Source organism: Guyparkeria halopsychrophila (assembly GCF_044582135.1).
Lineage (GTDB): Bacteria > Pseudomonadota > Gammaproteobacteria > Halothiobacillales > Halothiobacillaceae > Guyparkeria.
Window position 1 is genome coordinate 1 of sequence record NZ_JBDODP010000020.1, and the last position, 50,380, is coordinate 50,380.

The 50,380-nt window shown below is 64.1% G+C and carries 45 protein-coding genes and 2 pseudogenes; 12 read left to right on the forward strand and 35 right to left on the reverse strand.

Annotated elements, in window-relative coordinates; translation table 11 throughout:
* Together ABGV18_RS09260 and ABGV18_RS09265 are read left to right on the forward strand one after the other, a co-directional pair.
* The coding region (locus tag ABGV18_RS09260) for a DsrE family protein (RefSeq protein ID WP_396585778.1) at positions 1–269 on the forward strand (269 nt) is incomplete at its 5' end.
* Positions 270–478: 209 nt separating this feature from the next.
* Positions 479–835 carry a hypothetical protein gene (locus tag ABGV18_RS09265; RefSeq protein ID WP_396585809.1) on the forward strand — a complete coding sequence of 119 codons (357 nt, stop codon included), beginning with the start codon at positions 479–481 and terminating at the stop codon, positions 833–835.
* A gap of 178 nt (positions 836–1,013) precedes the next feature.
* On the opposite strand, the pseudogene ABGV18_RS09270 reads toward ABGV18_RS09265, so the two are convergent.
* Positions 1,014–1,076, reverse strand: a pseudogene (locus ABGV18_RS09270) (CbbQ/NirQ/NorQ domain-containing protein); the annotation flags it as partial.
* Between the two features lie 194 nt (positions 1,077–1,270).
* Here ABGV18_RS09270 and ABGV18_RS09275 point away from each other — a divergent pair.
* Positions 1,271–1,789, forward strand: coding sequence for a DUF2141 domain-containing protein (locus ABGV18_RS09275; RefSeq protein WP_396585779.1), 519 nt, complete (start codon positions 1,271–1,273; stop codon positions 1,787–1,789).
* 87 nt (positions 1,790–1,876) lie between these two features.
* Here the strand turns inward: ABGV18_RS09275 and ABGV18_RS09280 are convergent, their stop codons facing one another.
* The 19 genes from ABGV18_RS09280 to ABGV18_RS09370 all read right to left on the reverse strand — a co-directional run bounded on the left by ABGV18_RS09280 (position 1,877) and on the right by ABGV18_RS09370 (position 20,979).
* Positions 1,877–2,722, reverse strand: a complete 846-nt coding sequence (locus ABGV18_RS09280) for a CbbQ/NirQ/NorQ/GpvN family protein (protein WP_396585780.1) — start codon at positions 2,720–2,722, stop codon at positions 1,877–1,879.
* Positions 2,723–2,788: 66 nt separating this feature from the next.
* Positions 2,789–3,115 carry a P-II family nitrogen regulator gene (locus ABGV18_RS09285; RefSeq protein WP_372592505.1) on the reverse strand — a complete coding sequence of 109 codons (327 nt, stop codon included), beginning with the start codon at positions 3,113–3,115 and terminating at the stop codon, positions 2,789–2,791.
* Complete coding sequence (locus tag ABGV18_RS09290; RefSeq protein ID WP_396585781.1) at positions 3,112–6,246, reverse strand: DUF2309 domain-containing protein; 3,135 nt, start codon at positions 6,244–6,246, stop codon at positions 3,112–3,114. The genes ABGV18_RS09285 and ABGV18_RS09290 overlap by 4 nt, the downstream gene beginning before the upstream one ends.
* A complete protein-coding gene (locus tag ABGV18_RS09295; protein WP_396585782.1) occupies positions 6,243–6,995 on the reverse strand; it encodes a hypothetical protein in 753 nt (250 codons plus the stop codon). The genes ABGV18_RS09290 and ABGV18_RS09295 overlap by 4 nt, the downstream gene beginning before the upstream one ends.
* Before the next feature lies 1 nt (position 6,996).
* Positions 6,997–8,679, reverse strand: a complete 1,683-nt coding sequence (locus ABGV18_RS09300; protein WP_396585783.1) for a proton-conducting transporter transmembrane domain-containing protein — start codon at positions 8,677–8,679, stop codon at positions 6,997–6,999.
* Between the two features lie 149 nt (positions 8,680–8,828).
* Entirely contained in the window at positions 8,829–11,180 is a 2,352-nt protein-coding gene (locus ABGV18_RS09305; protein WP_396585784.1) for a nitric oxide reductase activation protein NorD, read from the reverse strand.
* 70 nt (positions 11,181–11,250) lie between these two features.
* The gene (locus tag ABGV18_RS09310; protein WP_396585785.1) at positions 11,251–11,628 is read right to left on the reverse strand and encodes a hypothetical protein; all 378 of its coding nucleotides are present in this window, start codon (positions 11,626–11,628) and stop codon (positions 11,251–11,253) included.
* Positions 11,625–12,263, reverse strand: coding sequence for a ParA family partition ATPase (gene parA, locus ABGV18_RS09315; RefSeq protein WP_396585786.1), 639 nt, complete (start codon positions 12,261–12,263; stop codon positions 11,625–11,627). Before parA ends, ABGV18_RS09310 begins: the two co-directional genes overlap by 4 nt.
* A 48-nt stretch (positions 12,264–12,311) precedes the next feature.
* Complete coding sequence (locus tag ABGV18_RS09320; protein WP_396585787.1) at positions 12,312–12,590, reverse strand: 4a-hydroxytetrahydrobiopterin dehydratase; 279 nt, start codon at positions 12,588–12,590, stop codon at positions 12,312–12,314.
* 28 nt (positions 12,591–12,618) lie between these two features.
* Positions 12,619–13,029: a ferritin-like domain-containing protein gene (locus ABGV18_RS09325; protein ID WP_396585808.1), complete on the reverse strand. Its 411-nt coding sequence runs from the start codon at positions 13,027–13,029 to the stop codon at positions 12,619–12,621.
* Positions 13,030–13,069: 40 nt separating this feature from the next.
* Positions 13,070–13,399, reverse strand: a complete 330-nt coding sequence (locus ABGV18_RS09330) for a BMC domain-containing protein (protein ID WP_396585788.1) — start codon at positions 13,397–13,399, stop codon at positions 13,070–13,072.
* Between the two features lie 139 nt (positions 13,400–13,538).
* A complete protein-coding gene (locus ABGV18_RS09335) occupies positions 13,539–13,835 on the reverse strand; it encodes a BMC domain-containing protein (protein WP_396580953.1) in 297 nt (98 codons plus the stop codon).
* A gap of 69 nt (positions 13,836–13,904) precedes the next feature.
* The gene (locus tag ABGV18_RS09340; protein ID WP_396580952.1) at positions 13,905–14,201 is read right to left on the reverse strand and encodes a BMC domain-containing protein; all 297 of its coding nucleotides are present in this window, start codon (positions 14,199–14,201) and stop codon (positions 13,905–13,907) included.
* A 45-nt stretch (positions 14,202–14,246) separates the two neighbouring features.
* Positions 14,247–14,495 carry a carboxysome peptide B gene (locus ABGV18_RS09345; RefSeq protein WP_396585789.1) on the reverse strand — a complete coding sequence of 83 codons (249 nt, stop codon included), beginning with the start codon at positions 14,493–14,495 and terminating at the stop codon, positions 14,247–14,249.
* Position 14,496: 1 nt separating this feature from the next.
* A complete protein-coding gene (locus ABGV18_RS09350) occupies positions 14,497–14,748 on the reverse strand; it encodes a carboxysome peptide A (protein ID WP_058575620.1) in 252 nt (83 codons plus the stop codon).
* Positions 14,745–16,307: a carboxysome shell carbonic anhydrase gene (locus ABGV18_RS09355; protein ID WP_396585790.1), complete on the reverse strand. Its 1,563-nt coding sequence runs from the start codon at positions 16,305–16,307 to the stop codon at positions 14,745–14,747. Before ABGV18_RS09355 ends, ABGV18_RS09350 begins: the two co-directional genes overlap by 4 nt.
* Positions 16,308–16,328: 21 nt before the next feature.
* Complete coding sequence (locus ABGV18_RS09360; protein WP_396585791.1) at positions 16,329–19,118, reverse strand: CsoS2 family carboxysome shell protein; 2,790 nt, start codon at positions 19,116–19,118, stop codon at positions 16,329–16,331.
* 63 nt (positions 19,119–19,181) lie between these two features.
* Complete coding sequence (locus ABGV18_RS09365) at positions 19,182–19,514, reverse strand: ribulose bisphosphate carboxylase small subunit (protein WP_396585792.1); 333 nt, start codon at positions 19,512–19,514, stop codon at positions 19,182–19,184.
* A 43-nt stretch (positions 19,515–19,557) separates the two neighbouring features.
* Complete coding sequence (locus tag ABGV18_RS09370; RefSeq protein WP_396585793.1) at positions 19,558–20,979, reverse strand: form I ribulose bisphosphate carboxylase large subunit; 1,422 nt, start codon at positions 20,977–20,979, stop codon at positions 19,558–19,560.
* A gap of 156 nt (positions 20,980–21,135) precedes the next feature.
* Between ABGV18_RS09370 and ABGV18_RS09375 the strand changes: the two genes are divergently transcribed.
* A complete protein-coding gene (locus tag ABGV18_RS09375; protein ID WP_396585794.1) occupies positions 21,136–22,053 on the forward strand; it encodes a LysR substrate-binding domain-containing protein in 918 nt (305 codons plus the stop codon).
* Between the two features lie 6 nt (positions 22,054–22,059).
* On the opposite strand, the gene ABGV18_RS09380 is transcribed toward ABGV18_RS09375, so the two are convergent.
* The 4 genes from ABGV18_RS09380 to lgt all read right to left on the reverse strand — a co-directional run bounded on the left by ABGV18_RS09380 (position 22,060) and on the right by lgt (position 24,962).
* Positions 22,060–22,518 (reverse strand): hypothetical protein, encoded by a 459-nt coding sequence (locus tag ABGV18_RS09380; RefSeq protein ID WP_396585795.1) that lies wholly within the window; start codon positions 22,516–22,518, stop codon positions 22,060–22,062.
* Between the two features lie 197 nt (positions 22,519–22,715).
* Complete coding sequence (folA, locus tag ABGV18_RS09385) at positions 22,716–23,219, reverse strand: type 3 dihydrofolate reductase (protein ID WP_396585796.1); 504 nt, start codon at positions 23,217–23,219, stop codon at positions 22,716–22,718.
* A 130-nt stretch (positions 23,220–23,349) separates the two neighbouring features.
* The gene (locus ABGV18_RS09390; protein ID WP_396585797.1) at positions 23,350–24,144 is read right to left on the reverse strand and encodes a thymidylate synthase; all 795 of its coding nucleotides are present in this window, start codon (positions 24,142–24,144) and stop codon (positions 23,350–23,352) included.
* Entirely contained in the window at positions 24,141–24,962 is an 822-nt protein-coding gene (gene lgt / locus ABGV18_RS09395; RefSeq protein WP_396585798.1) for a prolipoprotein diacylglyceryl transferase, read from the reverse strand. The genes ABGV18_RS09390 and lgt overlap by 4 nt, the downstream gene beginning before the upstream one ends.
* A 92-nt stretch (positions 24,963–25,054) precedes the next feature.
* On the opposite strand from lgt, the gene ABGV18_RS09400 reads away from it, so the two are divergent.
* Together ABGV18_RS09400 and ABGV18_RS09405 are read left to right on the forward strand one after the other, a co-directional pair.
* Positions 25,055–27,070 carry a DUF255 domain-containing protein gene (locus tag ABGV18_RS09400; RefSeq protein WP_396585799.1) on the forward strand — a complete coding sequence of 672 codons (2,016 nt, stop codon included), beginning with the start codon at positions 25,055–25,057 and terminating at the stop codon, positions 27,068–27,070.
* A 157-nt stretch (positions 27,071–27,227) separates the two neighbouring features.
* Entirely contained in the window at positions 27,228–28,031 is an 804-nt protein-coding gene (locus ABGV18_RS09405) for a GNAT family N-acyltransferase (protein ID WP_396585800.1), read from the forward strand.
* 277 nt (positions 28,032–28,308) lie between these two features.
* Here ABGV18_RS09405 and ABGV18_RS09410 read toward each other — a convergent pair.
* From ABGV18_RS09410 to rpmI, 6 genes and pseudogenes are all read right to left on the reverse strand, one after another.
* Positions 28,309–28,573 (reverse strand): annotated as a pseudogene (locus tag ABGV18_RS09410) (MerR family transcriptional regulator); the annotation flags it as partial.
* Positions 28,551–28,853: an integration host factor subunit alpha gene (locus ABGV18_RS09415; protein WP_396580934.1), complete on the reverse strand. Its 303-nt coding sequence runs from the start codon at positions 28,851–28,853 to the stop codon at positions 28,551–28,553. The gene ABGV18_RS09415 and the pseudogene ABGV18_RS09410, both read right to left, overlap by 23 nt.
* A gap of 23 nt (positions 28,854–28,876) precedes the next feature.
* Complete coding sequence (gene pheT / locus ABGV18_RS09420) at positions 28,877–31,252, reverse strand: phenylalanine--tRNA ligase subunit beta (RefSeq protein WP_396585801.1); 2,376 nt, start codon at positions 31,250–31,252, stop codon at positions 28,877–28,879.
* Positions 31,253–31,361: 109 nt separating this feature from the next.
* Positions 31,362–32,372, reverse strand: coding sequence for a phenylalanine--tRNA ligase subunit alpha (gene pheS, locus ABGV18_RS09425; protein ID WP_449728777.1), 1,011 nt, complete (start codon positions 32,370–32,372; stop codon positions 31,362–31,364).
* A gap of 206 nt (positions 32,373–32,578) precedes the next feature.
* Positions 32,579–32,938 (reverse strand): 50S ribosomal protein L20, encoded by a 360-nt coding sequence (gene rplT, locus ABGV18_RS09430; RefSeq protein ID WP_396580931.1) that lies wholly within the window; start codon positions 32,936–32,938, stop codon positions 32,579–32,581.
* An 11-nt stretch (positions 32,939–32,949) separates the two neighbouring features.
* Complete coding sequence (rpmI, locus tag ABGV18_RS09435) at positions 32,950–33,150, reverse strand: 50S ribosomal protein L35 (RefSeq protein WP_125198480.1); 201 nt, start codon at positions 33,148–33,150, stop codon at positions 32,950–32,952.
* 368 nt (positions 33,151–33,518) lie between these two features.
* Between rpmI and ABGV18_RS09440 the strand changes: the two genes are divergently transcribed.
* Positions 33,519–34,682, forward strand: coding sequence for a histone deacetylase family protein (locus ABGV18_RS09440; protein WP_396585803.1), 1,164 nt, complete (start codon positions 33,519–33,521; stop codon positions 34,680–34,682).
* 78 nt (positions 34,683–34,760) lie between these two features.
* Here the strand turns inward: ABGV18_RS09440 and infC are convergent, their stop codons facing one another.
* The gene (gene infC, locus ABGV18_RS09445) at positions 34,761–35,324 is read right to left on the reverse strand and encodes a translation initiation factor IF-3 (RefSeq protein WP_449267488.1); all 564 of its coding nucleotides are present in this window, start codon (positions 35,322–35,324) and stop codon (positions 34,761–34,763) included.
* A gap of 120 nt (positions 35,325–35,444) precedes the next feature.
* Positions 35,445–37,352 carry a threonine--tRNA ligase gene (gene thrS / locus ABGV18_RS09450; RefSeq protein ID WP_396585804.1) on the reverse strand — a complete coding sequence of 636 codons (1,908 nt, stop codon included), beginning with the start codon at positions 37,350–37,352 and terminating at the stop codon, positions 35,445–35,447.
* A gap of 773 nt (positions 37,353–38,125) precedes the next feature.
* Here thrS and ABGV18_RS09455 point away from each other — a divergent pair.
* From ABGV18_RS09455 to ABGV18_RS09475, 5 genes are all read left to right on the forward strand, one after another.
* The gene (locus tag ABGV18_RS09455) at positions 38,126–39,544 is read left to right on the forward strand and encodes a TolC family outer membrane protein (protein ID WP_396582748.1); all 1,419 of its coding nucleotides are present in this window, start codon (positions 38,126–38,128) and stop codon (positions 39,542–39,544) included.
* A gap of 213 nt (positions 39,545–39,757) precedes the next feature.
* Complete coding sequence (locus ABGV18_RS09460) at positions 39,758–41,899, forward strand: type I secretion system permease/ATPase (RefSeq protein WP_396585805.1); 2,142 nt, start codon at positions 39,758–39,760, stop codon at positions 41,897–41,899.
* On the forward strand, positions 41,896–43,311 hold the full coding sequence (locus ABGV18_RS09465) for an HlyD family type I secretion periplasmic adaptor subunit (RefSeq protein ID WP_396582750.1): 1,416 nt from the start codon (positions 41,896–41,898) through the stop codon (positions 43,309–43,311). Before ABGV18_RS09460 ends, ABGV18_RS09465 begins: the two co-directional genes overlap by 4 nt.
* A 77-nt stretch (positions 43,312–43,388) precedes the next feature.
* A complete protein-coding gene (locus ABGV18_RS09470; protein WP_396585806.1) occupies positions 43,389–43,982 on the forward strand; it encodes a response regulator transcription factor in 594 nt (197 codons plus the stop codon).
* A gap of 71 nt (positions 43,983–44,053) precedes the next feature.
* Complete coding sequence (locus tag ABGV18_RS09475) at positions 44,054–44,347, forward strand: tryptophan synthase subunit beta like protein (protein WP_396582753.1); 294 nt, start codon at positions 44,054–44,056, stop codon at positions 44,345–44,347.
* A gap of 60 nt (positions 44,348–44,407) precedes the next feature.
* Here the strand turns inward: ABGV18_RS09475 and ABGV18_RS09480 are convergent, their stop codons facing one another.
* The 3 genes from ABGV18_RS09480 to ABGV18_RS09490 form a co-directional block, all read right to left on the reverse strand.
* Positions 44,408–46,336 (reverse strand): bifunctional diguanylate cyclase/phosphodiesterase, encoded by a 1,929-nt coding sequence (locus ABGV18_RS09480; RefSeq protein ID WP_396582754.1) that lies wholly within the window; start codon positions 46,334–46,336, stop codon positions 44,408–44,410.
* Between the two features lie 8 nt (positions 46,337–46,344).
* The gene (locus ABGV18_RS09485) at positions 46,345–47,067 is read right to left on the reverse strand and encodes a transglutaminase-like cysteine peptidase (protein WP_396582755.1); all 723 of its coding nucleotides are present in this window, start codon (positions 47,065–47,067) and stop codon (positions 46,345–46,347) included.
* 224 nt (positions 47,068–47,291) lie between these two features.
* Positions 47,292–50,380: Ig-like domain-containing protein (locus tag ABGV18_RS09490; protein ID WP_396585807.1), on the reverse strand; the 3,089-nt coding region annotated here is incomplete at its 5' end.

The window sequence follows — 50,380 nt, forward strand, 5'->3', positions numbered from 1 at the left end:
GTGACGTGCTCGACGCGCATATCGTGGTTATCCTGCACGGCCCGGAAATTCCGTTGTTCACCGCCGAGACGTACGACGAGAACAGGGAGCTGATGGAACGGGCACAGTCGTTGACCGTCGCCGGCAATATCGAGTACCGCCTGTGTGCGGTCGCGGCCGCGCTGCGTGATGTCGAACCCGAGGACGTGCACGGGTTCGTCAAGGTGGTGCCCATGGCCGACGCCGAGATCATCGAATTGCAGCATGAAGGCTATGCCTATATGCAGTGAGGGGTGTTACATGCCACGCACTGCGTCACGGATCGAATCGATTCCCGCATCAGGAAAGGTGGGCGGAATCTGTTGAGCGGCGGCCCCCGCGATGGTTGGAGAACAGATGTGGCCGCCATATGCGCTTTATCCGTACAAGGTTGTGACAAGGAACAGTCATCTGATCGAAGCGGGATCGCTTTGGTCGCAACAAGCGTCAGGAGGACGACATGAAGAAAGGGTATCTACTAGCACTCGCGGCAGTCTCTGCGGCCCTCATCGCAGGCTGTGCGACCAGCCACCAGCCGCCCAATTGGGTGTATGAGGCGTGGTCGAAGCACGACGTGCCGGCCAAGCAGGTGCAGGCCGAGATGCGGGAATGCGGCTATCGTGACGTCGATCGAGCGAACGACTTGTCCGCACGGGAAGCGGCTCAGGCCGAAGCCTGCATGCGGGACAAGGGGTTTGAGTTGGACCTGTCGAGCTACCGACCCAATAACTGCTATGGCAAGGCGCCCTATCTCTGTAAGCGGTTGTGGGGTGGTCGCGCGCCACAGACTGAGCGGGTAATGCCCTCGACCAACTGACCCGAGATCGTAAGTTGATGGTTTGAAGAAAGTTGCCCAGCTGAATCGGCTGGGCATCTTTGGTTCTCGGAATGGTGTTTGATTTCGAAGGGACGTGCTCCCCAGGAGTCGAGTCTGTGTGTGGCGCATGTCCGAACGGACCGGACTCAGGGAGGGGTGTGCGGCTCGGAGGGTCTGCGTAGACGAGCAGGCGGGTAGAGATGGCCTCATCCAGGCCGTGGCCATTGAGCTTCCGCGCCACTGGGCATATCGACTCGTCTGCCCGTCGTGTCTCGGCGATGGAACTGTGTGGGCACGAACACCGTCTGACAGTGTAGATCGTTTCCGCCTGTTCCTTACGTTTGGGTGACTAGCGGAAAATGACTGGGGTTTGCCTTTATTCCGGCGATGGTCCTGTGACATCTGACGATGCAGGCCGGGGCCACGAGGTGGGTTATGAGTGAGTCAGTTGATCAGCAATGCACATTGACCTCCACGGTCGCTGACCTGGCAGGGCGGGTCCCCATGGGCTTGCGGTACATCACCGTGTGTGGCCTGCTGGCGGTGGCGCATCCTCCCGCCATCGCGCTTGCGGAAGAACCTTACGCGGGCATTCATGTGACTATCTTGGATATCCGCAACAGCACCGGCAAGGTGGCCTGCGCGCTCTTCGAGTCGTCAGAGGGATTTCCGAAAGAGTTCGTGAAATCCGCGACCAATATCGGGATGCTGGAAATTAAGGACACGCGGGCGCGTTGCCACTTTCTGGATATTCCGGCGGGGAGGTATGCACTGGCGGTTATTCATGACGAGAATCTGGACGGCGAGCTGGCGACCAACTGGCTGGGGGTTCCCACGGAGGGCTACGGGTTTTCCAATGATGTAACCGCCACGCTGAGTGCGCCTTCATTCGAAGATGCCCGGTTTGAATATGATGGGCGGGATCTGGACATGACGATTAGCCTGAATTACTGATCGATCGGTCCTAACTGAAATCGCCGGCCAGACAGCAAAACGCCCAGCCGATTTGGCTGGGCGTCTGTCGTTGCGGCGGGCGGTTTCTTAGGAGAAGAACGCGGCGACGGCCGAGTCGAGGGTGTCGCGCATGTCCGGGTCGTCGGTGATCGGACGGACCAGGGTCATGGAGCAGGCATCGCGCGGGTCGACGCCCTTGGCGATCAGCTGGCCTGCGTAGACCAGCAGGCGGGTGGAGATGCCTTCGTCCAGGCCGTGGCCCTTGAGATTGCGCGCGCGCTGGGCGATTTCGACCAGCTTGCCGGCGGTGTCGCGGTCGACGCCGGTTTCGTGGACGAGGATCTCGGCCTCGGTCTCCGGGTCCGGGTAGTCGAAGTCCAGTGCGCCGAAACGCTGCTTGGTCGACTGCTTCAGATCCTTCATCAGGTTCTGGTAGCCGGGGTTGTAGGAGATGACGATCTGGAAGTCGGGGTGGGCCTCGACCAGTTCGCCTTTCTTCTCCAGCGGCAGGACGCGACGGTGGTCGGTCAGCGGGTGGATGACGACCGTGGTGTCCTGGCGCGCCTCGACGATCTCGTCGAGGTAGCAGATCGCACCAATGCGGGCGGCCGTGGTCAGCGGGCCGTCCTGCCAGCGGGTGCCGTCCTTGTCGAGCAGGTAGCGACCGACGAGGTCTGAGGCGGTCATGTCCTCGTTACAGGACACGCTGATCAGCGGGCGCTGCAGCTTCCAGGCCATGTACTCGACGAAGCGGGTCTTGCCCGAGCCGGTTGGGCCCTTGAGCATCATCGGCATGCGCGCCTTGTAGGCCGCCTCGTAGAGATTGACCTCGTCGTGGACCGTGCGGTAGTACGGCTCGGTCTTGATGCGGTATTCGTCGGCGTTCGCGTTGCTGTCGCTGGTGCCGTTCTGGGGGGATTGATCAAACAGCATGTTGCACTCTCGTATTCTGGTTGGATGTCTGGGTCGGGGCGACGACCGCCATGTGGCCCGGCGTGATCAGCCCTTGAACTTCACCAGGCGGCTGACCTGGATGTCGGAGATGAAGACCACGCCGCTGTGCTTGTTGAAGAAGGGCGTGAAGCCTTCCAGGATCGGCTCGACGAGTTCTTCGGGTACCGCGGCAATGATCATGATCAGCACCTCGTCCTCGTTGAACATCAGGTGGCCTTCGTGAAAGCCCTGGCTGCCCTTGCCGGAGAGGTTGCCGATGATGGTGTAGCCCTTCACGCCGGCGCGATCAAGTAGGTCGGTGGCGAAGGCCTGGTGCTCGCCCTCGAGGATGATCTCGAGCTTCTTCAACGGTTTGAGGTTCAGGTTGTTCATGCAGGGATCTCCTCCGCAGCAGGTTGATCGGTCGCGTCTTGCTCGGCGGTGGGCAGGGCCTCCTGCCGCCACTCGCCGTCGACGAATCGGTGCAGTCGGCCGGTCTCGGGATCGAGGATCACCGCCAGTACCCAGCCGTTCTTCACCAGGCTCTTGACGCCGGAGACGCCGTCGATCGCCGCGCGGGCGTGTTCGAACGGCGCTTCGATGACCGTGAGCAGGCGTATCGGGTCATGGTACGGCAGGCCATCATAGAGCACCGTCTGCGAGGGCAGGCCGGTGCGCAGGTCGGAGAGGTTGCCGGTGACCACGCCGAGACGGCAGGCGACGTTGTGATAGGCCTTGCTGCCGCTGCCGTAGTGCTCGTTGTCGACCGCCGAGAAGTAGTGTTCCATGTTGATCCACTGGCCGACGACCAGCGGGCCGGTGAGGATGTTCTCGAGCAGTCGACCCTTGGGGTCGACGCGGTAGTCGTAGGACTGCAGGAAGGTGCGGCCTTCCAGATCGGTCGCCTCGGTCAGGTGACGCCGCCCGATGATAAAGCCGGCGTTGCGCGCCAGGCCCCACTCGGGGCGCACCTGGGTCCAGTCGACCGTGTTGCGCTTGGCCTTGCGGGCCGCCTTGACTGCATCGAGTTCCGGCTCGCCGTCCGGCTCCAGGGTCTGCAGGCGTTCGGTGGCGGTGCGGCGCATGCCTGCGCGCAGGCCGTTGCGCAGTCGTTCGAGGTAGACGAGATGACTGGCCGGCAGCAGGTCGAGATCGTGCAGCTTGACCTCGTCGGAGGTGGTGTTGTGCATCGCCGGCAGGAACCAGGCATCGTCGGGGATATCGATGCCTTCGGTGCGCAAGCGGCGGCGAATCTCCGGCTTGTTGCCCATGTGCGCCAGTACCCGTGCGCTGACCAGCCCGTGACTGCCGCCACAGGCGCCGCAGTCCAGCGCGGACTCGTAGGGGTTATTGTCCGACTGGCTGCCGTGGCCGGTGAGGATGATGAAACGCGAGAACTGCTCGGTCAGGCCGATCGAGCGCAGGGCCTGGGCGACGAAGAAGGTCTGCTCGTCGAGCGAGAAGCCGATCCGGCCCAGGCGCTCGAGCTGCATCTGCGCGTAGGAGCGGTTGATGCGGTAGTCGGTCTGCAGCGTCTTGATGAACTTCGATTCGGCGCTCTCGCTCAGGGCGAAATCGCGGGCGAAGCTCGTCTGGCCGACGTGTTTTTCCATCGCCGCCTCGCGCAGTTCGCGAATGGTCGAGTCGGTGATCGCCTCGCGCTCGATGCCGAACTCGTGGTGGATCGCCTTGACGATGATCACGCGCTGCAGGGCACGGACCACCGAGTCGGCCTGCTCGCGGGTGAGCTTGTCGACCATCAGGCGGGTCGAGGGCTTGTCCGCCTCGATCTTGTTTCGCCAGCGGTTGTAGGCCGCCGGGGCGATGGTCTTGCCGATCATGTCGAAGCCGAACAGCAGACCGATCGCCTCGACGGTGAAGTAGGGCGAGAGGACCGAGTGCTTGAGATCGTGCAGCACGTGCTCGGCCGAGGAATACAGGTCGGTATCGAGCTTCTCCGCGCCGGTGGTCACCTCGAGCACGAGGTTCTTGGGCGTGAGCAGGACCGGGCAGAGGTGATCTTCGCTGCCCTTGCCCAGCGCGATGAAGCTGACCGGCACGCCGAAGAAACCGGCGATGCCGTAGGTCTGGTAGTCGCCGATGGTCTCGAGCTGACGGCGGATGCGCTCGGAGCGCACGTCGATGCAGAACAGCATCTGGGCGAACGGGCGCTTCTCGCGCGGTTCGGCGGCCGTCAGACGCAATTTGCCCAGCATCGAGCGGCGATAGGTCGCCTCCATGGCCTCCAGCCACACCATGCCCTCGCGCTTCTCGAAGGCGGCCAGCTCGTCGAGCACCTCGACCAGTCGATCGTGATCCAGGTCGCGGAAGGTCTCCGGCGCACCGGCCAGCTCGGCCAGTTCGTCAAGGGCACGGGCCTGTCGCTCGCCCTCGGCGCGGCGCTTGGTCGGCAGGTAGCGGGTGAGCAGGCTGGCGACCTCGGCGGGCTTGCCGCGCGCGACCACGTCCTCGACCGCCTCGGCGTGGGCCGGCAGTACCCCGCCGGTGAACAGTTCGTGGCGCAGGTAGCACTCGGCCGGGCGCTCGGTGATCAGGGCCTCGAGCGCCTCGCGGTTGCCCGGCATCTTGCGCCGGCGGGCGTGCTCGCGGATCAAGGAGAGGGCCAGCACCAGCCGGATGGCGAGAAAATCGACCAGGTCGGCCGGGTATTCCTGCGCCCAGTGGTAACGGCTGGCGGTCGAGCGCCAGCGGATGAAGCCCGCCCAGCCGTGCATGTGCGTGAGTTCGCGGACGATCAGGTCCTGCCAGACGTCCTCCGGGATGCCCAGCTCATCGAGGATGTAGGCGATGATCCCCTCGGGGGTTTCGCTCTGCACCAGGATCTTCTGGATATGCAGCCCGCGCAGGAACAGGCGCAGGTTGCGGCGCGCCAATGCGCTCCAGGCGGTGAACAGGCCCTGCTCGCGCCCCGGCATCTGCCAGGCCGATTGGCCCTCGTCGAAGAAATCGAGGCAGGTCTTGATCAAGAGTTCGTCGAGCGTCTCGCCGATGCGGGTGCCGTACAGGAGATCCAGTGCCTCGTAGAAGGGACGTTCGGCCGGGAAGCAGCCGCGCAGGCGTTCGGCCAACGTCTCGACATTCATCGACGCCGGCTCGTCGGCACGGTCGTGCAGGGCGGCGGCAACATCGTCGAGATCGGCGACCGTGCGCTTGGTGATCACCGGATCACGTCGCTCGGTCAACAGCGTGCAGAGCAGATCCTGCCCGCCGATCGCCTGCAGGGCTGGGCGCTCTTCGAGCGCGGCGGCCACGCTGGCCTCGAGGGTATCGCGGTCGACGCGGCCCTCGTTGAACAGGCGCTGGTAGTCGGCGCGCGGCAGGAAGCCTCGGCCGTGGAACAACTCTTCGCCACGCTCGACCGCCTCGGGGAAGGGCAGGTCCTCCAACCCGTGCAACGGGTTGTGGTGGATGAAGGTGCGCATCGGCCAGAAATTGGGGATTGGCTCGGCGGCCATGTGCACCATCGAGCGGATCTTCAGACCACGTCCGAGGGAAAGGGTCATACAGCACCTCCTGTCCAGATCAGGCCGGCGGCCACCATCACCACGACCAGGCCGGCGACCAGCCACGTGGTAGAGCGGGGCAGGTCGTCGGCGATCGGGCCGCTACGCGGGCCAAATATCGTGCCTTGCAGCAAACGCGCACCGGCCCAGCTCCATAACAGCCAGGTCAGCAGGATGCCGATGGCGACTCCGAGCGTGGCGCCACTGAGCACGGCCAGCAGGGCGAAGAAGCCCGGGAACAACGGCAGGGCCATCGCCGCGAGGGTGACCACGGCGATCACGCCGGACAGGCGCGGCAGGTCGCGCGCCAGGCCACCGCGCAGGCCGGTGTAGGCCGCTTCCAGCCGACGGGCCAGCGCATCGCGCACCAGCAGCATCAGGACCGGTGCGACCGTCATGGCCAGCGTGAAGGCGATCAGGTCGGACCCGGATGGCCCCTGCATGACGAACAGCCACACCAGCGGCCAGGCGGAACTGGCCAGCATGGCGGCCCAGCGGCCGACCTCGCGCACGGTGAGCATCCGGAAGGCGTAGAAGATCGCGCTTAAGGTCGCCCAGGTCGCCAGCACCGTGCCGGCCGGGGCGAGATCGCCCCACAGGATCAGGGCGACGCCGATCTGCGGCCAGACGATGAACAGTGCCAGACGCGCAAACGGGTTGGTGGTGCCGGCGGCCAGCCGATTGAACACGAGGCTGGCCGGGAACAGCGGCAGGAAGAACGCCGCGAGGATGATCAGCAGACCGGACATATCAACTCCACTTCAACCAGACGTTCAGGCGCTTGGAGAAATCAAGCAGGGTGACCGTCATGCGGTCGTAGACATCGGCGACGTAGAACTCGCGCGAGAACAGCGAATACAGCGTCAGCCGGGCGTTGCCGTGCCCCTCGTCGACCCGTTGACGGCGCACGTTGGTGAGATACGCGCCCATCCAGCCGAGCACCACGATCAGCGCCAGCAGGATCACCAGCATGTCGAAGGTGACCGCATCGATCCCCGCCGCGCTGTAGAGCGAATCGCGGAAGGCGGCATCCGGATAGAGGAAGGTCTCGAAGCTGTGGCCGACGAAGCTGTAACCCACCACGATCAGCGCGAACGAGAGGATGATCAGCGCCATCATCCGCACCGGGTTCTCCGAATCCAGGCGGTGGGTGGCGAACAACACCTGCACACCGGTGATCCAGCCGAAGAACAGCAGCACGATCGCGCCCTGTTTCTGGAAGAAGTCCTCGGCGACCCAGGCGTGGGCCATCACCAGGATGACCAGCGGCACGATCAGCGTCACCGCGCCGATGATCAGCCAGGGCAGACGGGCCGGGGCGGACTTGCGCTCGACCAGGAAGTCGTAGAGCGGGTCGTTGGGCACGCCGTCGTGCTTGCGCGCCGCGCCGATGACGTTACCCGCGCCCAGGAACATGGTGCCCTTGAACAGGCCGTGGGCGATCAGGTGGAAGATCGCAAGGGCGAAGGCGCCCGCGCCGGTCTCCATGATCATGAAGCCCATCTGGCCCATGGTCGAATAACCCAAGGATTTCTTGATGTCGTTCTGCGTGAGCATCAGCACCGAGCCGATCAGCGCCGTGACCAGGCCCACGACGAACAGCAGGTGCAGGATCTCGCCGCTGTGGACGAACACCGGCGCGAAGCGGTTGATGATGATGCCGCCGGCATTGACGATGCCCGCGTGCATCAGCGCCGAGACCGGCGTCGGGCCTTCCATGGTGTAGGGCAGCCAGGTGTGAAACGGGAACTGGGCGGACTTGGCGAACGCCGACAGCGCGACCAGGAACGCCACGGTGCCGGTCACCGGCAGGTTCATGAACGTGCGCACATCGGGCGACTCGGCGATACGCTCGAACAGGGTGGGGAAGTCGAGCACCCCGTAGGCCTGGAACAGGATCACGGCGGCGAGCACCAGCGGCAGGTCACCCAGCCGGTAGGTGATGAACGTCCAGAAGGCGTACCGCTGCGCGTTGGGCGGCTCGGTGTTGTGGGCGAGCAGGAAGTAGAGCACCACGCCGATCAGGTGCCAGGCGATCAACAGGGTGATCAGGTCGCCGGCCATGACCATCAGCAGGATCGAGCCGGTCATCAGGTCGAGCAGCATGAAAAAGCGCCCGTAGCCCGGTTCCTCGATCATGTAGCGGATCGAGTAGATGTGGACCACGAGACTGATGCCGGAGACCACCAGCGCCATGATCGCGCTCAGCGGGTCGAGCTGCAGCCTGCCCCAGCCGTTGGCCAGGCCCATCCATTGCGGCCCGGTATCCCCGGCGATGTAGGCGGTCAACTGGAAGGCGGCGATCACCACCACGAGGAGGTTGATGCCGACACTCAGTCGTGCCACCCGCTTGCCCATCCGGCCACCCAGCAGGTGCACCAGCAGCGCTGCGAGGAAGGGCAGCAGGGGTATCAGCCATTGCAGTTCGATCATCGTCTCACCCTTTACGGTACCGCCGGCTGATGGCCGGGCCGTTCATTCCCGATTGTTGTTATGCCCCCGACCCGTGAGCGGCAGGATGAGCCAGACAGGGGGCGGGTCGAGGGCGCGGCACCATGCCGCGTCGTTCATCGTTGCGTGCGCTACTTGGTCATCGACAGGTACAGCGCCGGCAGTTTCTCCGGCAGGCGCGAGACGTGGTCGAGCACCATGAAGTTCTTGGGCCCGAACACCCGCGAGACGTACTCGTCGGCCTGCGGGTCGAGGGTCACGCAGAAGGTCTCGACCCCCTGGCGGTGCAGTTCCTCGACCGCCTTCTTGGTGTCGTGACGCAGGTACTGCGGATCGCGCACGTCGTTGTCCGAGGGCTCGCCGTCGCTGAGCAGCAGCACGAGCTTGCGTTGGCTGGGACGCTGGCGCATCACGGCACCGGCGTGACGCAGGGCCGCGCCCATGCGGGTCGACAACTGCCCGGTCATGCCGGCCAGGCGCGCCTTGGCCTTGTCGCCGTAGGGCTCGCCGAAGTCCTTGAAGCGGTAATACTCGACGTCGTGGCGGCCGTTGGAATCAAAACCGTGGATGGCGAACGGATCGCCCACCCGGTTGATCGCATCGGCCAGCAGGGTGGCCGCCTCGCGGGCCAGATCGAGCACGGTGGTCTCCTCGTCGCCGCGGCCAATCGCGTCGTTGGTCGACTCGGACAGGTCGATCAGCAGCATCACCGACAGGTCGCGGACCTGCAGGCGGGTGCGGATGCCGATGCGCGGATCGGGCGTCTGGCCCATGCGGATGTCGATCATCGCGTTGACCGCCGCATTCAGATCGATCTGGTCGCCGTCCTCGACCTTCTTCTCGCGCACCACGCCCTGCGGCTGGATGCCCTCGATCAGGTACTTCAGGCGCCGGACCAGCGGCTTGTGGCGCTCTAGGATCGCGTCGATCGACTCGGGATCGCCGTCAACCGGGCGCTTCTCGTTGATGGTGGTCCAATACGGGCGCTCGAGCTGCGACATGTAGTCCCACTCGGAGTAGTGCACCGGCGAGGCCGTGCGGTCCTCGGCAAAAAGGTCGGAGTACTTGCGACCGTGATTGTCGTAGAGCTCGGTGCCCAGCACCCAGACCTCGTCGGCATCCTCGGCGGAGATGTTCTCGATGTCGAGTGAGTTGAGCATCTCCAACAGGGAGACATAGCGACGCTTGTCGTCGATATTGCCTTCACGCTTGATGTCCATTGCCGACTCGGGCTTGTCGAACAAGAAGCGGTTGTCGTCGCGGTAGGGGATGCTGGGCACGTCCTGACTGGGGCTGAAGTGCAGACCCAGTTGCTCGACCCGATCGGCCAGCGCCAGGCCGGCCTGGCGGACGCGTTCGTAGTCCTCGAGGTCCTCGCGGATCGAGGTCACCGCTTCGCGGGCCTGGGCGATCAAGGGATGATCGTCGGCGTAGTTCGGGTCGAGCAGGGCGAGTGCCAATCGGTCGAGCAGCGGGCCGACTCGCTCGGGATCGGTTTCCTCGTGGCGATTGACCGAGATCCGCGCGATGCGCGTCCACAGCGGGGCCAGTCCGGGGAAATCCTTGCCGGCCAGGGTTTCCACGCGCGCGTCTTCCATCAGACCGATGAAGGTCTGCTGGAGCTTGGAGGCGTCTTCGGACTCGGTATCGAAGTCCGAGTAGATCATGTGCGCGGCGGCGTGGGCGGCCGAGGCACGATAGAGATTGACGCCGTCGACCGACGAGTCATCGCGGTCGACGTAGTCGTCGAAGGCATCGGGCAGGTTGATGAACGGCCCCTCGATGAACGGCCGGTAACCCTGTCGGCTTTCGAAGTCGCCCGAGGTGGGGCGCAGCAGGAAGTTGCGCGCCCACAGGGCACGCAGGTACAGCACCAGGCGGCGCTGCACGTCGACGAACAGGGTGCCGCGGCGCTCTTTTTGCAGGACGGCCTCGGCATCGGGGCTGGCCAGACTGAAGTAGGCGTCCAGCGCCTCGAAGTTGGTGCGGTGGGCGTTGATGCCCCAGGTGGCCCAGCGTCGCAGCCCACCCAGGGTCAGCACCTCTAGCAGGTGGTCGAGCTGCGTGAGCATGGGGCGCAGGGCACGTGGCGCCTGCCCCAGGATGTAGTTGACCAGTGACAGGTACTGCTGGAACAGCGAGGCCTCGCCCAGGCGGTTCGCGGCCACCGGGGCGGTGGAGAACAGCAGGGTGAGTACCGCCGCACTGGTCTTGGAGAACATCTTGATCGCCATCGAGAGCAACTCGAAGGCAGCATCGGTACCAAGCTCTCTTGCCACCTGAGGCGTGGCTTCGATGTAGGCGAGGACCAGTTCCTCGCCCCGACCGAGCGATTGCAGGCTGATCGCGCCCTCGAGATAGGCCTCGAGCGCACGCGGCGCGAAGACCCGCGAGGCATCCACCCAATGGATTTCGAGGATCTCGCGTGCGGATTCGCCCAGTTCGTCGAGGCGCTCGTGGTCTTCTAGCCGTGCACTCGTCATGACATCGATCGTGGCTCTGCTTGTGGCAAGGAAGAAAGCGGGCCGGCGTCTGGCCGGCCCGACGGCGGGATCAGTCCGGCCAGACGCGGCGCGGGTGCAGCGGCTGCTCGCCCAGACCCGGGGCCTTCTTCGGCTTGGTGGCCGGCTTGCGGGTGGTCGAGGACTTGGTCGCGCTGCTCGACTTGGCGGCCGGCTTCTTGGCAGTCGTCTTCGTCGACGGTGACTTTCGGGCGGGGGTAGCACGCTTGGCCGGGGCCTTGCGGGCGGTGGAGGTGGACGCCGTCGATTTGCTCGCGGTGTTGCCTGCCGCCGGCGTCTTGCTTGCCGTGCTGCTGGTCGCTGCCGGCTTGGATTCGGCCTTGGTGGTTTGGGTGGTCGCGGTCGGCTTGGACTCGGACTCGGACTCCGACTTCACGCTGGCGCTCAGCTTGTCTTCCAACTTGCTCATGGTGACGTTACCTCGTCGATGATGTTCTCGATTTCGTCCACCGCCGCGCGACCACGGCCGCCAAGCTGGTAGACGCTCACTCCCTCCACGACCGCCGTTCGATAGGCGGCCCGACGGCGGACGGCCGCCGGGAGGACGGGCAAGCCAAGCCCCGCGACGGCATTTTGCATGGCACGGGTCATGGCGCTACGCGGTTCGGTCTGGTTGAGCAACAGAGCCGCGGAAAGGGATTTGTTGCCGCTCTCGCGCGCCTTGTTCACCGCCTTGACGGTGTCGGCACTCGCCCACAGGTCCAGCGGCGAGGGGAGAACGGGGATCAGGACCTGGTGACTGTGAAGCAGCAACTCGATGGTCACGTTCATGTCCAGCGAGGGCGGGCAGTCGACGATCACGTAGTCGCAATGCTGGCGTGCCGCCGCAAGGTTGGCATGGGCATCGTCGTGTTCGTCGAACAGACGGGGCAGGCCCGACTTGGCCTCGCCCCAACCCGACCAGTGGCGTAGGGCACCCTGGGGATCGGCGTCGACCAGACCCACTTCCGCCCGCCGGGCGAGACCGGAGGCCAGGTTGATCGACAGCGTGGTCTTGCCACAGCCGCCCTTGAGGTTGGCCAATGCGATGACGTGTGCGGCCATGGTGTCACCCTCCTTGATGGGGTCAGCCTGCCTGGTTAACCGATCGAGTTAACCCGTTTGGGTGTGCTCGGCCAGCTTTGACGCCTGCTTGGCGAAGCGTACCTCGAGATCGCCGAGCGTCTCCTCGAGCGGAGAGACATTGACGCTGACCTGGGTGCGGTCGAATTGCAGGCTGGGGTGGTAACCCATTTCCTCGGAGATCTCGGCGAGGCGATCGAGGAAATCACGTGTCTGCGAATATTCCTCGAACTCGAATTTGCGGATCAGCATGGGGGGACGCTTCTGGGTCTGCCAGCCGTCCACCTGGATGTCGGTCGTCTCAACCATGTGCGTTCTCCCTGAGAACTCGTGTTGCCTAACCGCCGAGCTGACGGACGTGGCCCAGCTCCTCGTTGAAGAGATGGGCGAAGAGGGCGCCGGTCTCGTTCGGCTGGAATCGCCGGAACCAGTTGGCCGTCTCCTCGTAGAATCGAACGGTCTCCCATTCCTTGGCCCGACCCAGCGCCAGAAGTTCCTCTGGGTCGCGACCGGGTCGGACCGGGTCGAGGGAGAGCGCCGGCGGGGCGAACCCCAACCGCAGCATCTGCCGGGTGACGAGGTCGGCGTGCCCCTTTTCCTCGTCCGACAGGCGTATCAGTTGTTCGGCCAGCGAGTGCTGGCCCCAGAGCGATGCCAACGAGGCACGGGTGGCATGCTGCTGGGCGGATTCCATTTCCAGTTTCAGGGCTCGTCCAAGCAGCCCAATCACACGCGAGTTCGATCGCATGATCACGGTGAAACCCCTCAGAGCATAGGATTAGCGGCGTTTACGCGTCCGTGGAGGGGACGCACCAGGAGGATTCGCAATGGGCGGCATCCTCCGGCAGGATCAACTCGACCTCACCATGCACGCGGGCAATGATGTGGGCGGCCACCAGGCCATCGCCGACGCGTTCGCAGGCATCGGCACCCGCCCGAACGGCGGCGTTCACGGCACCGGTCTCACCGCGCACGAGGACGGTGACGTAACCGCCGCCGACGAACGAGCGGCCGATCAGCCGCACGTCCGCGGACTTGGTCATCGCGTCCGCTGCCTCGATGGCAGGCACGAGGCCGCGCGTTTCGATCATGCCCAGTGCAGTACCGGAATAAGCCATTTGGTGAACCCTCGGGTCGGTCAATCCAACAAGAGCCGTCAGCACTCATGTCTGAACGGCTCCTGATAAAAAATTGGGTTGGCAGACAGGGCCGTGCCACGAGGACACGACCACAGGAGCCTGCTCAAATTACCCGGAATTAGGCGTCCGGGGTCTTCGGCAGAATGTTCTCTACCTCGCCATGTACGCGAGCGATGATGTGGGCGGCTACCAGGCCGTCACCAACACGCTCACAGGCATCAGCGCCAGCGCGAACGGCAGCGTTGACTGCGCCGGTCTCACCACGGACCAGAACGGTCACGTAACCACCGCCGACGAATTGACGACCGACCAGGCGAACCTCGGCAGCCTTGGTCATGGCGTCAGCCGCTTCAATTGCCGGCACCAGGCCGCGCGTTTCGATCATTCCCAGTGCGATACCAGATACATCAGCCATTTGAGTTACTCCCAAGCTTTAGTTAAATCAGTCGGCGACATCAGGACGCCGACATTGCGTAAATCCGCCTTAGGCTTCCACGGCTTTCGGCAGGATGTTTTCTACTTCGGAATGGACACGCGCGATGATGTGCGCAGCAACCAGACCGTCACCAACGCGCTCACACGCATCGGCACCAGCGCGAACGGCGGCGTTGACCGCACCGGTCTCACCACGGACCAGAACGGTCACGTAACCACCACCGACGAATTGACGACCGATCAGGCGAACCTCGGCAGCCTTGGTCATGGCGTCAGCCGCTTCGATCGCCGGCACGAGGCCGCGCGTTTCAATCATTCCCAGTGCGATACCGGATACATCAGCCATCTTGTCTCTCCTCTCGAACGACTTGTTTAAACAGAAAACCGAATGTCAGCAAGGATCCCAATGATCGATGATGCCGACTATTGTCAGATCCGTCTGGATCTCGGGATCCGGGAGCGCCAACCGGGCGGCAGAACCGCTGACGGTGACGACCCATTTACCCTCTGGTGCCCCGACCGGGTCGGCCGCGACGTTGAGGCCGCCGGACTGATCGACCAGCACCCTCATGGAAACGTGTTTCAACCCGGGCACGCGCCGCGTGGCCACCAGGTCGGAACGTACCTGCATGATCTCCATGTCACTCAGCAGACCATTGGTCGATGATCCCGACGATGGTCAGGTCGGACGGGTAGGACTTGCTACCTGCCGCTTCCCGAGCCGCCGAGGAACCGACGCAGATCACCCAGTCGCCCGGGATGCAGCCGATGGCGTCAACGGCAACCTGCGGCGTGCCGCCCGGCTTGTCGGTAACGACCAGGAGCGGGCGGTGGCCCAGCTCGCCGATCCGATTGGTCGAGACCAAGGTCTTTTCGACCCGCATGATCTTCATGCCTGAGAAACCTCTTCAATTTCGCTGCCCGGCAGGCGGTCCTGAACGGTCAGCTGGAAATACAGCATGTCCTGTTCATCCAGCTCCGAGTGGCGCTCGCGGATCGCGTTGCAGACCCGCTGTGCCCGGGCCACGGCCCGTTCGCGTCCACCCGGAACACGACCGTCGTAACGGAAGTGGATGGCAATCGGGATGGGTAGTCCGTGGCTCACGTTGAGCTTGCGGAAAATCTTGATCCCGACGTCCAGGTCGTTCGTGTTCTCTTCTACCGTGTGGAGGTGCGCGAAATACGCCAGATTGCGCATCTGCACCTCCTCGAAGCCATCGCCGACGCTGATGTAGCGCTCGGCATGGCCGATGATCTCGGCCGGGTAACGCCCCTGATACCGCTCCGTCACGTAATCGATCTGTGACAGGTTGTTGATCAGCAGGCTGGCCACGAAGCGCCGCATGCCGTCATGCGGCTCGCCCCCGGTCGTACGCCCCCAGTCATCGGTTTCGTTGACCGAGCGGATGGCATCGTAAATGGCCAGATGGGCCGCATCGCGCTCCAGGTTCAACGTCTCCTGATACAGGTAGGCGTTGTCGATGTATCGATGCACGCTGACATCGCCGTTGGCGTCGGGGATATGGACGCGAATCGCGTCCGTGTCCGTGTCGACGCCCACCAGCAGGATGTCCGTGCTGGCACCACAGCAGTAGGTGTTCTCCACTGCCTGGCGGAAGGCCTGCAGCCGATCCAACGCGGCCTCGGCTGCCTTGCGCTCGTCGCTGCCATGCGCGGCGCAGCCTTCATGGTGAGGGTCCGAGGAGCTGCCGTGGTAGACCGCGATCTTGAGATAGCGGCTGCCCACGTCAGCCCGGTTCGGTACGCCCTCGCGAAACCGGCGGAGTTCGACCTCGCTCCAGAGCCGAAGATCCTCTTCGACGTCGAATAGTGCGCCGGCATACGCCTTGCGATAAGTGAACGACCAGGGCGGGAGCCGAAAGATAAACGGCATCAGGCCCTTTAACCGTCCGTCCGAGCAGGGGCTTATATCGACCGCGTGAAAACCGCAGTCGAGAAAGAAACTACTCGTGGACAGTGCGTCGTCCTTTTGGTCTTCCAGTTTGCGCCCGAACTGCTTGGTGGCAGCGTTGAGCGCCTCAAAGGTGGCACTTGCGAAAAGTCCCCGCAGATCCGGTCCTTCGATCCAGCTGTCGTTGACCTGGGCATCAGTGAAGCCATGGCCCAGCCGGTCGTTGGCCCGTGCCTGGATGCGGTCGCCCAGTTCCCCGTCACGGGGCAGGGCGGCCACGTCCTTGAGAAACGGCATGATGCGATCGAACCGCTCCTTGACGGAGTCTTCGCAATACGCCAGTTGCCGATTGGCCTCGTGGTTGGTGAGCGGGTGGCGACAACCGCGTTCCGGCAGCGAGGGGCAGGCCGGGTGCGCGACCGGCTGGGGCGCGCCCATCGGGCTGCGAAGCCCGCTGGGTGCACCCAGGCCGAACGGCGCCCGACGCTGGCCCAGTCGGGGCGCACCCTGACTGCTGCGACGAAACGGCTGTTGTGTCATTTGCCCTCTCATTCCAGCCACTTAGCCCCGAGCACCACCGGAGTAGGTGATCGTCGAGCCGTTCATGTCGGTACCGCTGCTGCCGGTGATCTTGGATGCCGGAACATCCGGACGCGGCACTTCACGGTTGACCCAGGCATTGCGTACGGCACCACGAGCCTCACCACGCAGGGACGGGTTGCGGCCCTGGGCCCACTGACCCTCGGTACCGGTCACCGAACCATTGCGCGACCAGTCATCACCAGAGATGCGGCAGCGTTCACCACCTTCTCCCGTGACGCGCTCACGCATCTGCGTTTCAGGAGCGCACTGCAGCGTGGCGTCAGCCGGAGGAGCGGCAGCCGGGATCTCCGGTTGCGGCTCTGAGGCTGCCACCGGCTGCGCCGGTGCGTTCTGAGTCGGTGCCGGAGCAACCGGGGCGGGTGCGGGTGCCGGTGCTGCGGCCGGTGTCGGCGCAGGCGTCGGCATGATCGAACCCATCCGCGGATGCGAGGCGCTCGGCTCAGGGTGACGGAACTCCGGCGTACCGGTGATCAGTCCCATGGCCATGTTGCCGGGGCCCGTGATACGGCCGCCGCCTTGATCAAAGGAACTGCCCGTGACGCGACCGCGAGCGGCGCGCGCCGGCGTGTTCACGCTGAAATCCTCGGGGGCCGTGATCGGCTCCTGGGACGGGGCGTAAGCCGCCTGTGGCGCGGGCCGTGCACTCGGCTGGGTCCGCGCGGCCAGCGGATGGCTGGTCGGTGCGGCACAACCGGTGTGCAATGCGTTGGCGTAGGGCGTGCCACTGACGTAGTGGTCATGACCGTACTCGTTGCCGGTGACATCCTCGGTCCAACCCATTGGCGTACCGCCAATGGACTGACCTTCACAGGTCATCGACGTCTCGACCTTCTCAGCGTGGGGTGCGGGCGAACCCGAGCAATAGGCACCATAGTGTTCAGTGCCGTAGTACTCGGTACCGGTGACGGGCATGCACCCCCCTTGCTCGTCACCGGACATCTTTGGGTGATGGTCGACGCGCTGACCGGTCAGTCCACGACCCGCGAGGGTGTGCATGGTCTGAACCTTGTCGACGCCGCCACCGCAAAAACGCGGTTCGCTGTACTGAGAACCCGTCAGACGGGAGCAGGAGCCCGGCTCGTTGCCCGTCACGCGCTCGCTACGGTCCACGAGATTGCCCGTGATCCGCTCACCGTGACGTGACTGATCGACGCCGACCTTGTCGTAGCCCGGCTCGGGACGCGTGTCGCAGAACGACTCGTACTGCTCGAAGCTCAGGTACTGGGTACCGGAGACATTACGGCAGGTGCCTGGCTCGTCACCCGTGACATGGCTGGAACGACCAATGGCGGTGCCGGACACGGCGCGACCGGTGTAGGTATGCGTTTCCGCCACCTTTTTCGGTGCCCCGTTGATGGTCATCCGCGCTACGCCCGAATCCGCGTACTCGGACCCGGTGATCGACCGGTTTGCGCCAGTCTCCCCACCGGTGGCCCGGGCCGGACGGAACTCGTCGCTACCGGTCACACGCATCTGCTTCTCGGTCCGACCTTCCACGACCTTGTCGGCGTGGCTAGGACGGGCCTTGGTGCCGCAGAACGATTGCAGGTCTTCGCTGCTCAGGTACTCGGTGCCGGTCACGGACTCGCAAGTCCCGCGCTCGTCACCGGTGACCTGATTGGCTCGACCTACCGCGGTGCCGCTGACGCCGTGACCGCGGGCGGTCGATGACGTGCGGACCTTCGGCGCGTTCGGCTGCGGGCGGGTGGAGCAGAACGACTCGTACTGCTCGTTACCGACGTACTCGGTGCCGGAAATCACCCGGCAGCTGCCGGATTCGTTACCCGAAACGCGACGCGAGCGCTCCACCTGGGTGCCCTTTACCTCACGGCCGGAAATCGTGTGACCGGTTTCCACCTTTTTTGGCGCGGACGCCTCGCTGGTGGCTTCCGGCTTGCGACGTCCGGTAGGACGGCAGGACGGGGCGCTGCCCCGGCCGTACTGGCACAGCATCTCGCGATGGCGCATGGCCGCTTCGCGTCCGCTGGCACTGGTGTCCAGATAACCCGGAACCTGGTAACCCACACGTCCCGGACCGCCCTGCGAGGCCGGCTTGGCCGGCAACGCACGCTTGCCTTTGTTTGCCATCGCCTCACGACGAGCCTGGCAAATCTGGCGCACGCGGTTGGCCTGGGGGCCAAGGCGGGCCGGACGCTTCTTGGCGACCGTGCAGAGCGACTCGAACGACGCCTCGTGCTCGGAGGAGTCGGCCTGGATGTCGTTGCTAGCCGGTGCCGGCTTCGACTGCGAGCGAACCTCGTCAGCGAAGGGCATCTGCTTGCGACCCGGGCCGCCCTGAGAGGCGGGCTTCGGCGGGAGTGCGCTCTTGCCGTACTTCGCCATGGCCTGGCGACGGGTACGGCAGACGGACCGCACCAGGTCCGCCTCGGAACCGTATTGACTCGGATCGGACTCGGCAAGCGAGCACATCTCGTCAACGGATTCCTTGGTGGACCCGGATGCGTGGGATTGTGAGTTGGCAGCGCCGTTGCTGCCGGAATCCCGCGATGCCGCGGGGTTCTGACGAGCGGCCGACGCGGCCTTTTTCCAGGTCGAGGTGCTGGCGTTCTTGCCGTGTGCAGACAACTGAGCACGACGGGCGCGGGACAGTTCCTTGCCGGTCAGACCGGCGAGGCTGCCGCCACCCTGAGAAGCTGCCGCGGTGTTGCCACCACGGGAAAGCTCCTCGCGTCGGGCGCGAGCTGCTGCACGATTTCTGGTTGAGTTGTTTCCAGATTGTACAGGCATGCCTGTTGTACCTCGTGTTGATGGTTGCGCTGCTCGCCCGAAGGCGGGCAGCCACATCGCTTATCAGCCGGCGCGGTAAACCACGAAGGCGATACCCTGGCTCTGGGTGAAGTTGTCATACGCAACCAGGCGAACGTGATGGCCCGGGTACTTGCGGTGGCACTCTTCGATCTCGGTGAGCACGTTGTCGACGTTGTCTTCACCGAAGAACGGCAGCTTCCACATGTCCCAGTAGTGGTTCATCATGTTTGCCGGCTCGACGTGCTCGACGCTCGGGCTCCAGCCCTGGGCGATGGCGTACTCGATCTGAGTGCGGATCTGGTCCGGGGTCATCGGCGGCAGGTAGGAGAAAGTCTCGAACTTGACCGTCGTCTTGTAGTCCTGCATTTGGTTCATGGTTTCTTACCTATGAGTCAGATTCTGGTTAAGAAGGCCTGGATTAGCGGTTCTGGGTGTCGAGCTTGTCGACGGTGTCGAACTCGAACTTGATCTCTTTCCAGGTTTCCATGGCGATCTTCAGTTCCGGGCTGTGCTGAGCGGCCTGGGTGAGGATCTCCTTGCCTTCACGCTCTACGTCACGACCCTGGTTGCGGGCCTCGACACAGGCTTCCAGAGCGACGCGGTTGGCGGCGGCGCCAGCGGCGTTGCCCCACGGGTGACCCAAGGTGCCACCACCGAACTGCAGGACCGAGTCGTCACCGAAGATGGCGACCAGTGCCGGCATGTGCCAGACGTGGATACCACCGGATGCGACGGCGAAGACGCCCGGCATGGAGCCCCAGTCCTGATCGAAGAAGATGCCGCGCGAGCGGTCTTCCGGGATGAAGGATTCACGCAGCAGGTCGATCCAGCCCAGCGTGGAGGCGCGGTCGCCTTCCAGCTTGCCTACGACGGTGCCGGTGTGCAGGTGATCACCGCCGGACAGACGCAGGATCTTGGTCAGTACACGGAAGTGGATACCGTGGGTCGGGCTGCGGTCGATAACAGCGTGCATGGCACGGTGGATGTGCAGCAGCACGCCGTTTTCCTGACACCACTTGGCCAGACCGGTGTTCGCGGTGAAGCCGCCGGTGATGTAGTCGTGCATGATGATCGGTGCGCCAATTTCCTTGGCGAACTCGGCACGCTTGTACATGTCTTCCGGGGTCGGCGCGGTGACGTTCAGGTAGTGACCCTTGCGCTCGCCGGTCTGGTTCTCGGCAGTCTGGGTGGCTTCCTGAACGAACAGGAAGCGGTCACGCCAGCGCATGAACGGCTGCGAGTTGATGTTCTCGTCGTCCTTGGTGAAGTCGAGACCACCACGGAGGCACTCGTAGACCGCACGGCCGTAGTTCTTGGCCGACAGGCCCAGCTTCGGCTTGATGGTGCAGCCCAGCATCGGACGGCCGTACTTGGACAGCTTGTCACGCTCTACCTGGATACCGTGCGGGGGACCGCCACAGGTCTTGATGTAGGCGATCGGGAAGCGAACGTCTTCCAGGCGCAGACCACGGATGGCCTTGAAGCCGAATACGTTGCCGACCAGCGAGGTGAACACGTTGACGACAGAGCCTTCCTCGAACAGGTCGATCGGGTACGCGATGAACGCGTAGAAGGCGGAGTCGTCACCGGGCACGTCCTCGATGCGATACGCACGGCCCTTGTAGTAGTCCATGTCGGTCAGCAGGTCGGTCCACACCGTGGTCCAGGTACCGGTGGAGGATTCGGCTGCAACAGCGGCAGCGGCTTCCTCGCGATCGATGCCCGGCTGCGGGGTGATCTTGAAGCACGCCAGCAGATCCGTGTCGAGCGGCGTGTACTCCGGCATCCAGTAGGTTTCGCGGTAATCTTTTACGCCCGCGCTGTAACTTTTGTTCGCCATAGCGATCCTCCGGAAGGGTAAGGTTGGCATTGGGTTTGGGATCGACCTAGGGGAAGGCCCCCTCTTTCGTCTCGGTCGATACTATACGTCCACCGACCATCAAAGCAATTCAAAATAAGTGATGTCCACCATAAAGAAAGCCTTATGGGTTAGCCGATGATTCGATACACATTGCACCAGCTGCGCGTCTTCAGCGCCGCGGCCGAGCTCCTCAACTACACCAAGGCAGCCGAGAAGCTGCATCTTACTCAACCCGCGGTATCGATGCAGATTCGTCAACTGGAAAACAACGTCGACCTGCCGCTGTTCGAGCAGACCGGTCGGCAACTGTATCTCACGGATGCCGGAAGGGAGCTATACGGTTACGCGCAGCGCATCCTCGAAGTGATCGCCGAGGCCGATGAGGTGTTGCAGGGAATGAAGGGCGTGCATCGCGGCCACCTGCGGGTGAGCGTCGCGAGTACGGCGAACTACTTTGTCGCCCGCCTGCTGGCCGATTTCTCCAAGCGTTACCCGGGGGTGTCGATCAGCCTGGACGTGACCAACCGGCAGAGCTTGCTTCGGCAGCTGGCTCACAACGAGACGGATATCGTCATCATGGGCGAGCCACCCACCGATGCCGACCTGCATTCCGAGGCCTTCCTGGAGAACCCGCTGGTCGCGATCGCGGCGGCGGACCACCCGTTGGCCGGGCGCAAGGCGATCACGCTCGAAGAGCTGGCCCAGCACCGATTTGCTCAGCGTGAGTCGGCTTCTGGCACGCGGGCGGCGATCGAGCGCTTCTTTGAGGAACACGGCCTGGCGGTCAAGCCGGGACTGGAGATGCGTTCGAACGAGGCGATCAAGCAGGCGATCGAGGCGGGTCTGGGTGTAGGGATCGTCTCGCAGCACACGCTGGAATTGGAGTTGGAGACCGGTCGGCTGGCGATTCTGGACGTCGAGGGGCTGCCGATCATCCGGCACTGGTACATGGTCCAGCGCCAGGGCAAGCGGGATACGCCGGTAATGCGCAGCTTCCACGATCACGTGCTCGAACAGGCCGAGCGGCAGGTGCGTCTACCCAAGACGAATTAAGCTCCCCTAGCGCTGCTGGCGCTCCTCCTCACGGACCAGCGGCGCCCAGAACTCGCGCAGCGCGCCGATCGGCACGGGCTCGCGCGCATTGAGAAACGGCTCTGCCGTGGCGACCAACACCGGGTGGCGCTCGGTCATCTGCTGCATCCAGTGGATGTCGCGGTAGGAGAGGTAGTCGCGGCTGAAATGCGCTGGCAGGGAGGCCCACTTGGCGATGCTCGCCGCCGGTGCCAGCGCGAGCCAAACCGCCATGGCGATCAGCGGTATGCCCACCCAGGGGTGCCCGTACTGCGCGGTGTCGGCCAGTAGCGACCACTGCAACATGAAGAACGCGCCGCTCAGCGCGATCACGCTGGCGTAGATCCAGCGGTGTTTGAGGGCAATGTCGTAGACATCCACCAGTCGGGCAATCAGCTCGGGCTGGTGGCCGAATTCGTCGCGCAGATCGAGTGACGGCAGGGTCATCGCGGACTCCGGGTTGCGTGTTCCGGCGGGGGTGACAAGCACCGTCCCGCAGCATTCGGGAATCCCTTCATTAAGGGAAGGTCGGCACGAATCCGATGCCACTCTGGCTTGGCCAGCCGTTCGTGATCAAGGCGCGCAGAGCGGTATCGGATTCGTGCAGCCCTTCCCGTGTAAAGATAGTCGATTGGGGTTTCCAGTCAGGCGGGAACGCGATCGAACACCAGGTACTGGTAGGCGTAGGGGTTGCGATCGTCCGGCTCGTGGCGCGTGGTCTCGGTGAGCGTCCATTCGTCGGGGACGTACACCGGGAAATGCGCGTCGCCCGCGACTTCCACTTCCACCAGCGTCAGGTACATCCGGTCGGCACGGGGCAGGTACTGGTAGTAGATGTTCGCCCCACCCATCACCATGGCCTCCTCGGTCTCGTCGAGGTGCGCTTCGGCCTCGGCCAGGGCGGCATTGAGCGAGTGGACCGCGATCACGCCCTCGGCACTGAAGCCCTCGTCCCGGGTGACCACGATGTTGGTCCGCCCAGGCAGCGGCTTGCCGATCGACTCGAAGGTCTTGCGCCCCATGATCAGGGGCTTGCCCATGGTCAACTGCTTGAAATGCTTGAGGTCGGCCGGGAGCCGCCAGGGTAGCTGGTTGTTGCGACCGATGACCTGGTTGCGGGCCATCGCGGCAATGAGACTGACGCGCATGCGGATTCCTGCCTCGCGGCATGGTGATGAAAGTGGGGTTAACTTGGCAGTTTAGCCCAAACACCGAGCCCCTTCATCTCATGTCGCCCGTCCTGGGAAGATTTCGCGCCGAGGTTTCCACACGCCTTGTCTATACGGCAACCTTGGCCTTGATGTGCGAGTGCGGGTCGTAATCGGCCAGTTCGAAGTCGTCGAACACGAACTCGTCGATCGTGGTGCGGGCCGGGTTGATGCGCAGGGTCGGCAGCGCGCGCGGCTCACGGGTGAGCTGCTCACGCGCCTGGTCGAGGTGGTTGTGGTAGAGGTGCGCATCGCCGAGCGTGTGGACGAACTCGCCCGGCTCGAGGTCACAGACCTGCGCCACCATCATGGTCAGCAGGGCGTAGCTGGCGATATTGAACGGTACGCCGAGGAAGATATCCGCGCTGCGCTGGTAGAGCTGGCAGGAAAGCCGGCCGTTGGCCACGTAGAACTGGAACAGCAGGTGGCAGGGCGGCAGGGCCATCTCGGGGACATCGGCCGGGTTCCAGGCCGTGACAATCAGGCGACGCGACTCGGGATTGGTCTTGATCTGCTCGATCACCTGGCCGAGCTGGTCGATGGCGCCGCCGTCGCGCGTCGGCCAGGAGCGCCATTGCGCGCCATAGACCGGACCCAGATCCCCGTTTTCGTCGGCCCACTCGTTCCAGATGCGCACGCCGTTGTCCTGCAGATAGCGGACGTTGGTATCCCCGCTGATGAACCACAACAGCTCGTGGATGATCGAGCGCAGGTGCAGCTTCTTGGTGGTCAGTGCCGGGAAGCCCCGTCCGAGGTCAAAGCGCATCTGATGGCCAAAAACGCTGCGCGTGCCGGTGCCGGTGCGGTCGTCGCGATCCACACCGTGGTCGAGGACGTGCTGCATCAGGTCGAGATAGGCCTTCATTCGGGTCTCGCGGTCGGTTGGGTGTCAACGGGGCGGTCCATGATACCGCGGCGATAGGCCCAGAACAGTAGACCGATTCCCGCGAGGATCATGGGTGCGGAGAGCAGGTGACCCATGGTCAGCCAGTCGCCGGCGAGATAGCCGATATGCGCGTCCGGCTCGCGGACGAATTCCACCGCGAAACGGAATGTGCCGTAGCCGGCAAGGAACAGGCCGGAGACCGCCATGCGCGGTCGCGGTTTCATGGAAAAGACCCACAGCAGGATAAACAGCACCAGGCCTTCCAATGCCGCCTCGTAGAGCATCGACGGATGACGCGGCGCGGGGCCGCCGCCGGGGAACACCATGCCCCAGGGCAGATCGGTGGGACCGCCCCACAGTTCAGCGTTGATGAAGTTGCCGATTCGGCCGAAGAACAGGCCGATGGGTACAAACGGGGCGATGAAATCGGTGACGGTGAAGAACGCCAGCCCCTGCCGCCGGGCGTAGAAGGCCATGGTGGCAAGCACGCCCAGCAATCCGCCGTGGAAGCTCATGCCGCCGTCCCAGATCGCGAACAGCGACAGGGGCGAGTCGAGCAGTTGCCCCGGCTGGTAGAACAGCATGTAGCCGATTCGCCCGCCGAGGATGGCGCCGAGCGCGCCGTAGAAGAGCAGGTCGTCGACTTGCATTGCACGGAGCGGCCAGTCGGGCGACCGGACACGCCACCGGGCCAATGCCCAGGCGCCGGCAAAGCCGAACAGGTACATCAGCCCGTACCAGTGAATGGCCAGCGGGCCGAGTTGCAGGGCGACGGGGTCGATGGCGGGGTATTCCATGGGTATCCACGCGATTGTGAAACGGCCTAGAGTCTACCAGTATGGAGCGAGCGATCGCCGATCATCCATTCCCCCGACGGGAGCAAGTTTCGATGGCCAATCCGCGCCTGCTCGAATCGACCAGCCCTTACCTGCAGGCCCACGCCGACAACCCGGTCGACTGGTATGCCTGGAATGACGAGGCGCTGAGCCGCGCCCGCGAGGAGGATCGACCCATCCTGCTGTCGATTGGTTACGCCGCCTGTCACTGGTGCCATGTCATGGCCCGCGAAAGTTTCTCCGATCCCGAGATCGCGGCGGTGATGAATCGACATTTCATCAACATCAAGGTCGATCGCGAGGAGCGGCCCGATCTGGACAAGACCTTCCAGACGGCGCACGCGCTCTTGAACCAGCGCGGCGGCGGCTGGCCGCTGACCGCCTTTCTCAATCCGGACGATCTGACGCCGTTCTTCATCGGCACTTATTTTCCGTCACGGCCGCGATTCGGCATGCCCGGCTTTGCCGATCTGCTCGAGCGGGTGCACAGCACCTATCGGGAAAAGCGTGACCAGACGCGAGAGCAGGGCAGGGCGGTCCATCGGGCACTGAGCGCGCCGCCGCCGGGCAGCGACGCCTTGCCGCCGGTGTCGGTGGCCGATGCCGCCCGCGCGCGGCTCGAGGGCGCGCTGGACGACGAGCATGGTGGCCTGGGCGGTGCACCGAAATTCCCGCAATTGCCGATGCTCGATTTTCTGCTCGACGAGGCGGCTGCCCGCGGCGACGATGGGCGAGGGCGGCTGGATCATGCGGTGGCCGCCTTGCTCGATGGCGGACTGTTCGATCACCTCGACGGCGGTATCTTCCGTTACTGCGTCGATGCCGATTGGAGCATCCCGCACTTCGAGAAGATGCTGGTCGACAACGCCCAGTTGCCGGACACCCTGTCGCGCCTTGCCTCTCTGGGCCCGGAGTCGGACGAGCGCCGGGGCGTGATCGAGTCGCTGCTCGCGCGCAGCATCGATCATTTTCTCGAGCGCATGCGCCTGGCCGACGGCACCTTCGCCGCGAGCCTGGATGCCGATACCCAGGGCGAGGAGGGCGCCACCTACCTCTGGACACCCGATGAGGCGCGGGAGGTTCTGGAAACGGCCGGGCTCGATGCCGGGACCATTGATGGATTTGTGTCCGAATATGGACTCGACCGTCCGGCGAACTTCGAGGGCAAGTGGCATCTCGCCGCGTTTCACCGCGCCCAATCCGTAGACGAGGTGCGGCCACTGGCCGGGCCGATCCGTCGTGCCCTGCTGGCGCGCCGTGATGCCCGCCCGCAGCCCAAGCGTGATGACAAGTCCCTGCTCGGTCTCAATGCCATGCTGGCCACCGGTCTCTTGCGTGCGGGCAACCGGTTTGGGCGTGACGACTGGGCCAGCAAGGGGCTCGATCTGCTCGACCGGCTGGTGCCCGTGGATACCGCCGTGGCCGATCTGCCGACGGGCCACCTCGGCGGTCGACCCTCGGTGCCGGCCTTTCTCGATGATCTTGCCTTGCTGCTCGAGGCCGAGTCCGAGGCCTTCTTTCGTGTGCCGGTTGCCGAGCGGCTGGCACGCATCGAGGAGATCATTGGCACGATTACCGAGCGGTTCGACGATGCGAGCGGTGCCTTTCGGCTCAGTCACGCCGGTCATGCGGCGCCGGTGGCGGGACTGGTCGTGTTCACGGATGACGCCCAGCCGGCCGGCAACGCGGTGCTGGCCGACACGCTCACCCGGCTGGGCTATGCCCTGGGGCGGACCGACTGGCTGAGCCTCGCCGAGGCGATCTTCAAGGCGGCAGCCGGGTCGATCGATCGCGCGCCGCAGGCCCACACGCGGCTGCTTGCTGCCCTGCGACGGTTCCATCAGCCCGGTACGGTGGTGGTAATCAAGGCCCGAGAAATGACGGGCTGGCAGACGGCGATCGCGACATTGCGCCGCCGTGGCATGACGGTAATCGTCAGTGGCAGTGATGACCTGCTGCCCGACAAGCCGCTGCCGGATGCCGACGCTGGGTTGGCCTATATCTGCCGCGGGACGGCCTGCTTGCCGCCGGAGGCCGATCCCGATCGGCTGCTGCTGCAGTTCGATTAAGGAAACCCTGCGCGAAGTGCCGGCGGCCTATGCCGGTGCGACGCGTCCACATTGTCACCCGGTCATCCGGTCATCGGATCGACATCGTCCCGTCACGACACTGCCAATTCGTCTGTCCACCCTGCGATCAGGTATTTACCGTCAGGGGAGACGATCCATGCAGCGAGACGAGGCGAGCCGGCGGGACCGGTTGAATGAATCGGGTGGGTTGACGGTGGCCTTTGCCACCACCGCGGCCGAGCGCGAGGCCTGCTACCGACTTCGTTACCGGGTATTCGTCGAGGAGATGGGCGCGCACGTTCCGGCGGGACATGGCGGGCTGGAGCGCGATGCCTTCGATCCGCACTGTCACCACCTGATGGTGCGGGATACCAGTGGCGCGGTGGTTGCCTGCACCCGGGTGCTCACCGACACCCAGGCCTGCCTGACCGGCGGGTTTTACTCTGAGCAGGAATTCGATCTTGCCGGGATTCGCAAACTGCCCGGTCGGGTGATGGAGATCGGTCGGACCTGCGTGCACCCCGATTGGCGCCGAGGCGGAACGATTGCGGCCCTGTGGGCCGGGCTGGCCCGGTTCATGGCGGACAATCGCTTTGGCTACCTGATTGGCTGCGCGTCGATTCCAATGGATGACGGCGGGGCCACCGCCCGGGCGATCACCGACAGCCTGCTCACTCGCCATCTGGCGCCGGCGGAGCGACGGGTGCGCCCGCGCCGTCCATTGCCGGCCCTGGATGGACAGGCGGACACGCCATCGACTCGTCTGCCGCCATTGCTGAAGGCCTACATGCGTCTGGGGGCGACGGTCGGCGGCGAGCCGTGCTGGGACCCGGATTTCGGTTGCGCCGACCTGTTCATCCTGCTGGAGAGCGCGGATCTGCAGAGCCGTTACCTGCGGCATTTCATCGAACGCCGTCGTGCGCCGGAGCCGACGCCGGCCCGGGCGCATATCGCGGCCTAAGGGCATCAGTCTTCCGAGGCGTTGTTGCCGCAGTAGGGGGCGAGTTCGTCGACCAGTGCCTCGAGGCCGAGACGAATCTCGCGCAGGTCGAGTTGCCGGCCGGTGGGCAGGGGCGCTTCCGGGGGCGGAGTAGCCGGCGTCGAGTCGGTTTCGGGCTTGGATTCCAGCTGGGGGTCGAGCGCCAGCAGGTTGCCGCCGCTCTGGCTGATGCGCTCGCGCATGTCGCGGACGGCTTCCAGCGCGCTGGAGGACTCGCGCGAGGAGGCCTTCGGCAGGGCGGCGAGCTGCTGGCGGGCGCCGGCGATGGTGAAACCCTGATCGTAGAGCAGGGTGCGGATCAGGCGGATCAGCTCGATGTCGTGGCGCTGGTAGTAGCGGCGGTTGCCGCGGCGCTTGATCGGCTTGAGCGGTTCGAATTCCTGCTCCCAGTAACGCAGCACGTGCGACTTGACGTCACAGAGCTGGCCGACTTCCCCAATGGTGAAGTACCGCTTGCTGGGAATCGGCGGGAAGGTGAATTCAGTCTTGCTCTGGGCCGTCATAGGCTTCCACCAGCGACTTGAGTTTCTGGCCGGCGCGGAAGGTCACCACCCGGCGGGCGGTGACGGGAATCATCTCCCCGGTACGCGGGTTGCGTCCGGGGCGTTCGTTCTTATCCCGCAACTGGAAATTGCCGAAGCCGGAGAGTTTGATGTCCTCGCCCGATTCCAGCACCTGTCGCAACTCTTCGAAGAAGAGATCGACGAAGTCCTTCGCCTCACGCTTGTTGAGGCCAAGTTCGTTGTGCAGCGTTTCTACCAGATCCGCTTTCGTAAGAGCCATGTAAATCGGTTCCCGGGTTCAAGTCAACCGCGCAGCTCGACATCGTGCTGGCGGAGGTCCTCGAGTATGTGGTTGATTGTATCGGTAATTTCGTCGTCGGTGAGAGTGCGTTCGTCATTCTGGAACACGAGCTTCACCGCGAGCGACTGGTGGCCTTCGGCGACGCCCTCGCCCACGTAGCGGTCGAAGGGCTCCACATCGCGCAGCAATGCCCCGCCGGCGGCCCGGATGGCCGCAGACAGTTCGCTGAACGCCAGCCGGGTCGGGGTGACCAGCGCCAGGTCCCGGCGGATGCGCGGGAACTTCGACAGCGAGGCGCTCTGCGGTAGCGGCCGCTCGCCGATACCCGTCAGTGACAGGCGGGCGGCGAAGACCGGTCCCTTGAGATCGAATGCCTTGAGCGTGTCCGGGTGCAGCGCGCCGATCTCGCCGACCGGCTGGCCGTCGATCAGCACCTCGGCGGCCTGGCCGGGGTGCAGGGCGGAGTGGTTGCTGCCCTGAAAACGGGTCGCCGGGCCGAGGCCCAGCCCTTCCAGCAGGTCCTCGAGATCACCCTTGATGTCGTAGAAATCGACCGACCTCGTCGCCTGTCCCCATTGCTCGGGGGCGACGTGGCCGGCGGCCACGAACGCCAGCTCGCCGGACTCGCGGGCGGCCGCGGCGGTCGAGCCGGCAAAGCGGTGGCCGGTCTCGAACAGGCGGATCGCCGGCTGCTGGCGTTTCTGGTTGTGGGCGACGGCCTCGAGCAGCCCGGGCCAGAGGCTCTGGCGCATCACCGCCATCTGCGAGGCGATCGGATTGGCCAGTTCGATCGGCGTGCTGCCCGGGGTGATCACGGCGTCGAGATCGCGATCGATGAAGCTGTAGGTGATCGCCTCGAAGTAGCCTCGGTCGGCCATCAACTCGCCGATGCGCGAGGTGGTGTTGGCGGTTGCCGCCGGCAGCCCGATCTCCGGGGTCATGCGCGTGATCGGCGCGCGGAAGGTGTCATAACCGATCAGCCGCGCCAGTTCCTCGAGCAGATCCTCGGGGATCGCCAGATCAAAACGGCGGGTCGGCGGCACCACGGTGAGCACGTTGCCCTCGGTGCTGATCTCGCAGCCCAGCCGGGTGAGCAGATCGGCGGCACGCTCGGTCGCCACCGGCAGCCCGAGGCGTCGTTCGGCCCAGCCCATGTCGAGTGTGATCGACGCCGGCGCGGTCAGCTCGCGACCGCCGCTCGCTTCGACCACCGGCCCGGCCCGGCCGCCGAGCAACTCGGTGATCAGCTGCGCGGCCCGGTCGAGGGCGGCACGCGGCAGGCTCGGATCGACGCCACGCTCGAAGCGGAAGGCGGCATCGGTGGTCAGGCCGAAGCGACGCGCGCGACCGGCGACTGCCTCGGGGGTGAAGTGGGCCGCTTCGAGCACGATGCGGCCGGTTGAACCACCAACCCCGGAGGGTTGGCTGCCGATAATGCCGGCCAGCGCGATCGGGTGGGCGGCGTCGGCGACTACCAGGCAGTCGTCGTCGAGGGTAAGTTCCTGCTCGTTGAGGCCGACCATGGTCTCGCCGGTCGTCGCCCAGCGCACGCGGATGTCGCCGTCGAGCTTGTCGCCGTCGAAGGCGTGCATCGGCTGGCCGGTCTCGAGCATGACGTAGTTGAGCAGGTCCACGATCGGCTCGACCGTCGAGACGCCGGCGCGGCGCAGGCGCTCGGCGATCTGCATGTCGGTGTCGCCCCGGGCCGGGATGTCCTCGATCACCTGGGTGAGGTAGACCGGGCAGGCATCCATCGCCTCGATGGCCGCCGCACGGGTCGAGTCGGTGGTTGCCTCGGGCGCTTGGGTCTCGGGTGTGTTGAGCGTGGCATCGAACAGCGCACTGCATTCCTGCGCCAGCCCGGCGATCGACAGGGCGTCACCGCGGTTGGGGGTAATGCCCAGCTCGATCACGGCATCGTCGAGGTCGAGCCATTCGCGCAGGTCCCGGCCGATCGGGGCGTCATCGGGGAGCTCCAGCAGGCCGTCGCGGGCGCTTGCCAGGCCGAGCTCGTCGGCCCCGCAGAGCATGCCGTGGGAGGGCTCGCCGCGCAGCTTCGCCTTTTTGATCTTCATGCCGCCCGGCAGGGTGGCACCGACTCGGGCGAGCGGGGCGCGCAGTCCTTCACGGACGTTGGGCGCGCCGCAGACGACCTGCCAGGTGGTCTCGCCGTCGAACACCTCGGTGACGCGCAGCTTGTCGGCATCCGGGTGCGGGCGCACGGACGTCACCTCGCCGACCACGACGTTGTCGAAGGCCGGGGCGGCCGGTTCGATGGCGTCCACCTCCAGGCCGGCCATGGTCAGGCGGTGGGCCAGTTCCTCGGTGTCGACCTGGGGGTCAATCCAGGTTCTCAGCCAGTTCTCGGAAAAAAGCATCGGGTGTCAGGTCCTCGGGCCTTGGTCCGGTCGGCCGCCCCGGTGGTGCGGGCGGCCGGGCACACAAATCGGTTGTCGTGGCGGAACAGCCGCCGCAACGGGCATCGGGTTACTGGAACTGCCGCAAAAAGCGCAGGTCGTTCTCGAAAAAGGCGCGCAGGTCGTCGACCCCGTAGCGGAGCATCGCCAGGCGCTCGACGCCCATGCCGATGGCGAAACCGCTCACCTCGGCCGGGTCGAGACCCACCGAGCGCAGCACGTTGGGGTGGACCATGCCGGCACCGAGCACCTCGATCCAGCCGGTCTTCTTGCACACGCGGCAGCCGTCGCCACCGCAGTGGACGCACTGGATGTCCACCTCCGCCGATGGCTCGGTAAAGGGAAAGAACGACGGGCGCAGGCGGACCGGCAGATCCTCGCGTTCGAACAGCGCGGCGAGGAAGGTCTCCAGCGTCGCGCGCAGGTCGGTGAAGCGCACGTTCTCGTCGAGGTAGAGCACCTCGATCTGGTGGAACATGGGCGAATGCGTCATGTCCGAGTCGCAGCGGTAGACACGACCGGGCGCGATCACCTTCAGCGGCGGTTTGCACTCTTGCATGGCGCGGATTTGCACCGGCGAGGTATGGGTGCGCAGCAGGTGGTTGGCGTCGAAGTAGAACGTGTCGTGCATCGCCCGGGCCGGGTGGCTCTCGGGGATGTTCAGCGCGGTGAAGTTATGCCAGTCGTCCTCGATCTCCGGGCCTTCGGCAATGCGAAAACCCATCGCCTGGAAGATGGCGGAGACGCGCTCGGTGATCTGGGTAACCGGGTGCTTGGCACCGGGCGGGCGGCGGCGGCCGGGCAGGGTGACGTCGATCGACTCGTTGGCGAGCTTGGCGGCCAGGGCCTCGGCCTGGAGTGTCTCGCGACGGCCCTTGAGCGCGCCGATGACCCGGTCCTTGACCGCGTTGATGGCCGCCCCTTGCGTCTTGCGCTCCTCGGGGACGAGCTGGCCGAGGGTCTTCATCTGGGCCGTGATCGATCCCTTCTTGCCGGTGTATTCCACCCGCAGGGCCTCGAGTGCGTCGAGACTATCGGCCGCCTCGATGCGTGCCAGTGCGTCGGTCTCCAAGGTGTCCAGGGAGTTGCTCACCGCTTAAACGCTCCTTCCAGTTGCTGTGCCGCCCTTTGCCAGAGACCGTGGGCACCGGCGTCTGACGAAGGACGGTATTGTGGCGTAAAGCCCAACAAAATCAATGCCTTCAATGAAAAAAGGCGCCAATGAGGCGCCTTTCGGGAATTCGAATGGACGACCCGTGGCCGTCCATGATCCGAGATCGGTCCGGATCAGCCCGCCAGAGCGGTCTTCGCCTGTTCGGCCAGGGCGGCAAAGCCCGGCTTGTCGTGCACCGCGATGTCGGCGAGGACCTTGCGGTCGACCTCGACGTTGGCCTTGTTCAGGCCATCCATCATGCGGCTGTACGATAGGCCGTTGTTGCGTGCCTCGGCGTTGATGCGGGTGATCCACAGGGCGCGGAACACGCGCTTCTTCGCGCGACGGTCACGATAGGCGTACTGACCGGCCTTGATGACCGCCTGCTTGGCAGAGCGGTAGGTACGCGAACGGGCACCGTAGTAACCCTTCGCCTTGTTCAGGACTTTCTTGTGCTTGGCATGGGCGGTAACGCCACGCTTAACTCGTGCCATGGTCTATCTCCTCACTTCTTGCCGTAGGGCATCATGCGCTCGACGAGCTGGACATCGGCCTCGTGAACGTAGGCCGGCGAGCCGAGCTGACGCTTCCGCTTCGACGATTTCTTCGTGAGGATGTGACGCAGGTGCGACTGACGCCGCTTGACGCCGCCCGCGGTAATCTTGAACCGCTTGGCGGCCCCGCGATTAGTCTTGATCTTGGGCATGATCAACTCCAGTTCTGGTTTGTTTTTGGATATCCGGCCACGTCGGAGTGTTTAACGTGCGCGGACGATTTCACCGTTGCCTGCCCTCGAGGGTCCCGGGGCGGCGAAACGGCGCATGAGAATACCGGAGAGCGGTCATGATCGCAATCCTTGAGTAAAAAGCGGAGGTGGGCGGTGGGCCCGTAAAAGACGGTCGGCGAGGGCTGATGCGGCGTTCTGATAAGAAACGGCGACGCGCCGTTCTGTCAAAGCAGAACGAAGGACTATGCTTGACCGAGGGTCTGGCGAGGACCTGCCTCACGCCGGGGTATGCCGGGGTTGGGCGGAGTCACTGGACCTTCCTAAATCTTCTTCCGGAGTTTTGCTAGATGAAGGAGACCGTGCTGATTTATTACGACGCGCGCATGCTCGGCCACGAGCCGTCGGGCTGGGACACCGATCACCCGGAATGGAGCGATGCCGTCAAGGCGATGATCGCTCACCAATATCCCGAGGCCAGTCTGGAGAGCTACGCCTACCCCGAGCGCCCAGAGCGGTTGACGACCATTTTCGAACGGCTGCAGGCCGAGCCGGTCGACGGCCAAGCCTGGCGGACCCCGACGCTGGCCACGCATGCGCAACTCCAGCGGGTCCATTCGGTCGAGCATTTGGCTTATATCGAGTCGCTTGTCGGTGGCTCGGGCTGGCTGGCACAGGACACCACGGCGGTGTCCCCCGAGAGTGTGGTCGCCGCGAGACTGGCGGCCGGCGCCGGCATCAGCGCAATCGAGGCAATAACCGCTGGTGAAAGGCACCATGCGTTCTGTCTCGTGCGTCCGCCGGGGCACCACGCCTCTTCTGATCACGCCAGGGGCTTTTGCCTGTACAACAACATCGCGGTGGCCGCCATGCATGCGCGGGAGTCGTTGGGCTATGGCCGCGTGATGATCTGGGACTGGGACATGCATCACGGCAACGGCACCCAGGACATATTCTACGACCAGCCCGACGTACTGGTCGTCGACAGCCATTGCGCGGCCCCGTTCTATCCCGGGACCGGCAGGCTGGCTGAAACCGGCACGGGGGCCGGACTGGGCTCTCACCTGAACGTACCCTATCCCACGGGGAGCGGCAACGCGGCGCTGCTTGATGTGTTCGAGCAGGTGGTTCGCCCGGCGGCGCGGGCCTTCCGGCCGGAACTTATCCTGATTTCCGCCGGTTTTGACTGTCACTATCTGGACCAGATCTGTGCCATGGACGAAACCGGCTTTGCGGCCCTGACGCAGCGCGTGTGCGCACTGGCGCACGAAATTTGCGATGACCGACTGGTGCTGATGCTCGAAGGTGGCTACAACGCGCAGGCACTGTCGGACAGCGCGCACGCCACCATCCGTGCGCTGGCCGGCCACACGATTAGCGAGATCAATGTGTTGCCCGAGGACGAAGGCCGTGCCGCGGTAGCCGATGCGGCACGATTCCATGCCGACACCATTGCCGCGCTTGGGTGGCGGTCGGGGGCGTCAAATGCCGCCAGCGGTTCGCAACCCAGTTGACCGTGTCCGGCAAACAAAAAACCCGCCGAGTGGGCGGGTTTTAGGAATCGCTGAACGCCGAAGCGTTCAGGTGTTGGCTCAGGTCTTGGCCGGGCGCGGCGCCATCACCATGGTGGCCTGACGGCCTTCCATGCGTGGCCTTTGCTCGACGGCAGCCAGCTCCGACAGATCTCCCTCGATTCGAGAAAGCAGCTCGGCACCCAGATCTCGGTGGGCCATCTCTCGACCGCGGAAACGCAGGGTGATCTTCACCTTGTCGCCGGCCTCGAGGAAGCGAGTCGCATTGCGCAACTTGACCTGGTAGTCGTGATCTTCCGTCCCGGGACGGAATTTCACCTCCTTGATCTCGATGTGCTTCTGCTTCTTCTTCGCCTCGTTCGCCTTCTTGCTCTGCTGATACTTGAACTTGCCGAAGTCCATGATCTTGCAGACAGGCGGTTTGGCGGTCGGTGAGACCTCTACCAAGTCCAAGGCGGCGTCCTGAGCCCGGCTCATTGCCTCATCCGTGGGGACGACTCCGACCTGTTCGCCGTTTTCGTCGACCAATCGGACTTCCCGAACGTTGATTTGATCATTGATCCTGGGGTCGTTGCTACTGCTGCGACCCGCTCCGCGTTGTTGAGCGATGTTCGTACCCTCCAGTCAGGTTTGAACCGAATAGTACCCCGAAAAGCCGTCGGCCCGGGGCGATGTTGCGAAAATTAGCACACAAGTCGCGGTCGTTGCCAACCGCGGCCCGTTTTAACGGGCTTGCCTCTTGGCTTAACGATGCTCGCTGATCTCGCCCTTGAGTCGCTCGATCAACTCGTCGACCTTGATCGAGCCAAGATCCTCGCCCGAGCGGGTGCGCACGGAAACCGAGTCGGCGTCGATCTCTCGGTCGCCGGCGACCAGCAGGTAAGGCACACGCTCGAGTGTGTGCTCGCGGATTTTGAAGCCGACCTTCTCGTTGCGTAGATCGGCCTGTGCCCGCAGGCCCGCGTCCTTCAGTCGCTCGGCCACCGCGTCGACATACTCGGCATGCTTGTCGGTGATGCCCATGGTCACGGCCTGTGTCGGGGCGAGCCACAGCGGCATCTGGCCGGCGTGATGTTCGATCAGGATGCCGATGAAACGTTCCATGGAGCCGACGATGGCGCGGTGCAGCATCACCGGATGCTGGCGCTCGCTGTGCTCGTCGATGTAGGTGGCGCCCAGACGCTCGGGCATCATGAAATCCACCTGAATGGTGCCGAGCTGCCAGGTCCGGCCGATGGCATCACTCAAGTGATATTCGATCTTTGGCCCGTAGAAGGCGCCTTCGCCGGGCAGCTCCTCCCACTGGACGTCGGCGGCACGCAGGGCGCTGCGCAGCGCTTCTTCCGCCGCGTCCCAGACCTCATCATTGCCCATGCGCTTTTCCGGACGGGTGGCGATCTTCACCTGCACGTCGGTGAAACCGAAGGTCTCGTAGACCCCCAATGCCTGGCCGTGGAAGGCACGCACCTCCGGCTCGATCTGCTTTTCGGTACAGAAGATGTGGCCGTCGTCCTGGGTAAAGCCGCGCACGCGCAGGATGCCGTGCAGTGCGCCCGAGGGCTCGTTGCGGTGGCAGGAGCCGAACTCGCCGTAGCGGATCGGCAGGTCGCGGTATGAGTGCAGGCCGTGGTTGAACACCTGGACGTGGCCCGGGCAGTTCATCGGCTTGACCGCGTAGGTGCGCTTCTCCGACTCGGTGAAGAACATGTTTTCCTGGTAGTTGTCCCAATGGCCGGACTTCTTCCACAGGGACACGTCCAGGATCTGCGGGCACTTGATCTCGTCGTAGCCCGAGCGCTTGTAGACGCCGCGCATGTAGGATTCGATCACCTGCCAGATCGCCCAGCCACGCGGGTGCCAGAACACCAGGCCCGGCGCCTCGTCCTGGAAGTGGAAGAGATCCAGCTGCTTGCCCAGGCGGCGGTGGTCGCGCTTCTCGGCCTCCTCGCGCTGCTTGAGATAGCGCTTGAGCTCCTTGTCGGAAGCGAACGCCGTGCCGTAGACGCGGGTGAGCATCTCGTTGTCCGAGTCCCCGCGCCAGTAGGCACCGGCCACCTTCAACAGCTTGAAGGCCTTGAGCTTGTTGGTGTGCGGCACGTGCGGGCCGCGGCAGAGATCGGTGAAGTCACCCTGGGTGTAGATGGAGAGCTCTTGCTCGCCCGGGATGTCCTTGATGATCTCGACCTTGTAGTTCTCGCCCAGGTCCTTGAAGAAGCGCACGGCATCGTCGCGTTCCATCACGCGGCGCTCGAGCTCGTCGCCCTCGCTGGCCAGCTCGCGCATGCGGGTTTCGATCTTCTCCAGATCCTCGTCGTTGAAGGGGCGGTCGAAGGCGAAGTCGTAGTAGAAGCCCTGGTCGATGACCGGGCCGATGGTGACCTGTGCTTCCGGGTAGAGCTGCTTGACCGCCTGGGCCATCAGGTGCGCGGTGGAGTGGCGGATGATCTCGACGCCCTCCTGGTCCTTCGCGGTGACAATGGCGATGTCCGCATCGTTCTCGATGGCCCGCGAGAGATCGACCAGCTTGCCGTCGATCTTGCCGGCAACGGCTGCCTTGGCCAGGCCAGGCCCGATGTCGGATGCGATCTCCATGAGCGAGACCGGGTGGTCGAACGTGCGCTGACTGCCGTCGGGTAGCGTGATAGTCGGCATGTGCCCTCCTGAGCTGGGATGCCAGTGGCGGGCCCTACCAAAGCCCGCGTTTGCATCCGTGTGGGTCGAAGGGTGCGAACAGCCGGAATCGCCGTGGTGCACCCGCCATGGTGTGTCGAAAGTTGGCGGATGATAACAAAGCCGCCTGATCGCGTGGAGTCGACTTTGGGCGGGAGACTCTGTCTTACCGGGCGAATCCGCGCTCGATGCCCTTGCGGTGAGTTGCCTGCCCACACGCGGGCTGACGTTCAGGTTTGTGCCAGAAGGCGCGGTGGCCACGCGGGGAATGGTGCCCGATCGCACTTTAACGTGAGGATCATCCGGCCAGACGAGCGCATACTAATGCCGCCGACCTGGTCTTAAGTGGTTGATCACTTGTCCGGAATTTCGTGTTCCGTTTTGTTCCTGTCTGGTCGAATGCGTGACGGGCTAAGCTTCAGGCGAGGATTGGCGTGCGTTGCGTGCGGGTCAGTTGTGGAGCCCTGAGGGAACACATCGTGGCCCGCCAGGGCGTGACGCGCCGATTCGGGCTCGGGTATCCAGTATGTCGTGAATCGGCCTGACCCTTGATTTACTAGACAGCTGGCTGCCCGTCGAGTTTCACGAAATGCAAAAAAACTGACTCCAAATCGGGAGATGAGCCGCTTGATGCCGCCAGTGGACGGGGCAGGAGATGGGGAGTCATCAAACAATCGATAGCGGTACGCAGCGGGATGCCTACGTGCCGGTTTTGGCCAATCGGATTTATCCATCGGATGGCAGGGGATTAGGCGATGAAAACAAAAAAACAGAAAACACTGGCAGCGCTAGTGGCTGCCGGACTGATGGGCGCGTCGATGACCGTGGTGGCGCAGTCGGATCAGACGGCGGAACTGCCGACGGCCGTTCAACAGGCGATCCAGGGGAACCCGGACGTGCAGGCGAGCTGGCACGCCTTTCTCTCCTCGGGACACGACATCGACGTGGCCCGCGGGGGGTATCTGCCGACGGTCGACGCGGTTGCCAGTGTCGGGCAGGAGTCGCGTAACTACGGGGTGAACGAGAACTATTCCGTTGCCGCGGCGGAAATCTCGCTCACGCAGATGCTTTACGACGGGTTTTTCACCCGCTCGGAGGTCGAGCGCCTCGACAATGCGCAACTTGTTCGTTACTACGAACTGCTCGGCAGCGCAGAGGACATCGCGCTGGAGACGCTGACGGCCTACCAGGACGTCCAGCGACAGCGAGAATTGGTCGAACTGGCCGACGAAATCTACCGGGAGCACCTCGAGGTCCAGGACCAGGTCGCGGAAAGCTCGCGTGCCGGCGTGGCGCGCGGTGCGGATCTGGAACAGATCAATGCTCGGGTGGCATTGTCCGAATCCAATCTGGTCAACGAAATTTCGAATCTGCACGACGTGTCGGCCCGTTACTTGCGGATCGTCGGCCACTCGCCGGCTGAGCGTCTTGCGCCCATTTCGCTTGACGATTCTGCCCTGCCCGCGGGCGTAGCCGAGGCCCTGCAATTGGCCTATGAGGGAAACCCGTCATTCCGCGCGGCCCTGCGAGATATCGAAGCGTCGCATGCCGCCGTTGAGAGCCGACGCGCGGCCAACCACCCGCGGTTGAATCTGAACGCCAGCTACGGGATGGACAATCGCGATGACTTCGGGGTGCGCGAGAACCAACGTGATGCCCGTATCGGCCTCGAGTTGCGGTACAACCTCTACAACGGTGGCAGCGATCGAGCCGCGATCAAGAGTGCCGCTGAGGAGCTGAACGTCTCCAAGAGCCTGCGGGACAAGGCCTGCGTGGACATGCGCCAAACCTTGCAGATTGCCTACCACGACGTCAGGAAGCTCACCGACCAGGTTGAAACGCTGAACAGCTATCGGCTTGCCGCCGATCGGGTGCGTGTCGCCTATGGCAACCAGTTCCAGATCGGTCAGCGCACCCTGCTCGATGTACTCGATTCGGAAAACGAGTACTTCCAAGCCAGTCGTTCCTACGTCAACGCTCAGGCGGACCGACGCGTGGCGATAGCCCGGGTACTGGCATCCAGCGGCCGATTGCTTGAATCACTGGACGTGCGCCGCGACGGTCTGCCGAGCCTGGCCGACCTGGGCGCCGATCGTCTGCCGGTCGATCCAGAGACCGCCTGCCCCAGTGTCGATATTGCCATGAACCTCCCCGAGGTGCCCCGTACTCAATGAGTGCCGGGTGTGTGAAGCAGGATGAGGCGTGCCAACGGCTCCACGTCGCCAGGCGTGGCCGAGATGGGCGCCTGAGCCTGTCGCTGTCTCGGTGGCGCGGACACACAACGCCTCGGTCGACCCCCAACAGCCTCGAATCGACGCAATCGTGCGTGTCGGTTGCTGGCACGGTGGGGGAACGTTGCCGGCGGTTTTGCATTACGTGGGGGTTGAATGTCGAACGAACGGGTTGAACATGGCGGTGATGCGCTCACCGACTGCCTGATGTTCCTGTGCCGGTACCACGGCACGCCCATGTCGCGCGAGTCGTTGATTGCCGGGTTGCCTCTCGAGAACGGCCGGCTGGCGCCGCCGGAATTTGAGCGGGCGGCGAGGCGGGCGCGCCTGTCGAGTCAATTCGTTTCGGGCAAGCTGCGGGCCGTAAATCCGGCGCTGTTGCCTGCCATCGTTCTGCGTCAGGACAACAGCGCCTGCGTGATCACGGGACTGGATCGTAAGTCCGGGGTCGCCACGGTGATCTACCCCGAGTTGAACGACGCGGAAGTCGAAATCGATCTGAGCGACCTGGAAGCCGAATTCGACGGCTGGTTCATCTACGTTCAGCCGCGATTCCAGTTCGACGAGCGTGCCGGACGACAGGCGCCAAGGCGCGACCAGCACTGGTTCTGGGGCGTGATCCGCGAGAATCGCGGTCTTTACCGTGATGTGCTGGTCGCGGCCGTGATGATCAACCTGTTCGCGGTCGCGATGCCGTTGTTCATCATGAACGTCTACGACCGGGTGGTGCCGAACGCCGCGACCGACACCCTTTGGGTGTTGGGGGCGGGCGTGCTGCTCGCCATCAGCGCCGACCTGACATTGCGCATCATGCGTAGCCGATTCGTCGATCTCGCTGCCAGCCGCGCGGACGTCAAGCTTTCCTCGCGCATCATGGAGCGCGTGTTGGGCATGCGCATGGCCAATCGCCCCACCTCGACGGGTTCGTTCGCCAACACGGTGCATGCCTTCGAGTCGGTCAGGGCGTTCATTGGTTCGATGAGTGTGGTCGCCCTGGTCGATCTGCCCTTCGTGTTGCTCTTCGCCGGGATCGTCGCGTTGATCGGTTGGCAACTCGTGATCCCCATCGCCTTGGGGGCGGTGGGCGTGTTGCTCTACGCGCTGAGCGCACAGTCGCGGTTGCAGCGGCTTTCCGAGGACGCCATGCGCGCCGGCGCGATGCGCAATGCCACCCTGGTCGAGGGGCTGACCGATATCGAGACGGTCAAGGCCTTCGGCGTGGAAAGCCGGATCCAGGCGAACTGGGAGAAGAGTTCGGTTTTCCTGGCGCAGAACGCGGCCCGGATGCGGCTGATCTCGGCATCGGTGGTCAGTGGCGCGCAATGGGCGCAGCACGCGGTCGGTATCGCCATCATCGTGTTGGGCGTCTACCTGATCATGCAGGGGGAGCTGAGTCTCGGCGGGATGATCGCCGCTTACCTGTTGTCGTCGCGGGCCATGGCGCCGATCGGCCAGGCGGCGGGACTCGTGATGCAGTATCACCAGTCGGCGGCCGCGCTGGATGCGCTCGACGAGGTGATGGGACAGCCGGTCGAGCGCCCGGACGGCAAGTCGTGGATCAGTCGGCCCGGCTTGAAGGGCGAGATCGAGTTTCGCAACGTGAGCTTTTCCTATCCGCAGACCGGCGGAGTCGTGCTCGATGACGTCAGCTTCCATATTGGTGCCGGTGAGCACGTGGCCGTGCTGGGTCGGAACGGATCGGGCAAGAGCACGATCGAGAAACTGATCCTCGGCCTCTACGAACCGGATGCCGGGGCGGTACTGATCGACGGGGTCGATGCCCGCCAGATCGATCCGGCGGAACTGCGTCGGGCCATCGGGTATGTGCCTCAGGACATTTCGCTATTCCACGGCTCTCTGCAGGAGAACCTGACCCTGGGGGCGGCGGACGTCGACGATGCGCGGATACTCGAGGTAGCCAAGCTCAGCGGGCTGGCGACGATGATCAACCGGCACCCGGATGGTTTCGACATGCCGATGGGTGAGCGCGGCCAGTTTGTCTCCGGTGGGCAGCGCCAGTCGATCGCCATTGCCCGGGCGTTGTTGCATGACCCGCCGATGCTGGTGCTCGACGAGCCGACCGGGTCGCTGGACCATTCCACCGAGGCGTTGATCAAGCGCAACCTAGAGCAAGTCGCCCAGCACAAGACCTTGTTGGTCAACACGCATCGAAGCTCCATGCTGGGGCTGGTGGACCGTATTCTGGTCATCGATGCCGGTAAGTTGGTCGCCGATGGGGCCAAGGAAGAGGTCATCGAGGCCTTGCGTCAGGGACGCATCTCGGGAGCGGAGCGATGAGCGAGAAACGCCGAAAGACGCTCGAGGAACGTGGCTTCGAAGGGGTGGGGCGGTTGACCACGTCGAGACGGGCCTCGGCTGGCGAATCGGGCTACCAGGGCCGTCCGCGCGACGAACGCCCCGGTCCCTGGGCCGCTCAGGCGGGGTGGGCGCAGGTGCAACAGAACCCGGTGCGTGCCCGTGCCTTGCTCTACACCCTGTTTTTCGCCCTGATCGCGCTGATTGTCTGGGCGGGCTTTGCGGAACTCGACGAGGTGACGCGGGGCCAGGGCAAGGTGATTCCGTCACAGAAGACCCAACTCGTGCAGTCGCTCGATGGCGGCACGATCCGGGAAATCCTGGTGAGCGAGGGCGATTTTGTCGAGCAGGGCGACTTGCTGGTGACGATCGACCAGACGCGCTCCATGTCGAGCCTGCGTGAAAACCAGGCCAAGAGCCAGGCACTGCGGGCCGAGGTGGCCCGCCTGGTCGCGCTGACCGGCGAGGAGCCTTTGACGTTTCCCGCGGATCTCGAACGCGAGGCCCCCGAGTTCATCGCCCGGGAACGACGTCTGTACGAATCCAGTCGACGCGAGCTGGAAGAGCAGGTCTCGATTCATCGGGAACAGTTGGAGCAACGTCGACAGGATCTGCGCGAGGCCGAGGCGGCCCGCACGCAACATGCCCGAGCGCTCAATCTCATCCGACGTGAGCTGAACGTCACGCGGCCACTGCTCAACTCCGGGGCTGTCTCCGACATCGACATCATCCGGCTCGAACGCGACGAGGCCAACACCCTCGGCGAAATGTCGCGTGCGGAGGCGGCGATCACGCGGGCAAAATCCGCCATCGAGGAGGCAACAGGCCGGATCGAAGAGGTGCGCTTGAATGCCTTCAATCGCTGGCGCGCCGAACTGGCCGACGCCAGCGCTCGCCTCGAGGCCCTGGGCGAAGCCGAGGTGGGTCTGGTCGACCGGGTAGAGCAGACCCGGGTGAGGGCACCGATGGATGGCACCGTGCAGCGCCTGTTCGTCAACACCACCGGCGGTGTCGTGGGACCGGGACGCGAGATTCTCGAGATCACGCCGACAAACGACAAGCTGTTGGTGGAGGCGCGCATCAATCCCAAGGACATCGCTTACCTCCGGCCGGGGTTGCCCGCCAAGGTCAAGTTGAGTGCCTACGATTTCACGCGTTTCGGGGGGCTGGAGGCGTCCGTGACGCACATCAGCTCGGACACCATTACCGACGAGGACGACAACACCTTCTATCTCGTGCGCCTGGAAACGCGTGAAACGGGCTTCTCGGCGGAGCAGCCCATCCTGCCCGGGATGGTCGCCGAGGTGGATATCCTCACGGGCAAGAAGACGGTGTTGGAATATCTCCTCAAACCGGTACTGCGTGCCTTCTCTCAATCGATGACAGAGCGATGACTGCCACAAGACACCTTTTTTTGACCGAGCCCGGGTTTCGTACCTCGCGATGGCAGAGCGCCTTTCCGGACGCCTCGGTGGTCGAGTCGACCGAATCGATCGCCGCGCTCGTTGGGAAACCACCGAGCGGGCAGTCCACGTTCGCCTGGGTGTTGACCGGGCAAAGCGGCTGGCAGCGAGCGATCGAGAGCCTGGTGGAGGCGGGGGTAAGCGTGATTGCGATGAGCCGTCAGCCCGACATGAATGAGCTCCGGACCGCGCTTGGCCTGGGTGCCCGCGGTTACGTGCATGCCGTCTCCCCACCGGGGTTGCTGACTCAAGCCGCCCAGGCGGTGCAGTCCGGCGGCATGTGGTTACCTGCGGAGGTGGTGAACGCGGTGGTCCGGGTATTGTCGACCACGTTGGACGGTGACGAGAACGTTCCGCGGGCCGACGATGCGCATCTGGCCAGCCTGACGGAGCGTGAACGCGCGGTGGCCCAAGCGGTGGCCTCGGGGCTCAGCAACAAGGAGGTGGCCCGCCGGCTCGAGATCACCGAGCGAACCGTCAAGGCTCACCTGAGCTCAGCCTTCCGCAAACTCGGCGTCCGTGATCGAATGCAATTGGTGGTCCGGTTGCGGGTGGCAACGGATGGGAAAACGATGTCGTCTGATCGGCTCAGGGGTGCTTAATGGGCAGTGTCTACGTCAAGCGTGACGATAGTGGGGAAATCGTCAAGTTGGGACGGGAGCCGGAGCCGGGAATGACGGAGACGCTTTCGATCGATGACCCCGACGTTCAGCGGCTTCTCGATCTGTCGCGCGGGACTGAGCCTGCCGCGGTTGCCGAGGCCTTGCAACGCTCGGATGCCGAGCTCGTCCGAGTGGTCGAGGACCTGACCAACCTCCTGATCGAAAAAGGCGTGATCCGGTTTACCGAGCTTCCCGCCGCGGCCCAGCGCAAGCTTCTCGATCGCCGCCAGCTGCGCCGTGATCGCAAGGCCCTGGACCTGCTCGCCGGAACCGAGGACAACGGCGACGATCGCTTCATGCCCTGACCGCCGTTTCGGCACGGGACGCCGTGTCGGCACGAAAGCCCTTTCCAGCGGGGCGTTCGTTCAGCCGGGGACGCCGGGCCCACTGGCGCCATCGACACCCAGTTCCCCTAGTACCGCGAGTTCTTCGTTCGAGCGTACGCCATCGGCGATTACGGTCAGGCCAATGGCGTGGGCCATGCCGGTAATGCCGCGCAGGTAATTCCGGTTGGATTCGCTGCCCGCCAGATCGGTGGTCAACGAGCGGTCCAGCTTGAGGTAGACCAGGCCGAGCTCGTGCAGGGCATCGATATCCGTCAAGGCCAGGCCCGCTTTCTCGATGCCGATCCGGTAGCCCAGGGGGACAGCCGCCGCGCAAAACTCGCGGAAGGCGGCCGGGTGGTCGATCACCGCCCGCTCGGCCATCTCGATCGAGACGCGCCCCGCCTGGCGGGTGTACGAGGTCAGCAGGGCCATCAACCGGCTTCTTGCAGACTCGTCCAGAAGGCTTTCGATCGAGAGGTTGACGGCAACCGGCTCGCCGTTGTCCTCGTGGGTCAATCGGTCCAGTTCGCTTGCGAGCACCGCCAGGTCGAGTTGCGGCAGCAGCCCCAGCCGGCGCGCCCAAGGCAGGAACTGACCGGCCGTCCACGTCGTGCTTTCGTTGTCGAGTCGGACCATCGCCTCGTGATGGATCAAGCGGCCGTCGATGTGTCGGGTAGCGAAATGAACGGCGTGGATATGCTGCTCACCAATGGCCGTGGCAAGGATCTCGCGCCATTCGTCGCTGCCATGCATTCGATCGGCATCGCTTGTTGGTGTGGTGCGTTCCAGGCAGGTCGTTTGCTGGTGCTCGGCGCGGGCGAGGGCATCGTCGAGGCGGATCAGGATGGCCGAACGCTCGTCTGCAGAGCCGAAGATATCCGCGGAGAGGGCGAAACGAAGCGCCACGGTCTCGGAATGGCGTGCGACCAGATCATGCATCGTCGCCTCGAGCCGCGTTGCAATGGCTGAGATGTCCAGAATATCGGTGAGGATGAGTGCGAAATCGCTTCCGTTCAGGCGGGCGATGTGGTCATCGGTGAACTGATCGCCGTGGTCGCGGGCGACCTGGTCAAGGCGCACGGTGACCTCGCGGATCAGGGTGTCGGTCTCCTGACGGCCGAGCTGGCGGTTGACGTCGGCCAGATCGACCACCCTGACCAGGAATATCCCGTGGTGACGGTTGGGGTCGTCATCGGCGAGCAGGGCGGCCAGCACGTCGTCGAACCGGCTGCGGTTGCCGACGCCGGTAAGGGAATCGCGCTGCAATCGCTGACGCATCTCCTCGAGCCGGGCGCGTTCCTGGCCCAGCATCTCGCGCACGCGCCCGGCGAGGATATTCATGGCCCTGACCACTCGGCGGAACTCCAGCGTCCGTGGCTCGGACGTGGTGATGAAACGCTGGTTGCCGATGGCCTCGGCCTGGCGGACGACGTCATCGAGCGGTCGCGTGAGCGATTTGAGAACGAACGAACCGAGCAGACCAAGGACCGCGGCGATGCCGAGGAACCAGAGGAACAACTCGACAGTCGTGTCCCAGAGCGCCTCGAGGGCAAAGCCGCTGAGGCTTTCGACGTACAAGGTGCCGTATTGTTGCCAGCCGTCCGGGATCTGCGCGACGCCCGGGGCGACTTCCAATGCGGCAAGGTCGGCAAACCAGCCCGGTACGTCGCCCGCGCCGTCTGAGTCTCGGCTCCGTGAGGCGATGGGGTCGCCTGCAGGGCCAATGATTTCCAGACGCTGGTAGTGCCCGGTGTCGAATTGCGCCGCAATCATCAGCTCGATCAGGACGGGGTCCTTTTCCACCTGGGAAAGCGTCAGGGCCAGGGTGTTGGCATTGTCGATATTCTTGAGGTGCAGTTGCTCCTCGAAATAGGCGCGCGCGCTGTGGAAGCTGATCGCGAGGCTGCTGAGGAACGCGAGGATCATCACCGAGACAATCGCGATCCAGAGTTGTCGGTTCAATGCCATGGCGGGACTCACTCATTCTGCCGTATCGAGGTGTCGCTGGAATCCGTGGGCGCGGACAGGTAGATGCCTTCCTCCTGCGTGCGTTGCAGCACGTCGCGCCAGCGGGAAAGACGGTCGGTGGCTCGGGCTGCCGGACGTGCCTGGCCGCCTACCCAAAGCCCTTCACTGTTGAAACTGAAGACAGGGGTCAGGTCCGGGCGCTGGCCGGCCGGGGCGATCAGGCGCACCAGGCTGTCGAGGATCAGCGGTTCGGCCTGCGGTTCCGGATAGTAGCCGAGCACCATGTGGGCCCGACTGCCCCCTCCCATTCGGGCACGAACGTAGATCAGGCGTAGCTGGCGGTTTTTGATGCCGGCCTCGCGGAGCATCACGTACTTTGCGATGGCGAAGTCCTCGCAGTCGCCCGCGCCATGCCCGATGGTCTCCACCGGGGAGGCCCAGTAGTCGGCACGCCCCCAAAGCTGGTCATCCTCCACGTAGCGAATCCGGCGGTTGAAGAAGGTGTTGACGTGTTCGACTCGTTCGTGAGGCTCGAGATGGCTGGTGTCATCAAGCATCTGCTCGAGCTCGTCGATCACTAACGCTCGGTCTGCGCCGAATCGCTCCAAGACTTCGGCCTTGAGTGTGCCGAAATCGGTGCGCACCTCGGCCTGTCCGAATCCATGAATCATCATGGCGAGACCGAGCGCAATCGCGGCGACGATCAGTCGGGTTGTCCCAGATGCCGGCATGCGCGCCGTCCCGTGAGGTCAGATTCAGGTGCACCCAAGTTGGGCCGAGGGTGCGGGGCGCCGGTGGATGAGCCCATGGCGGATCATCACTCCGGTACCGGCACGCCCGGCTATCTTGAGAACGGGCGGGATGCGATGCGCCGATCCGTAGATCGTCGTGATCGCATCCCGCCCAATCGTACCCCACCTCGTGGTCTTCGACACCGTCTGGTGCCGTTACCGGCTCAGGTGTCGATCTTCAGTTGACCGCTGTCGAGCATGTTCTGGATCAGCTCGTCGGAGTTGGTCGCGCCACCGAAGTCGCTGAACGACTTGTCTTGCAAGGTGATCGTCTGCGTTGCCCCGTCCGACCCACCGTCGTGCGTGACCTGGAAGACCAGATCGTCGCCATCCTGTGCCACCGACAGGAAGTCGCCGATGGGCTGCTCGGTTTCATCGACGAGCAGATCGCGCAGGTCGAGCACATCGTTGCCGGTGCCGAAATCCGTGATGACGTCATTGGCCGGTGCATTCGTGTCGCCCTGGTCGGCCAGGGTCCACTTGAAGACATCGTCGCCGAGCCCGCCGGTGAGCGTATCGTCGCCAGCCAAGCCCGCGAACGCCTCGTCAGCATCGCCACCCACAAGAAGCGCGTCGTCGCCCTCTGTGCCGATCACCGGGGTGAGGTCATCGCTGTGCATGAAGGCCGAGAGCGTGCCTTCGGCGGTCGAGCCGTCCTGATCCTCGACGGTGTAGGTAAACGAATCCTGCTCGAACTGGTGCGTGGGGGTGTAGCTCAGTTCGTCAATGACGTAACCAGAGTTGTTGTTGACATCCCCGGTATCCAAGCCCATTTGCAGGTAGGAGAAGGATTCTGTCGTCTCAATTGCCAGTTCAAAACGGTCGCCGTTGTTATTCACGCCACTGAAGCCGCCTGAGCCAACCACATCGCCGTCATCGTTGTATGCCGTCCAGAAACCAAACTTTTCCTGCGCTTCGTTGAAACGGTTTATTCCAACCGTGAGCTGGTCCGTACTGTCTTCCAACTGAATTAGTATCGACTCGCCGTCATCGATTGTGTTGGCGCCTCCTTTTACCTTTACGCCGACACCGCTTTTCTCGCCTCCATTGAAGGTAATGTTGCCGTTACCTGCGCTCAGAGCAGTCAGGTCTAGGCCACCGTCGCCCTCCAGCGGGATCGTCGTGCTGGCATCGAAGCCCCAGAGTCCAGCCGTCTGCGTTTCCCAGATCTCAGCTGAACTGCCCTGGATATTTACCGGCTCAACGGCATTTGCCTGATAGCTGTAGCTCCCGTCACGCTCGGTGGTAAGCGTCCCGTAGTCGCCCCTGATCGTGATCGGATCACCGTTTTCCGGCACTTGGTGAGCGATGCCCTCAAAGGTCACCGCCGTCAACGCCAAGTCCACGTCCGCCCCGGCATCATTGTCGAGTACGTTGCCCGCGGCATCGTCCCCGGCAGTAACGGCAAGCAAGTCGTCTGTTGTGTCGACGCCGTCATCGAGAATGGCAACGTTGAGCGTGGCCTGAGCCGGGGTGCCGTTCGCATCGGTCAACTCGAGACTGATCGGTTCCTTGTTCAGCGGCTCGCCATTTTCGTTTGTGACCGGGCCGCCGAGCTCGAACTCGTAATCGACCGTGCCGGAATCTGCATCAAAGCCAGTCAGGCGCAGGGTGTTGCCCTCGGGCGTTTCAATAACCACCGGCGTGTCGTTCAGTGCGGCGAGCTGATCGGCGTCAAGGGATACCTGGTCATCGGCGAAGCTGGCATCGCCACTGGTCAGGCTGGCCGCCGCAATCGATAGCGCACCGAGACCGGCCGGTGTGTTCAAGGTGAACTGACCATTGGCGATCTTGCCCGGCTCACCTTCGGCAGGCTCCTCACCTGCGCGCGTGCCGTTATCGAGGAAGGCCTCGTTGACTGTGGTTCCTTCTGGGTCGAGCACGATAATTGACGGCCCGCCGGTCTCGAATGACGTCGGCACCTCCGTGTTGGTTTCGGGGACGTTGATTTCGACCTTCACGGGGTCGCTTCCGTCTCCGTCTCCGTCCTTCACGCTGTACAGGAATTCAGCCGCGCTAAAGGTCTTGTAGCTAATGCTGTCGACAAAGTAGTCGCTACTGTCGTTACCTGAACCATTCGATTGGTGGCCGTCAGCGTACTCGGTCGCAGTAAAGCGCAATTGATCGAATGCGATCCCGTCAGGCAGGTTGAAGCTGCCGTTGTTTCCTCCGATATCGAAGTCAACCGGTTCGCCATCGAGGGTCGCCCCATCTACGCCACTGAAGGTCCAGGTGCCTACCTGCTCTCCGTCCAGGTAGGCGTCAACCTGGCCGACTTCCCCTTCGGTCTTGATCAGGCGGCTGACCGAAATCTCGGCACCATGGGCCGGTCCGTCGAAATCCATGACCAAGGTCTGGGATGTGCCATCCCGGTATCCGAGTTGGTTGGGAACTTGCTGCTGGATGCCGCCGGGGCTGTCATCTCCAGCCCCGACGCCGTCGTTGCCGTAATTCAGCAATGTATTGTCTTGCTCACCGTCATAGCCATAGGCAAAGACGGTTATCCCGGAATCGGCAACCGGTGCCTGGCTGAAATCGATGTTGACTGCATTGCTGCCAGAGCCGTCATCCATCCAGTAGAAATTGGAAGCGTCGGAAAACTCGGTCCCTTGCTGCGCCGGGGCATAGGTGCCATCACCGTCAACATCGATAAAGAGTGCCCCGCTGTCGGGAACCGAATCCAGCGTGAAAGTCAGATCGTCGAGGGGCGTTTCTGCATCAGCACCTCCCAGTGTGGGCGAAGCCTCAGGATCATTCCCATCGACCGTTCCATCCACTGAAAACTGTTTGAACAGAAGTGGGCTCGCCGACACGCCATCTGGAAGAATCGAGTCGGCGTCAAAGACCTCTGCCGTGGTCAACACAGGGTCGGCGACAGGAGGAGTGTTCAGCGCATACTCGCGGGCAGCGCTGGCGGTGAAGTCGTTACCGGCGTCATCGCTGCCGGTGACAGTCGCGTGGACCGTGTCGTTGTCAGCCAGCAGGCTGCCCGGTACGTCGTCGATGGTGTACTCGTTGTCGCCATCGACGGTGCCGGTGAATTTCTCGCCGCCGACCGTCAGGGTGACGGTATCGCCCTCGGTGGCATCCCCACCGACCGAGCCGGTGATGCTGATGGCTTCCTGCCCGGCCTCGTCGCCATCGACGAGGTCATCGCCGGTGACGGGATCGATGGTGATCGTGGCCGAGGCCTCGGTGTCGACGCCGTACTCACGACCGGCGCTGGCGGTGAAGTCGTTGCCGGCGTCATCGC

What these genes read in the sequence shown, in the direction of transcription:
- ABGV18_RS09265 (WP_396585809.1), top strand. Translation starts at nt 479, where the DNA reads ATGAAGAAAGGGTATCTACTAGCACTCGCGGCAGTCTCTGCGGCCCTC.
- ABGV18_RS09275 (WP_396585779.1), top strand. Translation starts at nt 1,271, where the DNA reads ATGAGTGAGTCAGTTGATCAGCAATGCACATTGACCTCCACGGTCGCT.
- ABGV18_RS09280 (WP_396585780.1), bottom strand. Translation starts at nt 2,722, where the DNA reads ATGCTGTTTGATCAATCCCCCCAGAACGGCACCAGCGACAGCAACGCG.
- ABGV18_RS09285 (WP_372592505.1), bottom strand. Translation starts at nt 3,115, where the DNA reads ATGAACAACCTGAACCTCAAACCGTTGAAGAAGCTCGAGATCATCCTC.
- ABGV18_RS09290 (WP_396585781.1), bottom strand. Translation starts at nt 6,246, where the DNA reads ATGACCCTTTCCCTCGGACGTGGTCTGAAGATCCGCTCGATGGTGCAC.
- ABGV18_RS09295 (WP_396585782.1), bottom strand. Translation starts at nt 6,995, where the DNA reads ATGTCCGGTCTGCTGATCATCCTCGCGGCGTTCTTCCTGCCGCTGTTC.
- ABGV18_RS09300 (WP_396585783.1), bottom strand. Translation starts at nt 8,679, where the DNA reads ATGATCGAACTGCAATGGCTGATACCCCTGCTGCCCTTCCTCGCAGCG.
- ABGV18_RS09305 (WP_396585784.1), bottom strand. Translation starts at nt 11,180, where the DNA reads ATGACGAGTGCACGGCTAGAAGACCACGAGCGCCTCGACGAACTGGGC.
- ABGV18_RS09310 (WP_396585785.1), bottom strand. Translation starts at nt 11,628, where the DNA reads ATGAGCAAGTTGGAAGACAAGCTGAGCGCCAGCGTGAAGTCGGAGTCC.
- parA (WP_396585786.1), bottom strand. Translation starts at nt 12,263, where the DNA reads ATGGCCGCACACGTCATCGCATTGGCCAACCTCAAGGGCGGCTGTGGC.
- ABGV18_RS09320 (WP_396585787.1), bottom strand. Translation starts at nt 12,590, where the DNA reads ATGGTTGAGACGACCGACATCCAGGTGGACGGCTGGCAGACCCAGAAG.
- ABGV18_RS09325 (WP_396585808.1), bottom strand. Translation starts at nt 13,029, where the DNA reads ATGCGATCGAACTCGCGTGTGATTGGGCTGCTTGGACGAGCCCTGAAA.
- ABGV18_RS09330 (WP_396585788.1), bottom strand. Translation starts at nt 13,399, where the DNA reads ATGGCTTATTCCGGTACTGCACTGGGCATGATCGAAACGCGCGGCCTC.
- ABGV18_RS09335 (WP_396580953.1), bottom strand. Translation starts at nt 13,835, where the DNA reads ATGGCTGATGTATCTGGTATCGCACTGGGAATGATCGAAACGCGCGGC.
- ABGV18_RS09340 (WP_396580952.1), bottom strand. Translation starts at nt 14,201, where the DNA reads ATGGCTGATGTATCCGGTATCGCACTGGGAATGATTGAAACGCGCGGC.
- ABGV18_RS09345 (WP_396585789.1), bottom strand. Translation starts at nt 14,495, where the DNA reads ATGGAGATCATGCAGGTACGTTCCGACCTGGTGGCCACGCGGCGCGTG.
- ABGV18_RS09350 (WP_058575620.1), bottom strand. Translation starts at nt 14,748, where the DNA reads ATGAAGATCATGCGGGTCGAAAAGACCTTGGTCTCGACCAATCGGATC.
- ABGV18_RS09355 (WP_396585790.1), bottom strand. Translation starts at nt 16,307, where the DNA reads ATGACACAACAGCCGTTTCGTCGCAGCAGTCAGGGTGCGCCCCGACTG.
- ABGV18_RS09360 (WP_396585791.1), bottom strand. Translation starts at nt 19,118, where the DNA reads ATGCCTGTACAATCTGGAAACAACTCAACCAGAAATCGTGCAGCAGCT.
- ABGV18_RS09365 (WP_396585792.1), bottom strand. Translation starts at nt 19,514, where the DNA reads ATGAACCAAATGCAGGACTACAAGACGACGGTCAAGTTCGAGACTTTC.
- ABGV18_RS09370 (WP_396585793.1), bottom strand. Translation starts at nt 20,979, where the DNA reads ATGGCGAACAAAAGTTACAGCGCGGGCGTAAAAGATTACCGCGAAACC.
- ABGV18_RS09375 (WP_396585794.1), top strand. Translation starts at nt 21,136, where the DNA reads ATGATTCGATACACATTGCACCAGCTGCGCGTCTTCAGCGCCGCGGCC.
- ABGV18_RS09380 (WP_396585795.1), bottom strand. Translation starts at nt 22,518, where the DNA reads ATGACCCTGCCGTCACTCGATCTGCGCGACGAATTCGGCCACCAGCCC.
- folA (WP_396585796.1), bottom strand. Translation starts at nt 23,219, where the DNA reads ATGCGCGTCAGTCTCATTGCCGCGATGGCCCGCAACCAGGTCATCGGT.
- ABGV18_RS09390 (WP_396585797.1), bottom strand. Translation starts at nt 24,144, where the DNA reads ATGAAGGCCTATCTCGACCTGATGCAGCACGTCCTCGACCACGGTGTG.
- lgt (WP_396585798.1), bottom strand. Translation starts at nt 24,962, where the DNA reads ATGGAATACCCCGCCATCGACCCCGTCGCCCTGCAACTCGGCCCGCTG.
- ABGV18_RS09400 (WP_396585799.1), top strand. Translation starts at nt 25,055, where the DNA reads ATGGCCAATCCGCGCCTGCTCGAATCGACCAGCCCTTACCTGCAGGCC.
- ABGV18_RS09405 (WP_396585800.1), top strand. Translation starts at nt 27,228, where the DNA reads ATGCAGCGAGACGAGGCGAGCCGGCGGGACCGGTTGAATGAATCGGGT.
- ABGV18_RS09415 (WP_396580934.1), bottom strand. Translation starts at nt 28,853, where the DNA reads ATGGCTCTTACGAAAGCGGATCTGGTAGAAACGCTGCACAACGAACTT.
- pheT (WP_396585801.1), bottom strand. Translation starts at nt 31,252, where the DNA reads ATGCTTTTTTCCGAGAACTGGCTGAGAACCTGGATTGACCCCCAGGTC.
- rplT (WP_396580931.1), bottom strand. Translation starts at nt 32,938, where the DNA reads ATGGCACGAGTTAAGCGTGGCGTTACCGCCCATGCCAAGCACAAGAAA.
- rpmI (WP_125198480.1), bottom strand. Translation starts at nt 33,150, where the DNA reads ATGCCCAAGATCAAGACTAATCGCGGGGCCGCCAAGCGGTTCAAGATT.
- ABGV18_RS09440 (WP_396585803.1), top strand. Translation starts at nt 33,519, where the DNA reads ATGAAGGAGACCGTGCTGATTTATTACGACGCGCGCATGCTCGGCCAC.
- thrS (WP_396585804.1), bottom strand. Translation starts at nt 37,352, where the DNA reads ATGCCGACTATCACGCTACCCGACGGCAGTCAGCGCACGTTCGACCAC.
- ABGV18_RS09455 (WP_396582748.1), top strand. Translation starts at nt 38,126, where the DNA reads ATGAAAACAAAAAAACAGAAAACACTGGCAGCGCTAGTGGCTGCCGGA.
- ABGV18_RS09460 (WP_396585805.1), top strand. Translation starts at nt 39,758, where the DNA reads ATGTCGAACGAACGGGTTGAACATGGCGGTGATGCGCTCACCGACTGC.
- ABGV18_RS09465 (WP_396582750.1), top strand. Translation starts at nt 41,896, where the DNA reads ATGAGCGAGAAACGCCGAAAGACGCTCGAGGAACGTGGCTTCGAAGGG.
- ABGV18_RS09475 (WP_396582753.1), top strand. Translation starts at nt 44,054, where the DNA reads ATGACGGAGACGCTTTCGATCGATGACCCCGACGTTCAGCGGCTTCTC.
- ABGV18_RS09480 (WP_396582754.1), bottom strand. Translation starts at nt 46,336, where the DNA reads ATGGCATTGAACCGACAACTCTGGATCGCGATTGTCTCGGTGATGATC.
- ABGV18_RS09485 (WP_396582755.1), bottom strand. Translation starts at nt 47,067, where the DNA reads ATGCCGGCATCTGGGACAACCCGACTGATCGTCGCCGCGATTGCGCTC.